We start from the raw sequence: 57,069 nt of genomic DNA, 5'->3' as shown, positions 1-57,069 counted from the left end.
TCCAGCTCTGCTCGACCTCGGCGACGTGCTTGAGCAGGCCGCCCAGCGACAGCTCGCCGGCGCTGGGGAGGGAGCGCGCCTGCTCCTCGGTCAGTCCGAGCAGGGCCCGGCGGATCCCGCCGCGCTGCTCCTCGATGAACGCGAGCAGCGCCCCGCGCTCGTCGCCGTTCGCCTCCGCCGGTACGTGCATGACCATGGCCGGCCGCCTTTCGTCACCGTGGCCCGGGGCCGTCTGCCCCCTGACACTGACGACGCTACGGGCCCTTGCGGTCAGCTTCTGTCCGCAAGGGCCCGGTGCTCCGGGAAAGCCGGGCTAGAAGGGGAACCCGCTGCGGCCGTGCTGCACGGAGATCCACTTGACGGTCGTGAAGGACTCCAGGGTCGTCTCGCCGTTCAGGCGGCCGATCCCGGAGTGCTTCTCGCCGCCGAAGGGCACGATCGGCTCGTCGTGGACCGTGCCGTCGTTCACGTGGAACATGCCGGTGTCGACCTGCTTGGCGAAGGCCACGCCCCGCTCGATGTCACCCGTGTGGACGGCGCCGCTCAGGCCGTAGGGGGTGTCGTTGACGATGCGGAGGGCCTCCTCCTCGCCGTCGAACGGGATGAGGAAGACCACCGGTCCGAAGACCTCCTGCTGGAGCAGGGAGGAGTCGGCGGGGACGTCGGTCAGCACGCTGGGCTCGACCAGGTTGCCGGACGTACCGCCCCGCACGAGCGCGGTGGCTCCCTCGGAGAGCGCCTGCTCGACGGTGCCGGAAACGGCGTTCGCCTGCTGGGAGTTGATCACCGGGCCGATGACGGTCTGGGGGTCGCGCGGGTCGCCGACCTTCAGGGTGCGGACCTTGGCGACGAACTTCTCGGTGAACTCCTCGGCGACGGAGGCGTCCACGAGGACCCGGTTGGCGGCCATGCAGACCTGGCCCTGGTGCACGAACCGGCTGAAGACCGCGGCGTCCACGGCGTAGTCGACGTCAGCGTCGTCCAGGACCACCAGCGCGCTGTTGCCGCCCAGTTCGAGCACCGAGCGCTTGAAGTTCGCGGCGCAGACGGTGGCCACGTGCCGGCCGACCTTGTCGGAGCCGGTGAAGGAGATGACCTTCGGTACGGGGTGCTCGATGAACGCGTCGCCGATCTCGGCGATGTCGGTGACGACGACGTTGAGCAGCCCGCCGGGCAGTCCGGCCTCCTCGAAGATCTTCGCGATCAGGGTGCCGCCGGCGATCGGGGTGTTCTGGTGCGGCTTGAGGACCACGGCGTTGCCGAGCGCGAGCGCCGGGGCGACCGACTTGATCGACAGCAGGAAGGGGAAGTTGAACGGGCTGATCACACCCACGACGCCGACCGGCACCCGGTAGACGCGGTTCTCCTTGCCGTCGGCCGGGGAGGGCAGGATCCTGCCCTCCGGGCGCAGCGCCAGGTGGACGGCCTCGCGCAGGAACTCCTTGGCGAGGTGCAGCTCGAAGCCGGCCTTCACGCGTGTGCCGCCCAGTTCCGCGATGATCAGGTCGGCTATCTCCTGCTCGCGGTCCTCTATCAGTCTCAGCGCCCGCTCGAAGACCGCGCGACGGGCGTAGGGGTTGGTCTCGGCCCACTTCTTCTGGGCGCGGGCGGCGGCCCGGTAGGCCTGGTCCACCTCGTCGACCGTGGCCACCGTGATCGAGGCCAGCTTCTCGTCGTCGTACGGGTTGAAGTCGATCACGTCCCAGGAGCCGGTGCCCGGACGCCACTCGCCGTCGATGTACTGCTGGGCCAGGTCGGTGAAGTAGGACGACATGTGATCCCTCAATCGCTAGCGGACACCAGATTCACGCCATGCCTGATCACACGTCATCGTACTTGTGTTTCAAGTGAGTTGAGGGTGCCCTCTCAAGACAACTGGAGGAGTCCGCGGAGCAGGTCCCGGCTCTCGTCGGGGCCCGGGCTGTCCTGCTGGAGCTCCTTGAGCGCCTGCTCGTACTGGGCGACGTCCTCGCGCTTGTCGAGATAGAGGGCGCTGGTCAGCTGTTCCAGGTAGACCACGTCGGACAGGTCGGCGTCGGGGAAGCTGAGGATGGCGAAGGCGCCGCTCTCCCCGGAGTGCCCGCCGAAGCTGAACGGCATGACCTGCAGCCGTACGTTGGGCCGCTCGGAGATGTCGATCAGGTGCTGGAGCTGGCCGCGCATCACCGCACGGTCGCCGTAGGGGCGGCGCAGGGCGGCCTCGTCGAGGACGATGTGGAACTCGGGGGCGCCGTCCGCGAACAGGTGCTTCTGCCGCTCCAGACGGAGCGCGACCCGGCGCTCGACGTCGGCCGGGCTCGCGCCCTTCATGCCGCGCCGGACCACCGCGCGGGCGTACTCCTCGGTCTGCAGCAGGCCGTGGACGAACTGCACCTCGTAGACACGGATGAGGGACGCGGCGCCCTCCAGTCCCACATAGGTGGGGAACCAGCTGGGCAGGACGTCGGTGTAACTGTGCCACCAGCCCGCCACGTTGGCCTCCCGGGCGAGGGAGAGCAGCGACTCGCGCTCCGCGTCGTCCGTGATGCCGTACAGCGTCAGCAGGTCTTCCACGTCCCTGGTCTTGAAGCTCACCCGGCCCAGCTCCATCCGGCTGATCTTCGACTCGGAGGCGCGGATGGAGTACCCCGCCTTCTCACGCGTGATCCCCCGAGCTTCACGCAGCCGCCTGAGTTGCGAGCCGAGCAGCATCCGCCGCACCACCGATCCGGGCTCTCCCGCGCTCACGTTCGCCGCCTCCCCAACCGTCTTCAGGGCCCGCAGTCTGCCACTAAAACACTTCGAGCAGTACTCGTCCGGTTACGGAAACGGAAAGACGCGGGCCGTTTCTGCACTCGTGTGACGGGAAGAGGTCAGGACCTCTGGCGACAATCGCAGAGAAGATGGCGGAAAAAATGGCCAAGAAGCGGTACGGGCAGTGCCATTTCGGTCGCGTGCACGTGCATCTGCCCTTGCATCTGCTCTACGCATCCGAAACCATGGGTGCCGCGCCACCGCTGCATCGCAACGACCGCGAATTCCCGGGAGTGCCTCGCATGGGGACGAATGGATCGACCATGCTCAAGCCGTTACGGCAGGGCCTTCCGCCGTTGGATCCGGCGGCCGTGTCCGATGCCGCCTCCTGTGCCCTGCCCGCCCGCTTCGAGGCGGTGCGCGAGGCCCGGCGCTTCACCCGCGGGACCCTCGACAAGTGGGACGCCGACGACCGCTTCGACGACATATGTCTCGTCGTCTCCGAACTCGTCACCAACGCCCTGCGCCACGGTCAGCCGCTCACCCACCACCCCTCCGGCGACGACCCGCGGTCCGCACCCTCGACTGCGGCCGGCGCGGGATGCGCCGGACACGCCGCGCCCGTGCGGCTGCACCTGATGCGCTGGACCGAGCGGCTGGTGTGCGCGGTGCGTGACCCGAGCCACGAGACACCGGTGCCGCGCGAGACGGACGACTTCTCCGCCGAGTCCGGGCGCGGGCTGTTCCTGGTCGACTCCTTCGCCGACAGCTGGGGCTGGCATCCCCTCGCGGGCACGCTCGAGGGCAAGGTCGTCTGGGCGCTGTTCCGGCTGCGACCGGCCGACTGACGGACCTCGCACCGACTGGCGCCCGTTTTCTACGCGCGTCGCACCGTGTCTTCCGCCGGGACCGACATCGTTGCCACCCGGGGCCCGCCACCCGTGGGTCAACTCACTATCAGATGGTCGAACTCGCCGTCCTTGACACCGAGCAGCATGGCCTCGATCTCCGCGCGCGTGTAGACGAGCGCCGGCCCGTCCGGGAAGCGCGAGTTGCGGACGGCGACCTCGCCGCCGGGCAGCCTCGCGAACTCCACGCACGAGCCCTGCGAGTTGCTGTGCCTGCTCTTCTGCCAGGCCACTCCGGCCAGCTGCGCGGCAGCAATGCCGTTGTACACGTCGTACCCCCCGTACACGCCGTCAACGTCGCGGTCCACAGGTCGCTCCCCGGTGGTGCACTGGCTGGTGGCCATAGATGCTGTGGTCAACTGACCCGGATCATAACTCCGTTCACGTGCAGATGCATGAGCAAATGCACGTGCACGCGGGGTGGTCCTGCGGTTACAGGCTTGGCGTCCGCTTTACCGAAGCTGCTCCAGCACCTGCCCCAGAGCGGGCAGGACATGCCCCCGCCACCCCCCGCCCATGATCTTCCGCGCCATCAGCTGCGCCGGGTCGTCCGGATCGAATCCCTCGTGCACTAGGAAGAGACGCGTGCCGCGCCCTTCCTGTTCCAGGGTCCAGGTGATGGTCCAGTCCGCGGGATTGGCCGGATCGGCGTCGGCCCAGCGGACGGACAGCATCCGTTCGATGTCGTAGGCCAGGACCCGCACCTCCACGACCCCGGAGAAGCGGGCGTTGGGACGTGGGACGGAGGTCATCCGGTACCGGTGGCCGACCTCCAGCCGGAAGCCCTCGGCGCCGGGCATCTGCCACTGCACGAGCAGCTCCGGGTCGGTCAGGGCGCGCCAGACCTTGGCGGGCGGGTGCGGGAAGAACTGGTCGACGCGGACGGTGGTCAGGTCGTCGGGTTCGGTGCTCATCGCCGGTCATCGTCCGGCAGTCGGTCGAGGAGATCGCCGAGACCCTTCAGCCGGTCGCGCCAGAACCGCTCGTACGGGTGGAGCCAGTCCTGCACCTCGGCGAGCGGGGCGGCCTCCAGACGGTAGATGCGCTGCCGCCCGCAGCGCTGTTCGGAGACGAGGCCGGCCTCCCGGAGCACCTTGAGGTGTTCCGAGAGGCTCGGGCGGCGCATGTCGAAGTGGTCGGCCAGGGCCTGCACGGGCTGCGGTCCGCGCTCGCGCAGCAGCCGCAGCACCTCGCGACGGGTGGCGTTGGCGAGCGCGGCGAAGACGCGGTCCTCGGCGGCGGCCTCGCGGGTCCCGGCTGCGGTCATCGCGGACCTTCCTACTGGTGAGCCTCCGTGAGCAGCATCAGACCGTTGCCGTCCGGGTCCCGGAAGGAGGCCATCCGGCCCCACGGGTACGCGTCCGGGCCGTGCACCTCGGTGCCCGCCTCGGCGAGCGCCGCGCAGTCGGCGTCGACATCGGTCGTCACCAACATGATCCCCTGTGCCGACCCGGGCCCGAAACCGCCCATGTCCGGCCCCGAGAGCGTGAAGACGGTCTGCGCGCCCTTCGGCGCGACCTGGAGCCAGCGCCCCGGCTGCATCCGCAGATCGGCGGTGACCTCAAAACCGAGGACGTCCCGGTAGAAGCGCAGGGCGCGGTCCTGGTCGGCGACGGGGAGGGTGACGAAAGAGGCGTGGGTGATGTTCATGGGTACGACGATAGGTAGGACATTCCCTACCAGTCAAGTGTAGGAGGTTTCCTACGCGTATTGCTTCACCAGCGGAGGGGCTCCGGTTGGCCGTTGCCCTGAGACCGGCCCGCGCGCGCAGGTTCACAACGGATTCCTGCCCGGCGTCCGGAAGTCCTCCTGGTACCTGCTGGTAGCTTGCTGCGGGCCATCCCGGCCGAGGGCGGCCGGCCGCTACAGCTTGGGAGTTTTCCGGTGACTTCTGCGAGTGCTGCGACTGCAAGGGTGCGGACCGCGACCGTGGCCGCGGGACTGGTGGGTGCGCTCGCCGCGCTGACCGCGTGCAGTGGGGGCGGTGACGGTGGCGGCAAGACCGCCTCCTCGGCGACGCCGAGCGCGACCGCCTCGTCCGCCTCCTCCCCGGGCTCCGGCGCCGTGACCGGCGCCTCGGACAAGCTCCAGGGCAGCTGGATCACCACGAGCGGAGGCAAGATCGTGGCACTGGTGATCACCGGTAAGAAGGCCGGGCTCTTCGTGACCGGCCGGAAGGTCTGGTGCCAGGGCGCCGCGGGTGAGGAGTCCGGGATGCGGATGATCCACCTGACCTGTCCCGACGGCAACAAGGACCGCGCCACCGGCATGGTCGACTCGGTTGACGGCAAGGGCATGACGGTGAGCTGGTCGGGCAAGACCGGCCAGGAGACGTACACCAAGGCGGAGGGCGGCAAGCTGCCGTCGGCGCTGCCGACCAAGGTGAGGCAGTGACAGGTGTGCGGCCGGTGCTGAGCGCCACCTGAAGCGGTGATTCCTCAGGGGGTGCGCGAACAGGGCCGGTGCGCAGGCGCCATGATGCAGGAGCACCGTCACGACCTCGATGGGACCTGCTCATGCGCGCCATTCCGCTCACCGTCACGGCTCTCGCCGCCGCCCTGCTGCTCACCGCCTGTAATGACAGCGGGAGCAAGAGCGGCGGCAAGAACAGCTCGGCCTGCGAGATCGGCGGCGTGTCCGTGCAGATCGGGTCGGCGAGCGTGGCGCCGAAGGCCGGAGACACCGGGGAGATCCCCGTCAGCATCACCAACCAGAGCAAGCCCTGCACCCTGGACCAGTTCGCGGGCGTCATCCTGAACACCGGGGGCACCGAGGCCAAGGTGCCGGCGCTCAAGGGCGCGAAGGCCCAGCAACTGAAGCTCGCGAAGGGCGACTCGGCGTCCTTCACCATCAGCTACGTACGCGGCAAGGACGGCGACAAGACCGCCCTGGCCGCCAGGTCCGTGAAGATCACCCTGCCCGGCACCAGCGCCTCCCGGAGCTTCCCCTGGTCGTACGGCCCCGTCGCCGCCCAGGCCGGCACAAGCACCCCGAACGCCTCCGTGACCGCCTTCCAGCAGGTCGGCGACTGAGGCGGACCGCGCACCGGGCGCGCTCCCGCCGACCGGGCGGGGGCGGGCTCACTCCAGTCGAGGGCGGGCCCTGACCTGGGCCTGGTCGGCCGCTCGTGCGCCCTCCGTCCAGCCGGCCGCGTCGCTCACCCCGCGCAGCCGGGTGGTGGTGGTCTCGGGGAACATGCGCTCCAGCCGGTCGGTGACGGCTGTCTCCCTGGTGGCGAGGACCGGCAACAGGTCCTCGCCGACCTGTACTTCGGCGGCGGCCGCGAGCCGGTCGCCGACACGGTGGGCGTAGGCGGCCAGGAACGACTGCCGGAAGGTCTTGGTCCGCTTGCGCCCGCCGGCTCTCTGGGTGGCCTCCGCCTCGGTCATCGCGTGCGTGGCCTGCACCAGCAGCGAGGTGTAGAGCAGCTCGACCGCCTCCAGGTCGGCCTCGAAGCCGACGACCGTGGAGAACCCCAGCGGTTCGTTCCACACCGCACGGCAGTTGTTCGCGCCGGCCACGGCGTCGAGCAGGACCGCCTTGGCCTGTTCGTACGGCGGCTCGACGCCGATCCGGCAGGCGCCGGGCGCGTCCGGTGCGGGCGCCTCGGCGGCGAGCAGCGCCTCGTCGACGCTGTGTCTCGCCATCAGCTCCTGCGCCTTGGCGCTGAGCGCCTCCGCCTCCTCCGGATACCCGGTCGCCTCGGCCTTGGCGAGCAGTGCGCGGATGCGGGCGAGCATGCGGGTGGCGGCCGGTCCGGCAGCGCGGCGGGGCTCCTCCTCCAGGGGCTCCAGCGGGGGCAGGCGCAACAGCAGGCGGTACAGCTCCAGCGTGGTCGTGGCCTGCGAGAAGCGGTCGGCCGCGGGTGAGGGGGCCGCGGGCAGGTCCGCCAGCTGGGCGGCCCAGCGGCGCCCGCGCGGGCGGTCCCGCCCGGACTGCGCGACGATCAGCGCGGCGACCAGGCGCACATGCGCGTCCTCCAGCTCGCGCCGCACCAGTCGTACGACGTCGGCGGGCTGCCAGCCGCGCCGCCAGGCCGTCGCCACGAACTCCTCGCCCCGCCGCGCGAGTTCTGCATCGGCGGCGGGGTCGGCGGCGAGCAGGGAGGCACCCGAGTCGAGGCCGGTGTCGGTGTCGTCGTGGAGGGCGGCCCGAAAGGCCCTCTCGACCGTGCTGGCAGTGCTGGTCACACCGTCGATCGTGCCATGCACCGCCGACAACGGGCCGGGCGTTGTCCACAGGCTGTGGACGAAGCGGGGCGACGGCGGTGGCGAGGGTGCCTGCGGGTGAGGGCCGACGGTGATCACCACGGTAGCCGCACAGGACCACCGGGCCGGGGAGCACGGCAGCCCTGCGGCCGCCTCCGGCGAGAGGGCGGGCACGGCGCCGCACCGGTCGTCCCGTACGCGCCGGAGCGGGAACAGCCGCAGGACGGCGGTGCCCTGGATTCCGTGGGCCGCCCGCCCGCCCCCTGGGCATCCCGGCCGTGACGGCGTCTCAGTCCCTGGAATTCCGCCCCGCGCGCGCGGAAGGGCGCCAAGCATGGCCTGCATGGTGGACACGTCTCTCTACGCGGCGTTCCTGATCGCCGCTTTCGCACTGTGCGTCACTCCCGGGCCCGACATGATGTTCATCGTGGCGGTGGGCGGCCGGGGCGGCCCCCTGACGGGGGTGGCGGCCGCCGTCGGGGTCGCCTGCGCCATGCTCGTGCACGCGGTCGCCGCGGCACTCGGCCTCTCGGCGCTGTTCCTGGCTCTGCCCGCGCTCTACGAGGCGCTGCACTGGGCGGGCGCGGCCTATCTGCTGTTCCTCGCGCTCAAGGCCTTCCGGGGTGACGGCAGTCCGGCCGGGACCGGGGCGGCGCCGGGCAACGGACGACGGCGGGCGTTCTGGCGAGGTGCCGTCACCAACCTCCTCAACCCGAAGGTGATCCTCTTCAACGTCTCCTTCCTGCCGCAGTTCGTGAACCCCGACCTCGGGCACGTGCGCGAGCAGTTCCTCGTCCTGGGCTTCACGATCACGGCCATGGGCGTCCTGGTGGACGGCTCGGTGGGGCTGCTCTCCGGCAAGCTCGCCTCCCTGTTGCGGCGCAGCCGGCGCGCGGCCCGGGGGCTGGACTACTTCAGCGGGACGGTGTTCACCGGACTCGCGGTGCGCCTCGCCGTCACACCGAAGTAACCGGGCGAAGGCCGCCGCACGGCCCGGCCCAGCGGTGCAGTCCGCAGGGAAAACCGGACTGTCAACCATCGGTTGACAGTCCCAGGGGGGCAACCTACGGTTGACACATGGCGACCAACCCGAACATCACGGCATCCGTACGCCTCGACGACCTCATCGAGGCCATCAAGAAGGCCCACAACGAACCGCTCGAGCAGCTGCAGGACGCGGTGATCGCCGCCGATCACCTCGATGACGTGGCCGACCACCTGATCGGCCACTTCGTCGACCAGGCCCGGCGCTCGGGCGCGTCCTGGACCGAGATCGGCCGGAGCATGGGCGTGACCCGGCAGGCGGCGCAGAAGCGGTTCGTACCGAAGGAGTCCGCCGACGTCGACGCCGGCCAGGGCTTCAGCCGCTACACCACGCGCGCGCGGAACGTGGTCATGGCCGCGCACAACGAGGCGGTGGCGGCCCGCAATCCCGAGGGCCGCCCCGCGCACCTGGTCCTCGGACTGCTGGCCGAGCCCGAGGGCATCGCCGCGAAGGCCATCACCAGCCAGGGCGTCCTGCTGGACTCGGTACGGCAGGCGGCGACCGCCGCGCTCCCGCCCGCCGCGGACGACGTCCCGGAGCTCATCCCCTACGGCCCCGACGCCAAGAAGGTCCTGGAGCTCACCTTCCGCGAGGCCCTCCGGCTCGGCCACAACTACATCGGCACCGAGCACATCCTGCTCGCGCTCCTGGAGCACGAGAACGGCGAGGGCGTTCTCAGCGGCCTCGGCATCACCAAGGCCGCGACCGAGGGGTACCTCGCCAAGGTGCTGTCGCTGCTGGTGGAGCAGAAGAAGGCGGCGGCCACGGCGGCCGAGGCCGCGACGGACGACCCCTCGGCCACCTCCGAGGGCTGAAGTCGCAGGTCAGGACCATTGTCAGACCCGGCTGCCACACTCGCAGTCATGACCGACCGGTGGGCGCTCGCACCGGCCGAGGGCTCGGGCGTGGACGTCGCCCCCCTCGGCCCGGACGGGCTGCCCGCCGGGCCGGTGCGGCGGGAGAGCGATCTCGCCGGGGCGGTGCGGAGCCGCCCGGAGGTGACACGCTGGGTGTGGCGGTCCACCCCCGAGATCTACCCGCGTCTGCTCGCCACGGGGGTGCGAGTCGAGCGGTGTTACGACATCGAGGACGCCGAAACACTCCTGCTGGGCCACGAGGGACGGTACGGCGAGCCGCGCTCGGCCGCCGCCGCCCTGGCCCGCCTCCGGGGCGGTCCCGTACCGCCCGATCCGCCCCAGCGCTCGGCCGAACCGGGCGCCCAGTCCCCGCTGTTCGAGCCCACCGGCACCCGCCTGCCCCTGACCGACCTCCTCGCGGTCTACGCCGACCAGCTGCGGCGGCACGAGCGGACCGCCCACCCCGACCGGATGCGGCTGCTGACGGCCGCCGAGTCGGCCGGGATGCTGGTGGCCGCCGAGATGAACCACGCGGGTCTGCCCTGGAGCGCCGAGGTCCACCGCGGACTGCTGCGGGACCTGCTGGGCGAGCGGTACGCGGGCGGCGGCGAGCCGCGCCGCCTCGCCGAACTGGCCGACGAGGTGTCCGCCGCCTTCGGCCGCCGGGTGCGCCCCGACCTGCCCGCCGACGTGATCAGGGCCTTCTCCCAGGCCGGGATCAAGGTGCGGTCGACGCGCCGCTGGGAGATCCAGTCCCTCGACCACCCCGCCGTCAAGCCCTTGCTGGAGTACAAGAAGCTGTACCGCATCTGGGTGGCACACGGCTGGTCCTGGCTGCAGGACTGGGTGCGCGACGGCCGCTTCCGTCCCGAGTTCCTCGCCGGCGGCACGGTCACCGGGCGCTGGGTGACCAACGGCGGGGGCGGACTGCAGATCCCCAAGGTGATCCGCCGCGCCGTGGTCGCCGATCCCGGCTGGCGGCTGGTGGTGGCCGATGCCGACCAGATGGAGCCGCGGGTGCTCGCCGCGATCTCCCGCGACCCCGGTCTGATGGAGGTCGCCGGCCGCGAGAGCGACCTGTACCAGTCCGTGTCCGACCGCGCCTTCTCCGGCGACCGCGACCAGGCGAAGATCGCCGTGCTCGGCGCGGTCTACGGCCAGACCTCGGGCGACGGCCTGAAGAACCTGGCCGCGCTGCGCCGCCGCTTCCCGAAGGCCGTCGCGTACGTCGACGAGGCCGCCCGCGCGGGCGAGGAGGGCCGACTCGTGCGCACCTGGCTGGGCCGGACCTGCCCGCCCGCCGCCGGAGCCGGCGAGGCGGCGGAGGAGGCGGGCATCCCCGTCGGTGCGGACGACACCGAGACCCCGGCCGACGGCCAGGCCCCCTGGGTCCCGGGTTACGCCTCCACCAACTCCCGGGCGCGCGGCCGCTTCGCGCGGAACTTCGTCGTCCAGGGCAGCGCCGCCGACTGGGCCCTGCTGATGCTCGCCGGGCTCCGCCGGGCCTGCGCGGACCTGGAGGCCGAGCTGGTCTTCTTCCAGCACGACGAGGTGATCGTGCACTGCCCCGCCGAGGAGGCCGACACGGTCGTCCGGGCCATCCGCACCTCCGCCGACCTCGCCGGACGGCTGACCTTCGGCGAGACCCCGGTGCGGTTCCCGTTCACGACGGCGGTGGTGGAGTGCTATGCCGACGCCAAGTGAGCGCCGCCCGGGCGCGTTTCGATCACTGCGGTCGCTCTTCGAGGGCTGTTCAAGGGCTCTTCGCGGACTCCGCGAGAAGCTCCCGCAGCTCCGCCACGACCGCCTGCTCGTCGGTGCCGTCCAGCGCCGCGAGCTCCGCGCGCCAGGCGCCGTACGCCTCCGCCCGCCGCCCACGCGCGCGCAGCAGCAGACCGTCCTGGTGCCGGGCCAGTCCGCCCATGTAGCAGTCGGCACGGGCGTCGGCACGGCTGAGCAGCTCGGCGCACTCCCGGGCCGCCCGCTCGGACTCCCCCAGTTGCCGCAGGGCACGGACCAGGCCGAGCCGGGTCTGGGACTCTCCGTGCCAGTCGCCGTGGCCACCGAGGATGCGCAGGCTCTCCTCGAAGTGCCTGGCGGCGGCCGCCGGTTCGCGCAGGGTGAGATGGGCGTAACCGATGTTGCAGTGCGCCGAGTGCTGCACGATGACCGCGCCGATCGCGTCCCCGATCGCCAGCGAGCGCCGGTGCTGCTCGATGGCGGCACGCGGGTCGGTGTGCTCGTAGAGGTTGCCGAGGTGGCTGTGGGTGACGGCCTCTCCGTAGGGGTCGTTCAGCTGCCGCGAGTAGGCGAGGCTCTGCCGCAGGGCCTCCCCGGACTCCGCGAACCGCCCGAGCCCCTCCAGCAGCAGCCCGCGGTTGTTCAGGCAGCGCCGGATCCGGGAGGCGACACCGAGGCGCCGCCAGATCTCCAGCGACTGGTCGGTGAGGGCGAGGGCGTCCTTCTGCCGGCCGGTCAGGAAGTGCAGGCCCGCGAGGTCGCCGAGCGCGTACGCCTCGGCCGCCTCGTCCCCGAGCCGCCGTGCCGCCCCGAGCGCGGCCCGCCCCAGCACCTCCATCTCCGCGACCTGCCCGCCGCGCTGGACGTAGGGGAAGAGCAGCCGTGCGAGCGCCGAGAGAGCGGCGTCCCGGTGCGGGTCGGGCATGCCGGCGTTCCGGGATATCAGCGCGACGACGTTCTCCAGCTCCACCTCGCCCCACGCGAAGGCCTCTTCGGCGGACTCGAAGGACGGCAGGCGGGCCACGTCCGCCCTGTGCTCCGGCGGCTGCGCCGAGGTCGGGCGACGCCGATCGTCCTGGTCGAGCCCAGGCTCCACGATCGCCTCCAGCACCCGTTCGGCGACAGCGGCGTACCAGCGAAGCGCGGTCAGGTCGGGATCGGGGGTGTCGGCGGAGTCCGTCTGCCGGAAGGCCGTCGGTCGTGCGCCGGACCGTCCCCCGCCGTCCGAAAGGCCGCCCCCGGCCCCGATGCCGGCGCCCCGGGCACCCGGCACGCCGCTGTCCGTGTCCCCGAAGGAGTCGGCGCGCCGGACCACGGTCCACGACCCGGAGTCCGCGGGGGCGCTCGGTGCTCCGCTGCCGGTGGTCCGCTCCGTGTCCGCCAGTTCGCGGGCGAAGTCACGGACCAGGTCGTGCGGGGCGTAGCGGCCGTAGGCCGTCTCCTCCAGCAGGGCGACGTCGACGAGGCGGTCGAGGGCGGCCTCGGCGCGGCGCTCGTCGGTGCCGGTGAGACGGGCGATCAGCGGGGCGCCATAAGTCGGCAGGTCGAGCGCGCCGATACGGCGCAGCGCGAGGGCCGCGTCCCGGTCCACCTCGCGCTCGGCGGCGTCGAGTGCGTCGTGGGCGACGGCCAGGGAACGCCGGACGCTCAGGTCGTCGTACTCCAGGTGGCGCAACCGGCCCGCTGTCTGGGCGAGTTGACCGGCCAGCACGTCCGGGGTGAGAGCGTGGCGGGCGGCGAGCCGGGCGGCGACGACGCGCAGCGCCAGCGGAAGCCCGCCGGTCAGCTCGACCAGCGCGTGCCCGGCGTCCAGTCCCTCGCGTCCGCTCACCGCGCGCAGCAGCGCCGCGCTGTCCTCGCCGGTGAGCGGGGTGAGCGGGAAGCGCCGGGCGCCGTCGAGGGCGGTCAGCGGCGAGCGGCTGGTGACGATCACGGCACAGCCGGGTCCGGCCGGCAGCAGGGGTCGCACCTGGGCCGCGCTCGCCGCGTCGTCCAGCACCAGCAGGACGCGGGCCGGGGCGAGCAGTGAGCGGAGCAACGCGGTCGCCGCGTCGGGGTGTTCGGGGATGCTGCGCGGCTCGGCGCCCAGGTCCCGGAGCAGCGCGGCGAGCGCCTGGGGTGAGGTGAGCGGAGTCATGCCGGGCGTGGCGCCGTGCAGGTTGACGTACAGCTGCCCGTCAACGAAACGTTCCCGCAGCTCATGCGCCACGTCCAGGGCGAGCGCGCTCTTCCCGACGCCCGCCATGCCGCTGATCACCGCGATGGCGGGGGCCGGGGCGGGCGGCTCGGTGAGCGCATGCCACAGCGCGCGGCGGACGTCCGCCCGGCCGGTGAAATGAGCAGGCGGAGGAGGGAGTTGCGCCGGTCGCGGCGTCTGCCGGGCATCCGGTGTGACGTCGTCCTCGTGCGGGACCGGCGCAGCGCCCCTTTCCTCGGTGGCGTCCGGCAAGCGGACCGGGTCCTGCGGCTGGCGGCGGGCGGCCTCCTCGGCCGTCCGGTGCCGGACACCGCGCTGCCCCTCCGGCCCCTGCTGCTCCTCGTCGCTCCCCCGCAGCACCTCGACATGGGCCTCACGGACCGCCGGGCCGGGTTCGATGCCGAGTTCCTCGATCAGGCGGGCACGCAGATCACGGTGGACGGCGAGGGCCTCGGCCTGACGGCCGGTGCGGTGCAGGGCGAGCATGAGCTGACGGTGGTAGGCCTCACGCATCGGGTACTCGGCTACCAGCGCCGCGAGCTCCGGGACGATTCCGGTCAGCCGCCCGCCGCCCAGGGCGAGTTCGGCGTCGTAACGCCACTCCAGCAGGAGCAGCCGGGCCTCCTCCAGGCGCTGCACCAGCGCATATCCGCCGAGGTCGGCGGGGAGCCCGCTGAGCGGCGTGCCGCGCCACAGCGCGAGTCCGGCGGTGCAGGCCCGTACGACGGCCGGCCAGTCGCGCCAGGCGTGCGCGGCACGCGCCTCGGCGACCCGCGCGTCGAAGACGTGCACGTCCAACTCGCCGTGGTCGACGCGCAGTACGTATCCCGGCGGTACGGCCCTGAGCCGGTCGGGGTCGTCCAGGAGCCGGCGCAGCCGGGTGACGTGGTTGTGCAGCGATGCCTGCGCGGAGACCGGCGGCGCCCCGCCCCACAGGGCGTCCTTCAGCGACTCCACCGACACGACCCGGCCCGGTTCCAGCAACAGCGCGGCGAGCAGCGCGCGCACCTTGGGGCTGCCGATGGCCCGGACGCCGTTGTCGGGGGCGGGCTTGCGGGGAGCGGCGTCGCGGGTGCCCTCGGCACCGGACGGGTGGGAGGCGGTGTCGCGGATGCCGCCGGCGACGCCGGGAGTGCGGGAAGCGGGGCCGTCCGGGGCGGACTTGCGGGGCCGGGGACCGTCGGCAGCGGTCCCGCCGGGACGAGGATCAGCGACGGCCGGCCTGTCGCGGTGGCCGCCGTCGGCGGCAGGGCTGCCGGAAAGAGTGCCGAGGGTCTCGTACGAGATCGCGGATGGCGGTCGGTCGTACAGGACCGGTGGCCCCAGCAGTCCGAACCGCAGCTCGCACCGGCGCATCACGCCGCTCCACTGCCTTCCCGCGCGGTCGGGGCCGACCGTGCTCCACGGCGAGCGCGCGCCCGCCACCCCCTGGCGGAATTCCACCCTGTCCACAACGGTTTCCCGCCACCTTCCACCGACCGGTCCGGCCCCGGATCGGCCTGTTCGACGGACTGCTTCAGAAAACCGTCGGCGAGTTCCGGCCAACGGTTCCGCGACCTGCCGACGAACCGTTGGCCACATGTTAGCGATCCGTTGGCGCGTCCTGATGTGATCATTTCCATCGGATCTGGCCCGACGGCGCGCGCGTAGTCGCGTAACTCGGGGGAGTGTCGCCGCAGGCTGGGTCCGGGGACGCAAAGGGGCCCCGGTCGGCGGAGGTGAACGCCCGGGGCCCTGTCCCGTTTCCTTCTCCGCGCCCCGCCGGCGAGATGGGGCTCGGCGCGTCGGTGAAGTCCCGGGCCCCGGTTGCCCGATGGATGTTCCGGACTCCGTAACGACGAACGGGTGGTGGCTTCCCGGCGGTCCTCAGATCACCGGTGGACGCCCCAGCCGGGTGAGGCGCCACACCGTTCCCCAGCGCATGGGGCGGCGCTCGCCGGCCGGTTTCCGCAGGCCCTCCACGAATCCGCCGAGCCACGCCCTCAGCCCCGCCGCGGAACGGGTGCGGGCCAGGGTGAGCAGCGTCCACACCCCGAGGTGCACCGGGATGAGCGGCCACGGCAGCCGGCGCCGGACGAGCCAGACGCGGTTGCGGGCGTTGACGCGGTAGTAGATGGCGTGCCGGGCCGGTGAGGTCTTGGGGTGCTGGAGGAGCAGTTCGGGGGCGTAGCGGATCTTCCAGCCGGCGTCGGCGGCACGCCAGGCGAGGTCGGTCTCCTCGTGCGCGAAGAAGAACTCGGCGGGCCAGTCCCCCGTCTCGGCCAGCATCGCCATGCTCAGCGCGTGCCCGCCGCCGAGGAAACCGGTGACGTAACCCCCGCGCAGCGGATCCGACTTGCCCACGCGGGGCACGTGCCGTTGCTGGGTCTCGCCGTGCTCGTCGGCGATGCGGAAGCCGACGATGCCGAGGCGCGGGTCGGCGGCGTACAGGTCCCGTACGCGCCGCAGCACGTCGGCGTCGACCAGCAGGCCGTCGTCGTCGAGTTCCACGACGACGTCGACGTCGCCGTACTCGCGCAGCCGGGCGAGGGCGACGTTACGGCCGCCCGGGCAGCCGAGGTTCTCCTCCACGTCGATGGTGGTGACCTCGCCCGGCAGGGAGAGCCGGCGGGCGAACTCGGGCAGCCGGCAGCCGTTGCCGACGATCACGGTCCGGGCGGGGGCGAGGTCCTGCTTGGCCACGGACTCCAGCAGGGCGTCGACCTCGGCGGGCCGGTTGCCCATGGTCACCACGGCGACGGCGATCCTCGGCTCCACCACGTCCCTCACCCCATCCGGCCGACGGCGGCACCGCGCCCTGACCGCGCGGTGCCCGCCGTTCACCAAGATGTTGCCTCAGGTCCGTGGGTTCACCCGAGCCCGATTCACTTTGCGGGCCCTTTGCTCCGCTTTTGTCGGCAAGTTCCCTCCCGCCTGCCGCACCACCCGCGCTCCCCCGTGCCGCCCCAGCCCACTTGCCCCCAGAGCACGGGAAAACCCCAGGTCAGTAACCTCTGACCTGGGGTTCGTATGGAGCCGCCTTCGGGATTCGAACCCGAGACCTACGCATTACGAGTGCGTTGCTCTGGCCATCTGAGCTAAGGCGGCGCGCCGTCCGCACTATGGTGCGATCGGCAACGTCGGTAAGTCTACACAGTTTCTGGGGGTGCTCCGACCACGCCCCGGAGGCACGGGCTCCGGGGCGGCCGACAGGATCTACGAGCAGCGCTTTCCCTCGGCCGGCGGGGTGCCGTTGAGCAGATAGGCGTTGATCGTCGAGTCGATGCAGGTACTGCCGCGGCCGTAGGCGGTGTGACCGTCGCCGACGTACGTCAGCAGGCGCGCCGAGGAGAGCTGGTGGGCCAGGGCCTCCGCCCAGCGGTACGGCGTCGCCGGGTCGCGAGTGGTGCCGACCACCACGATCGGCGCCGCACCCTTCGCCGCGATGCGGTGCGGCGCGCCCATGGCCTTCACCGGCCAGTACGCGCAGTTCAGCGAGGACCACGCCAGGACCGCGCCGAACACCGGGGACGCCTTCTCGAACTCGGGCAGTGCCTTCTCCACCTGGTCCGGGCCGGTGAAGGCGGGCGGCAGGTCCAGGCAGTTCACGGCGGCGTTGGCCATCATCAGGTTGCTGTAGTGGCCGTCGGCGTCCCGTTCGTAGTAGCTGTCGGAGAGGGCGAGCAGGCCCGCGCCGTCCTTCTCCTTCATCGCCGAGGTCAGCGCCTCGCGCAGCTGCTCCCAGGTGCCCTGGTCGTACATCGCCGCGATCACCCCGGTCGTGGCCAGCGACTCGCCGAGCTTGCGGCCGTCGGCGTCGCCCGCCGGGATGGGGTGCGCGTCCAGCTTCCGGAAGAACGCCTCCAGGTGGTCCCCGACCTGCGCGGGTGTCGTGCCCTTGCCGCCGAGCGGGCAGTCGGAGTGCCGTACGCAGTCCTTCGCGAACGCCTGGAACGCCGTCTCGAAGCCGGCCGTCTGGTCGAGGTTCATCTTCCGGGCGTCGACGGAGGGGTCCATCGCGCCGTCCAGGACCATCCGGCCGACCCGGTCGGGAAACAGCCCGGCGTACGTCGCGCCGAGGAACGTGCCGTAGGACGCGCCCACGTAGTTCAGTTTCGGATCACCCAGTACCGCCCGCAGGATGTCCATGTCGCGTGCCGCCTCGACGGTGGAGACGTGTCGCAGCAATCGCGCCGAGTGCGCCCCGCAGCTCTCGTCGAACTTCCGGTCGGCGGTGACCAGCGCGTTCCGCTCCCGCTGGTCGTCGGGGGTCAGGTCCGTCTGCGTGTACGCGTCCATCTGGCGGCCGTCGAGGCATTCGACGGGCTCGCTGCGGGCGACGCCCCGGGGGTCCATCGCGATCATGTCGTAGCGCGCGCGGACGTCGGCCGGGTAGCCGATGCCCGCGTAACTCTGGAGGTAGGCGACCGCCGAGCCGCCCGGACCACCCGGGTTGACCAGCAGCGAACCGAGCGGCCTGCCCTTGCCGGTGGCCTCCTTGCGGGCGACGGCGAGCCGGACGTCGCCCGAGCCGGGCTTGGCGTAGTCCAGCGGGGCCTTCATCGTCGCGCACTGGAAACCGGAGACACCGCAGCTGCGCCAGTGCAGCCGCTGCGTGTAGTACGGCGCCAGCGCCGAAGGCGTCGTGGCCGGCAGCGCCGCCAGCGCCGCTTCCGCCGCACCGTCCGATGTGGTCGAGCTGCCCGAGGAGCAGGCGGACACGAGCAGGGCGGCGACCGTGGCAAGGGTGGCTGAGAGGCGTGCCGTCGTCCGGCTGCGGGCGCCCGGGTTCCGGCGGAGGGATGGCCTGGTGTGCATCACGCGAGCGTAACGCTGCGCGACGGCTGAGGAGCGGAGGGTGTGGATTATGGCTCGTACGAGGGACATGCGTGCCTCCGAGGTGTGCCAGAGGGCAGGCAGGGGGACGGGCTGCGGGACGTACGCACCTCCGAGGGGACTCAGGGGATGAGGGGTGCCTGCGGTCCGGGAGGACGAGGAGGGGTCGGCGGTGGGTCCCGGCGTGACGTGGTCGGACCGCCCTCGGCGTGCCCCGGTCAGCCCGCCCGCAACGCCATCGTCATCGCCTCCACCGCCAGCAACGGGGCCACGTTGCGGTCGAGGGCCTCGCGGCACGCGGCGATCGCCTCGATGCGGCGGAGCGTGGATTCCGGGGCGCTGCCGCGCGCCAGCCGCTCCAGGGCGTCCTCGGCGTCGGCGTTGGCGATCGCCACGCGGGAGCCGAGCTGGAGGGCGAGGACGTCGCGGTAGAAGGCGGTGAGGTCGCCGAGGGCGATGTCGAGGCTGTCGCGCTGCGTGCGGGTTCTTCGGCGCTTCTGCATGTCCTCGAGGTCCTTCATCACGCCTGCCGTGCCGCGCGGCAGCCGGCCGCCCTGGACCGCGCCCAGCGCCGCCTTCAGCTCCTCGGCCTCCTTGCCGTCCATCTCCTCGGCGAGCTGCTTGGCGTCCTCGGCGGCCGCGTCGACCAGTTCCTGGGCGGCCCTGAGGCAGGCGCCGACCTCGTCCAGCCGCAGCGGCAGCTTGAGCACGCTCGCGCGCCGCTCCCGGGCCGCCGGGTCCGTGGCCAGGCGGCGGGCCCGGTCGACGTGTCCCTGGGTGGCGCGCGCGGCGGCCGCCGCCACCTCGGGTTCGATGCCGTCGCGCCGGACGAGCATGTCGGCGACCGCGTCCACGGACGGTGTGCGCAGGGTCAGGTGGCGGCAGCGGGAGCGGATCGTCGGCAGCACGTCCTCGATGGAGGGGGCGCACAGCAGCCAGACGGTGCGGGGAGCGGGCTCCTCGACGGCCTTGAGGACCGCGTTGGCCGACTTCTCGTTCAGCCGCTCGGCGTCCTCGACCAGGATGATCTGCCAGCGGCCGTTGGCCGGGGCGGTGAACGACTTGCGGACCGTGTCCCGCATGTCCTTCACCAGGATCTCGGCGCCCACGGCCGCCACCGAGGTGACGTCGGCGTGGGTGCCGAGCAGCGCGGTGTGGCAGCCGTCGCAGAAGCCGCAGCCGGGGGCCCCGCCGAGCGCACGGTCGGGGCTCACGCACTGCAGGGCCGCGGCGAAGGCCCTGGCCGTCTGGTTCCGGCCCGCGCCGGGCGGGCCCGTGAACAGCCAGGCGTGCGTCATCTTCGAGGCCTCGGGCAACGGCTCGGCGGCCGCGGCGGCCGTGACGAGGGCGTCGGCGTCCCGCGCGGCCGCGTCGAGCACCGCGCTCACCTTCTCCTGCCCGACGAGGTCGTCCCACACGGTCATGGGTCACGCCGCCCTTCCGTCACACTCCGCGTTGCTTCCATCCATTGTGCGGGTGGGCACTGACAACGGGCTCCGGCCGGCGTTCCGGCAGGCCCGACCGGAACTCCGGACACGGGGCGGAAAGGCGAGGGCGGCGCCGATCGCCTCCGATCGGCGCCGCCCGGTGCCACTTCCCCGGGGAACGGGTCGTCAGCCGCGCCGGCCGCGGCCCCTGCGGCCCTGCTCCTCGTCCTGGTCGCCGTGCTCCCGCTCGTCGTACGAACCCAGCAGCTCGTCCGCCAGCGACGGCAGGTCGTCCAGCGGGGTCTCCTCGGCCCAGTCGGGCCGCGGCCGGCGCCGAGGCGTGCCGTCGGCGTCGACCTGGGGCATCTCGCGCGTACGGTCCTCGGAGCCGTCGGGGCCCGCGACGGGCCGCTCGTCCCGGAAGAAACCGGGCGGCACCCGGTCCGCCGGGGCATCGCCCCGCACGGGCGGCAGCACGGCGGTCTCGTCGGCCGCACCCGGAGTCACCGGCGGCAGCACGGCCGTCTCGTCGGCCGCACCCGGAACCCGCGGCAGGACCGCCGTCTCGTCCGCCGCGCCCGGAGCGGGCGAAGCAGGCGGCTGCGGCAGCTCGGCCGTCACCTCGGCGTCGGTGTCCGGCCGGGCCGTCCGCGCGGCACGGTCGCCCCGCGCACCCTTCGCCCCCGCTTCCGCGGCGGCGTCGGCCTCGTCGCGCACCGGACGCAGCACCGTCGTCTCGTCCGTGCCCGCTCCGGGCGGGACGACCGGCGTCGGGACCGTCTCCTCGGTGCCGCGCGCGTCCGGCGACACCACCGGGGTGGGAACCGTCGCCGCGTCCGGGACCACACCAGGCGCGGTCGGCAGGGGTGCTCCGGGGCGGCGCGCGGCCGTGTCGGCCGCCGCCGCGGCCTCGGCCGCCTGCCTACGGGCCTCCTCGGCGCGCAGCAGGGCCTCCTCGGCCTTGCGCTGCTTCTCCAGCCGCCGCGCTTCCTCCTCCGCGCGCAGCCGGGCCTCTTCCTCGGCCTGCCTGCGGCGGCGTTCCTCCTCGGCCCTGCGGCGGGCCTCCTCCTCGGCGCGGGCCTTCTCCTCGGCGAGGAGGCGCTGCCGCTCCTCCTCCGCGCGCCGGGCCGCTTCCGCCGCCCGCTGCCGGGCCTCCTCGGCCTGCCGTTCGGCCTCGCGGCGCTGCGCCTCCTCCAGCTCGCGGCGCTTGCGCTCCTCCTCCTCGGCGCGCAGCCGGGCCAGCTCCTCCTGCCGCTCGCGCTCCAGGCGCTCCTCCTCGGCCTTGCGCGCGGCCTCTTCCTCGGCCTTGCGGCGGGCCTCCTCCTCGGCCTTCTTCCGCGCCTCCTCCTGGGCCTTCACCTCGGCCTCGGACAGCGGCAGCAGGGTGTCGAGCCGGTGCCGGACCACGGTGGTGACGGCCTCGGGCTCCTGGCCGGCGTCCACGACCAGGTAACGGCCGGGGTCGGCGGCGGCCAGCGTGAGGAAACCGGACCGCACGCGCGCGTGGAACTCCGCCGGCTCCGACTCCAGCCGGTCCGGCGCCTCGGTGAACCGCTCGCGGGCGGTCTCGGGGGAGACGTCCAGCAGGACGGTCAGGTGGGGCACGAGACCGTTGGTCGCCCAGCGGTTGATGCGGGCGATCTCGGTCGGGGACAGGTCACGGCCGGCCCCCTGGTAGGCGACGGACGAGTCGATGTAGCGGTCGGAGATGACCACGGCGCCGCGCTCCAGGGCGGGCCGTACGACGGTGTCGACGTGCTCGGCCCGGTCGGCGGCGTACAGCAGCGCCTCCGCGCGGTGGGACAGGCCCGCCGAGGAGACGTCCAGCAGGATCGAGCGCAGCCGCTTGCCGACCGGCGTGGCACCCGGCTCGCGGGTGAGCACGACCTCGTGGCCCTTGGCGCGGATCCACTCGGCGAGGGCCTCGGCCTGGGTGGACTTGCCGGCGCCGTCGCCGCCCTCCAGGGCGATGAAGAAGCCGTTCGCCGCCGGTGCCTCGACCGGGTCGTCGCCGCCGAGCAGCGCGTCCTTGAGGTCCTGGCGCAGTGGGATGCCGGAGCGGTCGTCGACCTTGGCGAGCACCAGCGCCGCGACCGGCAGCAGCAGCGCGCCGACCAGCATCAGCGTGAAGGACGCACCGCCGTGCGCGAAGACGAACCTGCCGTTCTCCAGCCGGTGCCGGCCGATCAGCCCGGCGACCACGGGGGCGACCAGCACGCCGAGCGCTATGAAGACCCGGACGACCGCGTGCAGGTGCTCGGTGACGCGCGCCCGGCGGTAGTCCTCGGTCTCCTGGTCGAGCAGCGCGTGCCCGGTGTTCGCGGCCACGCCCGCGGTGACGCCGGCCAGCGTGACGATCAGCAGGACCGTGGTGACGTCCGGGACCAGCCCGGCGGCCAGCAGGGCGACACCGGTGACGGCGATCGCGAGGGCGAGCAGCCGGCGGCGCGAGAGCGAGGGCAGCAGAGCGGGAGCCGTGCGGACGCCGACGGCGACACCACCGGTCAGGCCGAGTACCAGCAGGCCGTACAGGACCGGGCCGCCGCCCAGGTCGGTGGCGTGCAGCACACACACCGACACAGCGGCCGCGATGGCTCCGGCGACCGCGGCGCAGGCCGGGACGAGCAGCGGGATCGCGCCCGTACGGCCCTTGTCCACGCCGCTGCCGGTGCGCGGACGGCGCAGGCCCTCCAGCGGCGACCGCGCCCGGGGGGTGCGCACCTCGGGCAGTTCCAGGTAGGTCAGCACGGACAGCGAGGCGGCGAACAGGCCGGCCGCCACGTACGAGGCGAGGGCCGCGTGGTGCTGGTCGAACCAGGCCACGCCGGTGCCGAGGAGGTTGTTGAGCAGACCGGCGACGAGCAGAGCGGCGGCCGCCAGCGGGACGGCCAGGAAGTTCGTGCGCAGCGACAGACGGCGCAGGGCGTCCATGTGGTCCGGCAGCGGCCGGACGGTGGCGCCCTCCGGGGGCGGGCCGGGCAGCAGGGCCGGTGCGGCGCTCTCCCGGCACACCGTCCACAGGCGCTCGGCTACGCCGGTGACGAAGGCGGTGACCAGCAGGACGGCCGGCGCGTTGCCCGGGGTCCAGTCGATCCACAGGGGCGCGACGATCAGCAGTGCGGCGCGCACGCCGTCGGCGCCGACCATGGTCCAGCGGCGGTCGAGCGGGCCGTCCTGGGCGGTGAGGGTGGTCAGCGGGCCGAGGAGGACCGCGCCGAAGAGCAGTGTGGCGAGCACGCGGGCCGCGAAGACCGTCGCCACTGCGAACGCCACTCCCCGGTATCCACCGCCGAAGGCGCTCTGAGAGATCGCCGCCTGCAGGACCAGGACGACCAGGACGAGGAGTGCGAGGCTGTCGCCCACACCGCTCACCAGCTGTGCGCTCCACAGGCGCCGCAGCTGCGGTCGGCGCAGCAGGGAACGGACGGCGCGCTCGCGGGAGTCCGCGACCAGGGCGTCGTCCGGGGCTGTGGTGGGGGCCGTTGGCTGCTCGGCTCGCGTCATGCGTTCAGCCTATCCGCAGCCACCGACACCACACGTCGCCTGTCCTGGCATGCGCACGCCCCGACACCAAAGTGATGCCGGGCCGTTCACATCGCGAAGCCGAACACCGCCTCGACCCTCCCCGCCGGAAGCCGGCCCGGGCCCGCCCGAGCAGGCCGTCGGAGCTCCCTGCCGGAATCCCGGCAGGACCCGCGGAGCCGTCAGTCCTCCGAGCCGGGCGACGTCGCCTTGGACGCCGTGGCCTTCTTGGCGGTCGTCTTCTTCGCCGTGGTCTTCTTCGCGGCCGCGGTCGTCTTCTTGGCCGCCGTCTTCTTGGCCGCCGTCTTCTTCGCCGGAGCCGTCTTCTTGGCCGCCGCCTTCTTCGCGGTCTTCTTGGCGGGGCCCTTGGCGCGCTTCTCGGCGAGCAGCTCGAAGCCGCGCTCCGGGGTGATCGTTTCCACACTGTCACCCGAGCGCAGAGTCGCGTTGGTCTCGCCGTCGGTGACGTACGGGCCGAAGCGGCCGTCCTTGACCACGACCGGCTTGCCGGAGACCGGGTCCTCGCCCAGCTCCTTCAGCGGCGGCTTGGCGGCGGCCCGGCCACGCTGCTTCGGCTGGGCGTAGATCGCCAGCGCCTCCTCCAGCGTGATCGTGAAGAGCTGCTCCTCGGACTGCAGCGAGCGCGAGTCCGTGCCCTTCTTCAGATACGGGCCGTAGCGGCCGTTCTGCGCGGTGATCTCCTGGCCTTCGGCGTCGGTGCCGACGATCCGCGGCAGCGACATCAGCTTCAGGGCGTCGTCGAGCGTCACCGTGTCGAGCGCCATGGACTTGAACAGCGAGGCCGTACGCGGCTTGACCGCGTTCTTGCCGGTCTTCGGGGTGCCCTCGGGGAGCACCTCGGTGACGTACGGGCCGTAGCGGCCGGCCTTGGCGACGATCTGGTGGCCGGTGGCCGGGTCGGTGCCCAGCTCGAAGTCACCGCTGGGCTTGGCCAGCAGTTCCTCGGCCAGCTCGACGCTCAGCTCGTCCGGCGCCAGGTCGTCCGGGATGTCGGCGCGCTGGTGCTGCTCGGTGTCCTTCTCGCCGCGCTCGATGTAGGGGCCGTAGCGGCCGACGCGGAGCACGATGCCGTTGCCCACCGGGAACGACGACACCTCGCGCGCGTCGATCGCGCCCAGGTCGGTCACCAGCTCCTTGAGGCCGCCGAGGTGGTCCCCGTCGCCGTTGCCCGCCTCGGCCGCGCCGCCGTGGCCCGTGCCCTCACCGAAGTAGAACCGCTTCAGCCACGGCACGGCCTTGGCCTCGCCGGCCGCGATGCGGTCGAGGTCGTCCTCCATCTTGGCGGTGAAGTCGTAGTCGACGAGCCGCCCGAAGTGCTTCTCCAGGAGGTTGACCACGGCGAAGGACAGGAAGGACGGCACGAGGGCCGTGCCCTTCTTGAAGACGTAGCCGCGGTCGAGGATCGTGCCGATGATCGACGCGTACGTCGACGGGCGGCCGATCTCCCGCTCTTCCAGCTCCTTGACCAGCGAGGCCTCGGTGTAGCGGGCCGGGGGCTTGGTGGCGTGGCCGTCGACCGTGATCTCCTCGGCGGACAGCGCGTCGCCCTCGGCGACCTGCGGCAGCCGGCGCTCGCGGTCGTCCAGCTCGGCGTTCGGGTCGTCGGCACCCTCGACGTAGGCCTTCAGGAAGCCGTGGAAGGTGATCGTCTTGCCGGAGGCGCTGAACTCGACGTCCCGGCCGTCGGCGGCGGCGCCGCCGATCCGCACGGTCACGCTGTTGCCGGTCGCGTCCTTCATCTGGGAGGCGACGGTGCGCTTCCAGATGAGCTCGTACAGCTTGAACTGGTCGCCGGTCAGGCCGGTCTCGGCGGGCGTGCGGAAACGATCACCCGAGGGCCGGATCGCCTCGTGGGCCTCCTGCGCGTTCTTGACCTTGGCGGCGTACGTACGCGGCTGCGGCGGCAGGTAGTCGGCGCCGTAGAGCTGCGTGACCTGGGCGCGGGCGGCCGCGATGGCGGTGTCGCTCAGCGTCGTGGAGTCCGTACGCATGTACGTGATGTAGCCGTTCTCGTACAGCTTCTGCGCGACCTGCATGGTGGCCTTGGCGCCGAAGCCGAGCTTGCGGCTGGCCTCCTGCTGCAGCGTCGTCGTACGGAACGGGGCGTACGGCGAGCGGCGGTACGGCTTGGACTCGACGGACCGCACGGAGAAGCGGGTGTTCTCCAGGGCGGCGGCGAGGGCGCGGACGGTCGCCTCGTCGAGGTGGAGGGTGTTCTCGCTCTTGAGCCGGCCGACGGAGTCGAAGTCGCGGCCCTGCGCGATCCGCCTGCCGTCGACGGTCTGCAGGCGGGCGACCAGCGACGACGGGTCTGACGGGTCTCCCGCGCGGCCGGTCGCGAAGGTGCCCGTCAGGTCCCAGTACTCGGCGGAGCGAAAAGCGATGCGCTCGCGTTCCCGCTCGACGACGAGTCGCGTGGCGACGGACTGCACACGGCCGGCCGAGAGCCGGGGCATGACCTTCTTCCACAGCACCGGCGAGACCTCGTAGCCGTAGAGGCGGTCGAGGATGCGGCGGGTCTCCTGGGCGTCGACCAGCTTCTGGTTGAGCTGGCGCGGGTTGGCGACGGCCTCGCGGATCGCGTCCTTGGTGATCTCGTGGAACACCATCCGCTTGACCGGGATCTTCGGCTTGAGGACCTCCTGGAGGTGCCAGGCGATGGCCTCGCCCTCCCGGTCCTCATCGGTGGCGAGGAAGAGCTCGTCGGAGTCCTTCAGCAGGTCCTTGAGCTTCTTGACCTGCGCCTTCTTATCGGCGTTGACCACATAGATCGGCTGGAAGTCATGGTCGACGTCCACACCGAGACGGCGGACCTCGCCGGTGTACTTCTCGGGCACCTCCGCGGCGCCGTTGGGGAGGTCGCGGATGTGCCCGACGCTCGCTTCGACGACGTAGCCGGGGCCGAGGTAGCCCTTGATCGTCTTCGCCTTGGCAGGCGACTCGACGATGACGAGTCGGCGGCCGCCCTGTGCGGTCTCGCTGGTCGGGGACAACTTCGCTCTTCTCTCCGGTCGACGCTGGGGCCTCCCCAGGGCTTCTTCCCGGGGCCGCGGCGTACTGCTGGCACGTGTGACGCTGCGGAGTGTGACGGTACATCCCGCCCCCGTGTCAAACGGGAAAAGCCCGCAACGGCCACTCGAACGGTAACCCGACTACCGTCATTCCTGCCGCCCGGAGTACCGGGTACCCACTCGAGGCATGTCCGGAGCGTGACGCTCCCCTTACTCCCGCGGCACACGCGCGGCGGGGCGCCCGCCGACGTCAGAGGCGGCTCAGGCAGTACACACCGAGGGCCAGCGCGACCGTCCCGGCCACGCTCGCGAGGGCGGCCGATGCGAGCTGGTTCACACCGTGGGCGACCGGCTCGCGGCGCTTGAGGCGGGTGCCCGTCCAGGCCAGCAGGGCGCCTCCGAACAGGGCGAACACCGCTCCCGCGAAGATCGCCGGCCCGCTCTCCATCGCCCGCCCACCTCTTCCGTGCCGTCCGGCTCCGCCCGCGCCCGGAGACTGCCACGCACGGGAGACGGGCGGGCGACACCGGAGTGAACGGAGAACCTCCACGGAATCGAACCTCTGGTCGAATTGTGGCAATGAGAGCGCGACTTCCGTATTTTTCCGGCCGTTTTCCCGGCACCGGCGCGTCACGGCCCCCGCCACCGCCCCGCCCCGGCCCGTGCCACCGGCATACGACGATGATCCGGGCACGGCCACCGAGGCATCCGGGGACGGCTACGACCGCACGCGGACGCGGCGTACCTCAGGCGACCCAGTCGCCGTGACCCGCCGCGCACCGGCCAGCCGCCGTTGCCTCCCCCGGCCCGGCCCGCTCAGTTCGCCGGCTCCAGGAAGCCCTGCTCCACCAGGAGCCGGATCTGCGCGGGAGTCCGGTCTCGGAGCACCACCGGGTCCTCGCTCATGAGCTGGGCGATGGCGTCCAGGATGCGGCCCGCGCTCAGGGTGCCGTCGCACACGCCGGCGAAACCGGCACCGATCGTGTCCACCTTGGTGGCCCGGCGCATCCCGCGGTGCTGGCGCAGCACGACGTGCTCCGGGTCCTCGGCGCCGGGCAGCCCGACCTGCTCCTGGACCACCTCGGCGGCGAGCCTGAAGTGGCTGCCGAGCAGCGCCGCGTCGTCGTGCTCGCGGAGATAGTCGAGACGCTCGAAATGCGCCCGGATCGCGTCGCCGAGAGGCTGTTCGACCGGGTGCGGCCACTCCTCCACGGTGACGACGGGCTCGGCGGCAGCCGTCCTGCGCAGGGTGATCCAGCCGAAGCCGACCGCCTTGACCTTGCGCGCCTCGAACTCGTCGAGCCAGGCGTCGTACCGCGCCTGGTACTCCGCCGGATCCCCGCGGTGGTCACCGGCGTCCCTCAGCCACAGCTCGGCGTACTGCGTGACGTCCTGCACCTCGCGCTGCACGATCCAGGCATCGCACCCGCGCGGCACCCACGACCTGAGTCTGTCCTGCCAGTCCTCCCCCGCGACGTGCTGCCAGTTGGCCAGGAACTGCGCGAACCCGCCCTCGTTCAGCCGTTCCCCCGCCTGCTGAACGAGCGAGCGGCACAGATCGTCCCCGCCCATGCCACCGTCGCGGTACGTCAGCCGGGCACCGGGCGAGATGACGAAGGGCGGGTTGGACACGATCAGGTCGAACGACTCGTCGTCCCGGACCGGTTCGAACAGCGAACCCTCGCGCAGGTCGGCGGCGGGCGCCCCGGAGAGCGCGAGCGTGAGCGCGGTGATGTGCAGTGCGCGCGGGTTGAGGTCGGTCGCCGTCACGCGCGTGGCGTGCTGGGCGGCGTGCAGCGCCTGGATGCCGGACCCGGTGCCCAGGTCCAGGGCGGACGCGACCGGCGTACGGACCGTGATGCCGGCGAGGGTCGTGGAGGCGCCGCCGACGCCCAGGACGACACCCTCGTCGTGCTGCCCGATGCCGCCGGCCCCGCCGACCGCGCAGCCCAGGTCCGAGACGATGAACCAGTCCTCGCCGCCGGGGCCGCCGTACGGCCGTACGTCCACGGTGGCGGCCACCTCGTCGCCGCCCACGCGCGTGAGCCACCCGGCCTGGAGCGCCTCCTCGAGGGGCACAACGGCCGCCACGCGCGCGTACGGCACCGGTTGCTGGAGCAGGAACAGCCGTACGAGCGTCTCCAGCGGCGTGTCGCCGCGGGTCGCCCGGAGGGCGGGCACGGTCTCGCTGCGTGCCAGTGCCGCGTACGCGGGGGCGCCGAGCAGATCGAGCAGCCCGTCGGCGGTGAAGGACGCCCCGATCAGGGCGTCCCGCAGCCGGGCGGCGACATCGGGTCGGTCGGCGGAGGGCAGAGGGGAGGAGGTGGTGTCACTCACGCACCCCATTGTGGCCCGTGGCGGGCGACTCAGCTGGAGGCGGGCGACGGCGACCCGGAGGCCTTCGTGCATCCCGTCTGCTTGGTCACCGCCTGGTTGACGTCACCCTTCTCGAGGTTCTGCAGCGCGGTGATCGCGCCGTCGTACTGCGCCGACACCGCCTTCATCCGCTCGGACAGGTCCCCCAGACCGGAGGCGAACTTCGTCTGGTCCTTGGTGTCGAGCCCGTCCACCCGCTTCTTCAGGTCGGCATACGCCGCGGACAGGGCCGTGAGCTTCTTGACGGCGTCCTGCTGCTTCGCCGCGCCGCCGTCCACGCCGGGAGGCGCCCCCGCGTCGGAAAGGCTGGTCGCGCGCGCCTTGAAGCCGTCGGCCAGGTCCTGGAAGGCCTGGGAGTCGGTCTTCTGGACGTCCTTCGGCGGGCCGTCCTTGGTGACCTTCGCCAGCGCGTCGAAGGCGCCCGAGATCTTCGCCTGCTGCGCCGGCAGCGGGTCGCACACCGTCTTGGCCCAGGCCACGAGCTTGGGGTCGGGCCCCTTGTCGCCGCCGCTGCTGGTGCATCCCGACAGCGCCACCACCAGTACCGCACCGCCGGACAGTGCGGCCGCGAGCTTCTTGTTCACCGGATTGGTCCCTTCCATGGCTCTCGGCCCACGGACCCTACACGGCGGGCACACACCCCTCACTCCCCGAACGCCCCCTAAGCGCCCTTTGTGATTCTTTGCACCAAGAGAGAGAAGGCTCACCACGTGGGCGAGCCCACAGACGGCAGCGGGCGGGCGGCGCGTCAGCACGCGCCGCCCGCCCACCCGTTGAGCAGGGCCTCTCCGACAGGCCGGGAGTACGGCTACGAAACCACCGCCGTGTTCGCCGAGTTGGAGACCCGTTCGGTGCTCTCGTCGTCGCCGACGGCGATTCCGCGCCGCTTGGAGACGTACACGGCGGTGACGATCACCAGCAGCGCGAGGACCGCGATCAGGATCCGTACGCCCAGGCTCTTGTCGTTGCCGTAGGAGAACTTGATCACCGCGGGCGCGATGAGCAGCGAGACCAGGTTCATGACCTTGAGCAGCGGGTTGATCGCCGGTCCCGCGGTGTCCTTGAAGGGGTCGCCGACGGTGTCGCCGATCACCGTGGCGGCGTGGGCCTCGCTGCCCTTGCCGCCGTGGTGCCCGTCCTCCACCAGCTTCTTGGCGTTGTCCCAGGCACCGCCGGAGTTGGCCAGGAACACCGCCATCAGCGTGCCCGCGCCGATCGCGCCCGCGAGGTAGGAGCCGAGCGAGCCGACGCCGAGCGTGAAACCGACGAAGATCGGCGCCATGACGGCGAGCAGACCTGGTGTGGCCAGCTCCCGCAGGGCGTCCCTGGTGCAGATGTCGACGACCTTGCCGTACTCGGGCTTCTCGCTGTAGTCCATGATCCCGGGCCGCTCCCGGAACTGCCGCCGCACCTCGAACACCACCGAACCGGCCGACCGTGACACGGCGTTGATGGCGAGTCCGGAGAAGAGGAAGACGACGGCCGCGCCCGCGATGAGGCCGACCAGGTTGTTGGGCTGCGAGATGTCCAGGGACAGGCTCAGCGGCGCACCCGGCCCGGTGAGCTTCTCCCCCACGCCCTGCACGTTGGTGGTGATCGCGTCGCGGTACGACCCGAACAGCGCCGACGCGGCGAGGACGGCGGTGGCGATGGCGATGCCCTTGGTGATGGCCTTGGTGGTGTTGCCGACCGCGTCCAGGTTGGTGAGCACCTGGGCGCCCGCGCCCTCGACCTCGCCCGACATCTCGGCGATGCCCTGGGCGTTGTCGGAGACCGGACCGAAGGTGTCCATGGCGACGATCACCCCGACCGTGGTGAGCAGACCGGTGCCGGCCAGCGCGACCGCGAACAGCGCGAGCATGATCGACGTGCCGCCTAGCAGGAACGCGCCGTACACGCCGAGCCCGATGAGCAGCGCGGTGTAGACGGCCGACTCCAGGCCCAGCGAGATGCCGGACAGGACGACGGTGGCCGGGCCGGTGAGGGACGTCTTGCCGATGTCCCTGACCGGGCGGCGGCTGGTCTCGGTGAAGTAGCCGGTCAGCTGCTGGATGACGGCGGCGAGCAGGATGCCGATCGCCACCGCGACCAGGGCGAGGATCCGCGGGTCGCCGTCCTTGCCCCTGATCGCCGCGTCCGTCACGCCGCTGAGAGCGGAGTACTTCGAGGGCAGATAGACGAAGACCGCGATCGCGACGAGTGCGAGCGAGATCACCGCGGAGATGAAGAAGCCGCGGTTGATCGCGGTCATACCGCTGCGGTCGGCACGGCGTGGCGCGACCGCGAAGATGCCGATCATCGCCGTGACGACGCCGATCGCGGGCACCAGCAGCGGGAACGCCAGCCCCGAGTTGCCGAACGCGGCCTTGCCGAGGATCAGCGCGGCCACCAGGGTCACGGCGTACGACTCGAAGAGGTCGGCCGCCATGCCCGCGCAGTCTCCGACGTTGTCGCCCACGTTGTCGGCGATGGTCGCGGCATTGCGCGGGTCGTCCTCCGGAATGCCCTGTTCGACCTTGCCGACCAGGTCGGCGCCGACGTCGGCGGCCTTGGTGAAGATGCCGCCGCCCACACGCATGAACATCGCGATCAGGGCGGCACCGAGGCCGAAGCCCTCCAGCACCTTCGGAGCGTCGGCGGCGTACACCAGCACCACGCAGGAGGCGCCGAGCAGGCCGAGCCCCACCGTGAACATGCCGACGACGCCGCCCGTGCGAAATGCGATCTTCATCGCGGTGTGCGAGACGGTCGTGAGATCCTTTTCCGGTTCGCCTGGTGCCGGTGTGGCCTCCCGGGCCGCCGCGGCGACCCGCACATTGCTGCGCACGGCGAGCCACATGCCGATATAGCCGGTGGCCGCCGAGAACGCCGCACCGATCAGGAAGAACACCGATCGTCCGGCACGCTGATTCCAGTCGTCCGCGGGCAGCAGCATGAGCAGGAAGAAGACGACGACTGCGAATACGCCGAGCGTGCGCAGCTGCCGGGCGAGATACGCCTTCGCACCTTCCTGGACCGCCTCGGCGATCCGTTTCATGCTGTCGGTGCCCTCGCCCGCGGCCAGTACCTGGCGCACCAGGATCCCCGCGACCACCAAGGCGGCCAGGGCGACCGCGGCGATGACGACCACGATGATCCGGTTGTGTTCGGTCAGGACCGCGGCTGCTAGGGATGTGGGGTGACCCGACTGAGGGATGGAAAGCCCCGCCATTCGTCCTCCTTGACGCTTGGGCTGAGCTCAAGATGTGGACGGATTCTAGGTACCCCGGAGTGATCTCAACAGAGCGCGGTAAACGGAATTAGCCTAACCGGCTCATCAGCAAATGATCGAGATCGCGACAGGTGACCCGAATGGAGTAATGCCCTCGAACCATTGACGCCTGATTAACCGCTTGATCCAATCATCGGGACATTGATCGTGAATTCCTTCACGAATTCGGGAGGCCGCCTCTCCGGCCAGGAAAAACAACGAGGGCCCTGCTCGGCAGGGCCCTCGTGAAGTGGTGTGTCGCGTCAGACCAGCGCCGGGGCGGGGGGTGTGGTCGGCCAGGTCATGCGGATCAGACCGCCGTCCTGTCCGGTGGTCACGTGGACGTCGTCGACGAGGCCGCTGATGACCGCGAGGCCCATCTCGTCCTCCTCGACCTCCGCATCACCGTCCTGCGCCCCGGGCGTGTCGCCCGGGGTGGCGTGCGGCGCCTCGTCGCCGACCTCGATGGAGAACTGTTTCTCCTCCTCGATCAGCGCCACCTTCACCGGCGCGCTGATGCCGCTGTTCTGATGCAGTCCGACGGCACGGGAGCAGGCCTCGCCGACGGCGAGCCGGACCTCGTCCAGGACGGCCTCGTCCACTCCGGCCCTGCGTGCCACCGCGGCCGCCACCAGCCGGGCGGTCCGGACGTGCTCGGGCAGCGCGCTGAAGCGGAGTTCGACGGTGGCCATGCATCCCCCTAGCGACTACGGGCGTGCGGACGGGGGCGGGGCCGCCGAGCGCCCGCACCCCCTGGTGTGCTTCTGTGCCCCGGGCCGCTTCAGGGCCCGGGACGGAACCGGTCGGCACGCCGGCCACGAACGCAACGGGCCGGACGTCACCGGCCGACGTCCGGGCTCCGAGGAGCCCGGCGCCGGTGACCGGTCCAGGGTCAGTCGGTGGCCGCCACCGCTTCCTCGACCGAGGTGTGGATCGGGAACACCTTGGTGAGGCCGGTGATACGGAAGATCTTGAGAATGCGCTCCTGGTTGCAGACCAGGCGCAGCGAGCCCTCATGGGCACGCACTCGCTTCAGACCGCCGACCAGCACGCCGAGCCCGGTGGAGTCGAGGAAGTCCACGCCCTCCATGTCGACGACGAGGTGGAAATTCCCGTCGTTCACCAGCTCGACCAGCTGCTCGCGCAGCTTGGGCGCGGTGTATACATCGATTTCGCCACCGACCTCGACGACCGTACGATCGCCGACGGTACGGGTCGACAGGGACAGGTCCACGGATCCTCCAGCACCTTGCTATCGAGCGGTCGCCCCTTAAGGACACCTCGGCTTGCGGCCCCCGGGACGCATCGCCAGCCGCGATGGCATTCAATCACTTACTGGCAGGCGTGCACGACGCCTTGACTCCATTGTCCGTCACGCCAGTGACACACTCGGTGCCGATGGCCAAGAATCACCGATCCGATCGATCCCCGGCGAACCCGGCGTCGCGCCCGTCTCCGGGCGCGGTTCTGGACCGGCTCGCCTCCGGGCCGAGCCGGTCTGCGCGCATCACTCATACGGAGCACTTGCCCCCGCGCGCGGGCCGCCATGCCGTCTGGCCTGACCGAATCCGGGCCGAGGTGATCGCGGCCGTCCAGGCGTGCGGCATCGAACACCCCTGGGCGCACCAGGCGCTGGCCGCCGAGCACGCCCTGGACGGCGACTCGGTGGTCGTCGCCACCGGCACCGCCTCCGGCAAGTCCCTGGCGTACCTCGTGCCCGTCCTGTCCACCCTCCTGGACGGCGCCGACGCCCCGAACGGCCGTGGGGCCACCGCGCTGTACCTGGCCCCCACCAAGGCGCTCGCGGCGGATCAGTGCCGGTCGGTGAAGGAACTTTCACAACCCCTCGGCACCGCCGTGCGCCCGGCCGTGTACGACGGCGACACCCCGTTCGAGGAACGGGAGTGGATCCGCCAGTACGGCAACTACGTCCTGACCAACCCCGACATGCTGCACCGCGGGATACTCCCCTCCCACCCGCGCTGGTCCTCCTTCCTGAAGTCGCTCAAGTACGTCGTCATCGACGAATGCCACACCTACCGCGGCGTCTTCGGCTCGCACGTCGCCCAGGTGCTGCGCCGACTGCGCCGGCTGTGCGCACGCTACGGCGCCTCGCCCGTCTTCCTGCTGGCCTCGGCGACCGCCGCCGAGCCCGCCGTCGCCGCCCGCCGGCTGACCGGCCTGCCGGTGACCGAGGTCGCCGACGACGCCTCCCCGCGCGGCGAGCTCGTCTTCGCCCTCTGGGAGCCCCCGCTCACCGAACTGCACGGCGAGAAGGGCGCCCCGGTACGGCGCACCGCCACCGCCGAGACCGCCGACCTGCTGACCGACCTCACCGTGCAGGGCGTGCGCTCGGTCGCCTTCGTACGGTCCCGGCGCGGCGCCGAGCTGATCTCGGTGATCGCCCAGGAGAGACTCGCCGAGGTCGACCGCTCCCTGGTCCGGCGGGTCGCGGCCTACCGAGGCGGCTACCTCCCCGAGGAGCGCCGCGCCCTGGAACGCGCCCTGCACTCCGGCGAACTCCTCGGGCTGGCCGCCACCACGGCCCTGGAGCTGGGTGTGGACGTCTCCGGCCTGGACGCCGTGGTCATCTCCGGCTACCCGGGCACGCGCGCGTCCCTGTGGCAGCAGGCGGGCCGTGCGGGCCGTTCCGGCCAGGGCGCGCTCGCCGTGCTGGTGGCCCGCGACGACCCGCTGGACACCTTCCTGGTCCACCATCCGGAGGCCCTGTTCGACCAACCGGTGGAATCGACCGTCCTCGACCCCGACAATCCCTACGTCCTCGCCCCGCACCTGTGCGCCGCCGCCGCCGAGATCCCGCTGACCGAGGAGGACCTGGACCTCTTCGGCCCCGCCTCCGCGGAGGTGCTGCCGCAGCTGGAGGCCGCGAAGCTGCTCCGCCGGCGGACAAAGGCCTGGCACTGGACGCGCCGGGAGCGGGCCGCCGACCTGACCGACATCCGCGGCGCGGGCGGGAGCCCGGTGCAGGTCGTCGAGTCCGGCACCGGCCGCCTGCTCGGCACGGTCGACGCGGGCGCCGCGCACTCCGCGGTCCACGAGGGTGCGGTCCACCTCCACCAGGGCCGCACCTACCTGGTGCGCACCCTCGACCTGGAGGACTCGGTCGCCCTGGTCGAGCAGGCCGACCCGCCGTACTCGACGGTCGCCCGCGACACCACCTCCATCTCCATCCTGGAGACCGACACCGAGATCCCCTGGGGTGCCGGCCGCCTCTGCTACGGCTCGGTCGAAGTCACCAACCAGGTAGTCTCCTACCTCCGCAGACGCCTCATCACCGGCGAAGTGCTCGGCGAGACCAAACTCGACCTCCCTCCTCGTACGCTGCGCACACGCGCGGTGTGGTGGACGGTCACCGACGACCAGCTGGACGAGGCCCGGATCAACCCGGAGATCCTCGGCGGCTCCCTGCACGCCGCCGAACACGCCTCGATCGGCCTGCTGCCCCTGTTCGCGACCTGCGACCGCTGGGACATCGGCGGCGTCTCGATCCCGCTGCACCCGGACACCCTGCTGCCGACGGTCTTCGTGTACGACGGCCACCCGGGCGGAGCGGGCTTCGCCGAGCGCGCCTTCCGCACCGCCCGCGCCTGGCTCACCGCCACCCGCGAGGCCATCGCCTCCTGCGAGTGCGAGGCCGGCTGCCCGTCCTGCATCCAGTCCCCCAAGTGCGGCAACGGCAACGACCCGCTGCACAAGAGGGGCGCGGTACGGCTCCTCACGGTGCTGTTGCGGGGAGCGCCGGAGGAGGACCCGGGGGAACAGGGCCAACAGCCGGCCGAGGGGGCCGCTCGGGGGCGGACGCCGCACGCTTGAGAGCGCCCGGCACCGGTTCGTCCCGTCTCACTCGGCCGGCACCGGCCCGGCATCTCGTGGCACCGGTCCCGCCGGCTCTGCGTCCTCGGACCCCGGTCTCCCCGGCCCACTGTCCCGTGGCACGGGTCCCGCCGGCCCACTGTCCCGTGGCACGGGTCCCGCCGGCCCGGCATCCTCCGGCACCGGTCCCGCCGGTCCCGCTCTGGCCCTGGCCTCCGCCGCGAACGGTCCTCTTCCCGAGGCGCCCGTCACGTCCGAGGTCTCGCCGACGAGCGTGCACCGGACCAGCCGTACCCCCTGGGCCGCGGCGACCCGCCCGGCCCGCGCGCAGGCCGCCGCGCCGCCCTCGGTCCAGTGGGCCGCCGCCGCGAGCGCCGCCAGATCCGCGCCACCCGCCGCCCGGTGCCGGACCACGACGGCCTGTCCGAGCGCGAGGACGGCGCCGAACACCGCACAGAGCACGGCGATCGCCCCCAGACTCCACACGGTGGCCGACCCCCGGTCGGAGTGCGGCCCAACCCGCGCCCCACCTCCCTTCATGGTCCCGTCTCCCCCGCCCCGGTCGTCTCCTCGGCCGGCGCGACGGCTTCCTCCCGCACCTCGAACGGCAACCCGCTCAGCACCGGCGGTCTGGCCACCACCGTCACCCGGACCCGGTCGCCCTCGCGCCCGACCGTCACCCGCGCCCCGCGGGGCGCCGCCTCCCGGGTCACCGTCACCACCGCGTCGGCCGGGTCCTGACGGGCGGCGGCCCGGGCGCCGATGCGGGCGGCGTCCACGCACTGGATCTGTGCGGCCACCGCGAGCAGCCCCCAGACCAGCGCCATCGTGAACGCCACCAGCACACACAGCACCACGGCCGCCTCCGCGGTCACGAACCCCCGGTCCGCGCCTCGCTCACATCCGCGCACTGAGGGCCTTCTTCACGATGGCCTGCAGTTCCGCCCGCACCTGGCCGCTGGTGACGACCTCGTAGAGCAGCAACGCGAACCCGACCGCCGCGATGATGCCCATCGCGTATTCGGACGTCACCATTCCGGCGTCCCCGCGGCGCGTCCCGCGCAGCCGTACCGTCACTTCCTTGATCTTCCCGAGCATTCCAACCCCCGTGGGATTCATGTGCTTTGCGGTTCTCCGCTTCTTGCGGTCCTCCGCGACTACTTGGGCGACTGTTTGGACTCGTTCGTTCTGGTACGCCTCACCTGCCTCCCCTCATCCCGCCGGCGAGTCCGAGCACGACGGGCAGCACACCGACCGCGATGAAGGCGGGCAGGAAGCACAGGCCCACCGGAGCGGAGATCAGTACGGCCGCACGCCGGGCCCGGGCCGTCGCGGTGCGGGTCCACTGCGCGCGTGCGTCGGAGGCGAGACGGGCGGCCGGGCCGGCCGCCGGAAGCCCGGACTCGTCGGCCCGCTCCAGCAGCCGCGCCAGCGCTCCGGCGCCGGGCAGCCCGGCCAACAGCCGCCAGGCATCCCCCGGTTCACCACCGAGCCGGACCTCCGCCGCGCCCCGCGCCAGTGCCTCCCCGACCGGTCCGCCGAGGGCCTCGCCCACCGCCTGGGCGGCGATCACCGGGCTTGCGCCCGCCGCGATGCACGCGGCCAGCAGGTCGGCGGCGAGCGGGAGTTGGCGTACGGCTGCCGAGGTGTCGACCGGCTCCGCTCTTCCGGCCGCCATCTGCCGACCGCGCCACCGCCAGAGCACGACTCCGGCCACCAGCCCCAGCACGGCCCCGCTCAGGCCACCGAGCAGGACCCACGTGCCGCACACCGCCCCGGCCGGCGGCAGCCAGCGCCGCACCAGTCCCGCCGAGGCGAACCCCGGCCGGGACAGCGGCGGTTCCAGACCCAGCAGCTCCGCCACTCGTCGGCGCGCCCGACGCCGCCGGATCAGATCCAACCGCCCGACCACCCAGCCGAGGACCAGAGCCACGACCCCGGCCATCCCCAGCCTGTGGACAACTTCCCCACTCATGCCGCCCGCTCTCCTCACACGTCCCGAACCCCGCACCACGTCACGCGCACCGCCCCGAAACCACCCCTTCGGACCGCGCACCGCCCGAACCACTCCCTCCGACCCTGGACCCCGCACCGCCTCCGCCCACTCCCTCCGACCCCGGACCACCCACCGCCTCCGCCCACTTCCTCCGCTCCCGGACCCCGCACCCCCAGCCCCCTCCGACCCCGACCCAGGCACCGCCTCGCGCCCACCTGCCTCGCCCGCTCACACCACCCCCGCTCCCCGCACGATCCGCACCGCCCACCACAACCCCGCCGCCTCGAACACCGACCCGGCCGCCAGGCAGCCGAGGCCGGCGCCGGTGTGGAGCAGCACATGGAGCGGGTCCGCGCCCATGGCCGAGCCGAGGAGGAGGCCGAGGGCGGGCAGCACGGCGAGGAGCACGGTGGTCGCCCGGGCGCCCGCCAACTGGGCGCGGAGATCCGCGTGTTGGTCCCGCTCGGTGCGCAGGGCCGCGTCCAGCCGGTCCAGGCCCGCCGCGAGTCCGGCGCCCTGGTCCACCGCCACCCGCCAGCAGGCGGCCAGCCCGAGCAGGCCCTCGGCGCCCGGTTGCCGGGCCGCCGCGGCGAGTGCGCCGGGCACGTCTCCACCGAACCGCGCCGCCGCGACCACGGCCGCCTGTGCCTCGCCGAGCCCGCCGGAGTCCCGCGCCGCCCGCAGCAGCGCCTCGCCCGGCTGTCGTCCGGCGCGCACCTCCCCGGCGAGCATTCCGCACAGGGCGATCACCGCGTCCGCCCGCCGCTCCCGGACGAGCCGGGCCTGACGGGCCAGCCGTACCCGGCGCAGCACCGGCACCCCGGCCGCCCCCGCGACGACAGGAAGCACCGAGGTCCCCAGCAGCCCGAGGAGCAGGCCGGCCGCGAGCGCCCACCATTCGGCACGCAACCGGCCGCACAGCCTTCGCAGCTCCGCGAGGCCCTGGTCCCAGGAGGGCGGGCCCGTCGTCACCACTGCGCCGCCCGCGAGCAGCAGCCGCGCCCGCCGCATGCCGTAGTGCCGCCCGCCCAGCAGCCAGACCAGCGCGCCGAAGCAGATCAGTGCGGCGCCCATGGTCGTCTCACCGTGCACGCCCCACACCCCTCTCCGAGGCCGCTCCGGCGTCCAGGAGCCGCTCCAGCCGCTCCCAGCCCCGCTCGCGCACGAAGGCGTGCTCGCCCCAGCGCAGGGCTGGCACCGTCCGCACCAGCCCCGTGGCGTCCCGCTCCAGTACGTGCACCTCGGCGATCCGGCGCCGCCCGGACCGGTCCCGTACGAGGTGCACGACCACGGAGAGCGCGGCCGCCAACTGGCTGTGCAGCGCGGCCCGGTCGAGCCCGGCGGCCGTGGCCAGGGCCTCCAGGCGGGCGGGTACGTCCCCGGCTGCGTTGGCGTGGACCGTGCAACAGCCGCCCTCGTGCCCGGTGTTGAGGGCCGCGAGCAGGTGTACGACCTCGGGTCCGCGGACCTCGCCGACGACCAGCCGGTCGGGCCGCATGCGCAGCGCCTGCCGGACGAGGTCATCCAGGGTGACCAGGCCGGCGCCCTCCTGGTTGGCGGGCCGGGTCTCCAGCCGGACGACGTGCGGGTGGTCCGGCCGCAGCTCGGCCGAGTCCTCGGCGAGCACGATCCGCTCGCCCTGCCCGACCAGCCCCAGCAGGGCGCTGAGCAGGGTCGTCTTGCCGCTTCCGGTACCGCCGCTGACGAGGAAGGACAGCCGGGCCGCGAGCAGCGCCCGCAGGATCCGGTCACCACCGGGCGGCACCGTGCCGGCCTCGACCAGTTCCTCCAGCGTGAACGCCCGGGGGCGTACGACCCTCAGGGCCAGGCAGGTGCAGCCGACGGCGACCGGGGGCAGCACCGCGTGCAACCGGGTGCCGTCGGGCAGCCGGGCGTCCGCCCACGGCCGGGCGTCGTCCAGCCGGCGTCCGGCCACGGCGGCCAGCCGCTGCGCGAGGCGTCGTACGGCCGCCGCGTCGGGGAAGGTCACCGGGGTCAGCTCCAGGCCGCCACCGCGGTCCACCCACACCCGGTCCGGGGCGGAGACGAGGACGTCGGTGACGAGCGGGTCGGCGAGCAGCGGTTCCAGGGGGCCGGTGCCGACGAGTTCGGACCTCAGCTGCCGGGCCGTGCCGAGGACTTCGGCGTCGCCGAGCACCCGGCCCTGTTCCCGCAGGGCCTGGGCCACGCGCGCCGGGGTGGGTTCGGCGCCGCTCTCGGCCAGTCGGCGCCGGACGCCGTCGAGCAGGGCCGCGCCGTCCGCGCGATCGAGTCCGGTCAGGCTCATCGGGTGCCTCCGGCCTCGACCAGCGCCCGCTCCCAGAAGTTCGCGCAGAAACGGGCCAGCGGGCCGCGTCCGTTCGCGCCAGGGGGTTTGACGCCGCCCTGCGGGCGCAGCAGCGGCGTCTCGACCGGCACCTCCCCGGCCAGCGGCAGGGCGAGCAGGCGGGCCACCTCCTGGTCGTCCAGGCCCGGCGCGTACGGCCCGCGTACCGCCACGCGCAGGTCGCGCACGACCATGCCGACGGCGGAGGCCACCCGTCCGGCGGCCGCGACGGCGCGCAGTTCGGCGGGGACGACGAGCAGGGCCAGGTCGAGCTGGGCGAGGGCTTCGGCGACCCCGTCGTCGAGCCGGCGGGGCAGGTCCACCACGACCGCGCCGCCGCGCCGCCGGGCGGCGGCGAGCACCGCGCGCACCGCCTGCGGCGGGATGGCGACACAGTCGCCGCGGTCCCAGCTCAGCACTCGAAGGGAGTGCAGTTCGGGCAGTGACTCCTCCAGGGCTCCGCCGCCGACCCGTCCGCGGGAGGCGGCGAAGGCGGGCCAGCGCAGTCCGTCGGCGCTCTCACCGCCGAGGAGTACGTCGAGTCCGCCGCCGAGGGGATCCGCGTCCACGAGGAGGGTGCGCACTCCGTCGCGCGCGGAGGTGACGGCGAGGGCGCACGCGAGCGTGGAGGCGCCCGCCCCGCCCCGGCCGCCGATCACCCCGACGGTGAGGGCCGGGCGGCCGACGCCCTCGGCGACGTCGGCGATCCGGTCGACGAGCCACTGCTCCCCGTCGGGAAGCATCAGGACGTGGTCGGCGCCGATCTCGACGGCGCGTTTCCACACCCCCGAGTCGTCCTGGTCGCGGCCGACCAGTACCACTCCCCGCCTGCGCGTGGCCCCGCCGACCCGGCGGGCGGCGTCGTCGCCGACCAGCACCAGCGGGGCCGTTTCCCAGCCGTCGCCGTGTTCCGGTACGCCGTGGTGGACCTCGGGTGTGGCGCCGGCGGCCGCGCACAGGCGCAGCAGGTCGTCCAGGAGTCCGGCGTCCTCGGTGACGATGAGCGGCCGGCCGGGCCGGCCGGAGGTGCCGGGCGGCGGGTCGTGGGTGACGGTTCCGGTCACGAGTGTTCCCCCTTCGCTGCATGGGCCGCGCAGCCTCTGCGGCCACGCGATTCCCAAAGGTGTGAAGAACCGGCAAGCGGCCCCCCATATGAGCTGCCGGCGGAAACCGGCCATACGCGCCCCGGCAATCGGAACCGGCCATGAACTCGCCACGGCCGGAGCGCGCTGGAATCACGGTGCAGCGATCCTCGAAATCATGTGGATCTTGGTGGAAAACTGTGGACAACTCGGAGGCTGTGAATATCGCCGTCACCCATACCGGTGACCTCTGTACCGATCCCTGTGCGACTTCCACAGAGCAGCGCGACGATTACCCGGAGTAACGAATCATGGACGTGCGTGAGCGGCGGCCGCGGCGGCGCCAGGCCGGCCTCAGGGCCGCACGAAGAAAGGGGAGAAACGGAGAAAACCCACCCGGACATGCGACGACCCCCGCCGGGGGGGAGAGCGGGGGTCGTCCCCACGGCCGACTCGGGGGGGGAGGAGTCGGGCCGGGTTAGCACGGTCGCGAACGATCCGTGACTTCCATGGTGTACCCGAGAGCCCTCTCAGGCAAACCCACGCGCCCCACCTTACGCCGAATGGTGGGCGCCTATGCTCAGGGGCGTGGAAAACCACTCCTTGCCCCGCGCAGCCGCCTTCTTTGACCTGGACAAGACGGTCATTGCGAAGTCGAGCACGCTCACCTTCAGCAAGTCCTTCTACCAAGGCGGACTGATCAACCGCAGGGCCGCGTTGCGCACCGCATATGCCCAGTTCGTCTTCCTGGTCGGCGGCCTGGATCACGACCAGATGGAGCGCATGCGCGAGTACCTGTCCACCCTGTGCCGCGGCTGGAACGTGCAGCACGTGCGGGAGATCGTCGCCGAAACCCTGCACGACCTCATCGACCCGATCATCTACGACGAGGCCGCCTCCCTCATCGAGGACCACCACACGGCCGGACGGGACGTGGTGATCGTGTCGACCTCGGGCGCCGAGGTGGTCGAGCCCGTCGGCGAACTGCTCGGCGCGGACCGGGTGGTGGCGACGCGGATGGTCGTGGGCGAGGACGGCTGCTTCACCGGGGAGGTGGAGTACTACGCGTACGGACCGACCAAGGCCGAGGCGATCCGGGAACTGGCCGCGTCCGAGGGCTACGACCTCGACCGCTGCTACGCCTACAGCGACTCGGCGACCGATCTGCCGATGCTCCAGGCGGTCGGGTACCCGCACGCGGTGAACCCGGACCGCGCGCTGCGCCGCGAGGCACTCGCGCGGGGGTGGCCGGTTCTGGAGTTCCGCCGGCCGGTCCCGCTGAAGAAGCGGCTGCCGACGCTCTCCGTCCCGCCGCGGCCCGCACTGGTCGCGGCGGCGGCCATAGGAGCGGCGGCCGCGACCGCCGGCCTCGTCTGGTACGCCAACCGGCGCCGGAGTACCGCCTGACGCCGGAGCACCACCCGACCGGCGCCCGTTTCACCCGGTTTTGAGCCTGAAAGTAAAGAACTGCAGGCGGGGGTTCCGCTTCCTTCGGGCTCGCGGTACAAAGGCTTTAGGCCCGCGAGACCAAGGGACATCCGAGAGGATCACCTACCACTACGCAGTTGGCCCCACGGACCACGCATGGACACTGGGCACCCACGCGACGTCGACCCGTCGATTACGGGCCAGCCGCACCAGGTGACGGGCAAAGTCCCCGACCTGATGGGCAGATATCGAGGACGCTTGGTAACTCGGTGAACATGCCAGCGGCGGTACGAACACTCGTACCGCCGCATCCCATGTCCGGGGCGGCTCCCCGCCGGCCCCTCAGGCCGCGCCGCGCTGCAGCGCCTCACACACGGCCGTCGACTCGCGCGCACCCAGTTCGATCGCCCTGCCACAGTGCGCGATCCAGGCCGCCATGCCCTCGGGGGTGCCCGAGACGTACCCCTCCAGCGCCGCCAGATAGGAGGCTCGGCCCAGCTCGGCGTGACCGACCTCGGCCGGGCAGACCGCCTTGGGGTCCAGGCCGCTGCCGATCAGGACGATCCGCTCGGCCGTACGCGCCACCAGGCCGTTGTGCGACACGAAGGGGCGCAGGGCGAGCAGCTCGCCGTGCACCACCGCGGCCGTGACCAGCGCGGGCGCGGACGTCCCGGCGATGATCAGGTCCGCGAGCCCCTCCAGCCGGCCGGAGACCTCCGCCGCGTCCGGCAGCGGCAGCTCGATCAGCGGCTCCTGGACCGGCTCGCCGGCCTGGCGCGGCCTGCCCACCTCGTCGCCCTTGCTCGCCGCGGCCACCAGGTGCAGCCGGGCCAGCACCCTCAGGGGGGACTGCCGCCAGATGGACAGCAGCTGCCCCGCCTCCGCCGACAGCCTGAGGGCCGCACCCATGACGCGCGCCTCGTCGTCGCCGCCGAAGTCGGTGCGCCGCCGCACCTCCTCCAGGGCCCAGTCGGCGCCAGACAGCGCGGCGGAGCCCCGGGCACCGCGCAGGGCCGCCTCGGAGGTGATCTCGGTGCTGCGGCGCCGCATGATGCGGTGCCCGTAGACCCGGTCCACGGCCTTGCGCACGGACTCCACGGAGTCGGCCACGCCGGGCAGCGAGCCCAGGGCCGCGAGCGGGTCGGCGTTCGCGCCTGTCGTACTCATGAGTACGACACTACGCACCCCACCGGCCGACCCCTCGAAGGAGTGGTCTTCTTCACTCCCCCTGCCACATACAGCTATCACCTGACTACTCTTGGTGAACATGAAAATTGCTTTCGTCGGGAAGGGTGGCAGCGGCAAGACCACGCTCTCCTCCCTCTTCATCCGCCACCTCGCGGCCGCCGGTGCCCCGGTGGTCGCCATCGACGCGGACATCAACCAGCACCTGGGGCCCGCCCTAGGCCTCGACGAGGCGGAGGGCGCCGCACTGCCCGCCATGGGCGAACGGCTGCCGCTGATCAAGGACTACCTGCGCGGCACCAACCCGCGCATCCACTCCGCCGCCACCATGATCAAGACGACCCCGCCCGGCGAGGGCTCGCGGCTGGTCCGGGTGCGGGAGCCGAATCCGGTCTACGACGCCTGCGCGCGACCGGTGGAACTCGACGGCGGTGCCGTCCGTTTGATGGTCACCGGGCCCTTCACGGACGCCGACCTCGGGGTCGCCTGCTACCACTCCAAGACGGGAGCGGTGGAGCTGTTCCTGAACCACCTCGTCGACGGTCCCGACGAGTACGTCGTGGTCGACATGACGGCGGGTTCGGACTCCTTCGCCTCCGGCATGTTCACCCGCTTCGACATGACGTTCCTCGTCGCCGAGCCGACCCGGAAGGGGGTCTCCGTCTATCGCCAGTACAAGGAGTACGCCCGCGACTTCGGCGTCGCCCTCAAGGTCGTCGGCAACAAGATCCAGGAACAGGACGACATCGACTTCCTGCGCGCGGAGGTCGGAGACGACCTGCTCGTCACCGTCGGGCGCTCGGACTGGGTGCGCGCCATGGAGAAGGGCCGGCCGCCCCGGTTCGATCTCCTGGAGAAGGCCAACGCCCGCGCCCTGCAGACCCTGAGGACCGCCGCCGACGCCACGTACGAGCTGCGGGACTGGGAGCGCTACACCCGCCAGATGGTGCACTTTCACCTCAAGAACGCCGAGGCGTGGGGCAACGAGCGCACCGGGGCCGACCTGGCCGCGCAGGTCGACCCCGCCTTCGTGCTCGGCGAAGGCGTCGGCGCGGGCGTGACCACTCCCGCGTGACGCCCGTGTGACAACTCCCGCGAGACGGCTACTGCTTGATCGCCGGTGCCCCGGGCACGCCCTTCGGCGCCGGGGCCGGCCGGCCGGAGAGGAAGGACGCCCAGCCCTGCCTGGGGGCCTCGCCCACCTCCAGGGTGCGCAGCTTCGCCAGGACCTTCGGATCCTGGGCGTCCAGCCAGTCGACGAGCTGGTGGAAGGAGACGCAGCGCACGTCCGGCTTGTTGCACACCTCCTTCACCGTGTCCTCGACGGCGCGCATGTAGGTGCCGCCGTTCCAGGACTCGAAATGGTTGCCGATGACCAGCGGAGCGCGGTTGCCGTCGTAGGCCCGGTAGAACCCCTTGATCAGGCCGTCGCGCATCTGGTCGCCCCAGTAGTCGAACTTGTCCGGGTCGCCCTGGGTCTTGGTGCCGGACTGGTTGACCATGAAGTTGTAGTCCATGGTCAACTGCTCGAAGGTGTGCCCGGGGAAGGGCACCAGCTGCATCGACAGATCCCACAGGCCGTTCTTCCTCTTGGGCCAGACCTGGTTGTCGACCCCGCTGGAGTCATAGCGGAAGCCCAGCTGCCGGGCTGCCTTCATGAAGTTCTTCTGGCCCTCTAGGCAGGGAGTGCGGGCGCCGATCAGCTCCTTGTCGTAGTCGAAGGGCAGCGGAGCGGCGTTCGTCATCCCGGTGTTGGTCTTCCAGGTCTTCACGAACTGCTTGGCCTGGGCGATCTCGCTCTTCCACTCGTTCACCGACCAGGTGCCGACCCCGCCGTCGGGTCCGCAGAAGTGGCCGTTGAAGTGGGTGCCGATCTCGTTGCCCTCCAGCCAGGCGAGCCGCGCCTGCTTGATGGTGTCGGCGATCCCCTTCTCGTCGTTGAAGCCGATGTCGGAACTGCCGGGCGCGTGCTGCGGCGGCTTGTACAGGTCGCGCTTGTCCTTCGGGAGCGTGTACACACCGCTGAGGAAGTACGTCATGGTCGCGTGGTTCTCCTTGGCGACCTGACGGAAGTGCGAGAAGAGCTTCTGCCTGTCCTCGCCCGCGCCGTCCCAGGAGAACACCACGAACTGCGGCGGCTTCTGACCGGGCTCGAGTCTCTCGGGTCTGGGCAGATGGGGCTGCGCGCCGGTGTACGCGGTGGATCCGTCGCCGATCAGCCGGAACACACTGCCCGGCGCAGGGGCACCCTTCTTCGGGCCGGGCGCCGCTGCTTGCTTCGAACCGTGGGAGCCGGTCGTGCAACCGGCGAGCGACGAGGCACAGGCCGCGGCGACCACGACACCGACGGCGATCCTCTGGGTGGCGGTCATGTTCCGCCCACCTTCTTCCTTCTCTCAGGCAAACGCTGACGAGGGCCGATTTCTGGTGACCTGCCGGGCTTGAACCGACAGCGCCGCCAAGGTCGCACGGGACCGAGAAGGAATTAGTACGACAAGCCGATCAAATGATCAGTTCCCTCATATGAGCGATCGACTGAGGCATTTGCTCCGAAAAGCCATGCATTGTCTTTACTCTTCATTACGTTTCCTTTACTGGCGTTGGTCCATCCCGCCCAGTCCGACCGAGCCACCCCCGGAGGAGACGGGACCATGTCAACCTGCGCGCCCCCGGACACCCCGCACCCGCCCCCGCACGGCCCGCCACGGGACCGGAGAAGCCGCTTCCGGCCCGCGGGCGCCGACCTGTCGGCGGCCGTCGCCGTCTTCCTGATCGCCCTGCCCCTGTCCCTGGGAATCGCCCTGGCCACCGGCGCCCCGCTCCAGGCCGGACTCGTCGCCGCCGCCGTGGGCGGCCTCGTCGCCGGCCGGCTCGGCGGCTGCCCGCTCCAGGTCAGCGGCCCCGCCGCCGGACTCACCGTGGTCACCGCCGATCTGATCCACCGCTACGGCTGGCGCGCGACCTGCGGCATCACCGTGCTGGCCGGAGCCGCCCAACTCGGCCTCGGCTGCGTGCGGGTGGCGCGCGGGGCGCTCGCGGTCAGCCCGGCCGTGGTGCACGGCATGCTCGCCGGGATCGGCATCACCATCGCCGTCGCCCAGCTGCACATCGTCCTCGGCGGCAGCCCGGACAGCTCCGTCCTCGCCAATGTGCGCGCCCTGCCGGACCAGTTGGCCCACCTGCACCCGGCCGCCGTCCGGATGAGCGCGCTGACCCTCGTCCTGTTGCTGGTCTGGCCCCGTCTGCCCGGTCGCACCGGCCGGGTGCTGCGAAGGGTGCCGGCCGCTCTCGTAGCCGTCGCCGGGGCCACCGCCACGGCGACGCTCACCGGTCTCGTGCTGCCCCGGGTCGACCTGCCGTCCTGGCGCAGCCACGCCCTGGCCGGGCTGCCCGAGGGTCCGGCACTCGGACTCGCCGCCGCCGTGCTCACCACCACCCTGGTGTGCAGCGTGCAGTCGCTGCTCGGGGCGGTGGCCGTGGACAAGCTGGTCGCGGCCCGCACCGGCCCGGCCCCCCGTGTCGGCCGCTCCGACCTGGACCGGGAGCTGCTGGGCCAGGGCGCCGCCAACATCGTCTCCGGGGCGCTCGGCGGACTGCCCGTCGCCGGGGTGGCCGTGCGCAGTACCGCGAACGTGAAGTCCGGTGCGCTCAGCCGGAACTCCACGATGCTGCACGGCGTTCTCGTAGTAGTCGCCGCGCTGCTGATGGTTCCGGTCCTGGAGGAGATCCCGCTCGCCTCCCTCGCCGCCCTGGTGATGGCCGTCGGTGTCCAGATGGTGTCCCTGCACCACATCCGCACGGTGACGCGCCACCGAGAGGTGCTGGTCTACGCCGCGACCACACTCGGCGTGGTCCTCCTCGGCGTCCTCCAGGGCGTGTTCCTCGGGGTCGCCATGGCGGTCGCTCTCGCCCTGCACCGCCTCACCCGCACCCGCATCACCCATGAAGAGAAGGGAGGAGTCCATCACGTACGCGTCAGAGGCCAGTTGACGTTCCTCGCGGTACCCCGGCTCAGCCGGATCCTGCATCTCGTCCCCCAAGGTGCCCACGCGGTCGTGGAGTTGGACGCGTCGTTCATGGACCACGCGGCGTACGAGTCGCTGCGGGACTGGCGCAGCACCCACACCGCGCGCGGCGGCACGGCCGAACTGCCGGGCAGGCGCGACGGAATTCGGACCTCCGGACCGCCCCGGTCCGCCGGGTGCCGGTGCCGGCCCTGGACGCCCTGGCGCGATCACCGGGCCTGCCTCCCGGACGCCGCCGCCGCACCGGCCGGGCGGGAGGCGGGGCGGGAGCTGGCCCGTGGGATCGGCACGTTCCAGCGCAACACCGCGCCGCTGGTGCGGGGGGAACTGGCGCGGCTCGCCCGGGAGGGCCAGCGGCCCGCGCAGCTCTTCCTCACCTGCGCCGACTCCCGGCTCGTCACGTCGATGATCACCGCCAGCGGCCCCGGCGACCTGTTCGTCGTCCGCAACGTCGGCAACCTGGTGCCGGCGCCGGGCGAGGAGCACGGTGACGACTCGGTGGCGGCCGCGGTCGAGTACGCCGTGGAGGTGCTCGGGGTGCGCTCCATCACCGTGTGCGGGCACTCGGGTTGCGGGGCCATGCAGGCGCTGCTGAGCGCGGGCGGCCCGGCCGGGGACACCCCGCTGGGGCGCTGGCTGCGGCACGGGCTGCCGAGTGTGGCGCGGATGGCCGAGGGCCGCCGCGACCGGCCCCGGCTGGCCGGCCGGTCCCCGGCCGACGCGATGGAGGAGCTGGGCCTGATCAACGTGGTCCAGCAGCTGGAGCATCTGCGGGCGCACGGCCCGGTCGCCCGCGCCCTGGCCGTGGGCCGGCTGGAACTGCACGGGATGTACTTCGACGTGGCCGAGGCACAGGCCTATCTGCTGACAGGGGGTGCGGGAGACGGAGTGTTCGAGGGCGTCACCGAAGGCGCCGGCGCGGGAGGAGGGTCGCGCGGCGCGGTGTGAACACACAGGTTCCGGACAGGTCTAAACCAATTTTACCGACCGCCCTTGTCATCGGGCCCCCGCGTCTGATGAGCTGTGGCCTGGGACACAACGGACACCCTTCGAAAGGGAGATGTCGTGAGCAACGAGAGCCTGGCCAACCTGCTCAAGGAAGAACGCAGGTTCGCGCCCCCCGCCGACCTGGCCGCGCACGCCAACGTCACGGCGGAGGCGTACGCAGAGGCCAAGGCTGACAGGCTCGGCTTCTGGGCCGAGCAGGCCCGCCGCCTGACCTGGGCCAAGGAACCGACCGAGACGCTGGACTGGTCGAACCCGCCGTTCGCCAAGTGGTTCAAGGACGGCGAGTTGAACGTCGCGTACAACTGCGTGGACCGGCATGTGGAGGCCGGGCACGGGGACCGTGTCGCCATCCACTTCGAGGGTGAGCCCGGCGACAGCCGCTCGATCACCTATGCCGAGTTGAAGGACGAGGTCTCCAAGGCGGCCAACGCCCTGCTGGACCTGGGTGTCCGCAAGGGCGACCGGGTCGCGATCTACATGCCGATGATCCCGGAGACCGCGATCGCGATGCTGGCCTCGGCCCGGATCGGCGCCGCGCACTCGGTGGTCTTCGGCGGCTTCTCGGCGGACGCGCTGGCGACCCGCATCCAGGACGCGGACGCCAAGGTGGTCATCACCGCCGACGGCGGCTACCGGCGCGGCAAGCCGTCCGCGCTGAAGCCGGCCGTGGACGAGGCGATCGCCAAGGTCGACAACGTCGAGCACGTGCTGGTGGTGCGCCGTACCGGGCAGGACGTGGCCTGGGACGACGAGCGGGACGTGTGGTGGCACGAGCTGACAGGCCGCCAGTCCGCCGAGCACACCCCGGAGGCGTTCGAGGCGGAGCACCCGCTGTTCATCCTCTACACCTCCGGCACCACGGGGAAGCCGAAGGGCATCCTGCACACCTCCGGTGGCTACCTCACGCAGACGGCCTACACACACTGGGCGGTCTTCGACCTCAAGCCGGAGACGGACGTGTACTGGTGCACGGCCGACGTCGGCTGGGTCACCGGGCACTCGTACATCGTCTACGGCCCGCTGGCCAACGGCGCGACCCAGGTCATGTACGAGGGCACCCCGGACACCCCGCACCAGGGCCGGTTCTGGGAGATCGTGCAGAAGTACAAGGTCACGATCCTCTACACCGCGCCGACGGCGATCCGGACCTTCATGAAGTGGGGCGACGACATCCCCGCCAAGTTCGACCTGTCCTCCCTGCGCGTCCTCGGCTCGGTGGGCGAGCCCATCAACCCCGAGGCGTGGATCTGGTACCGCAAGAACATCGGCGCGGACAAGACGCCCGTCGTGGACACCTGGTGGCAGACCGAGACCGGCGCGATGATGATCTCGCCGCTGCCCGGCGTCACCGCCGCCAAGCCCGGTTCCGCGCAGACCCCGCTGCCCGGCATCAGCGCGACCGTCGTCGACGACGAGGCGAACGAGGTGCCCAACGGCGGAGGTGGCTACCTCGTCCTCACCGAGCCGTGGCCGTCGATGCTGCGCACCATCTGGGGCGACGACCAGCGGTTCATCGACACCTACTGGTCCCGCTTCGAGGGCAAGTACTTCGCCGGCGACGGCGCGAAGAAGGACGACGACGGCGACATCTGGCTGCTGGGCCGGGTGGACGACGTGATGCTCGTCTCCGGGCACAACATCTCCACCACCGAGGTCGAGTCGGCGCTCGTCTCCCACCCGTCCGTCGCCGAGGCGGCCGTCGTCGGTGCCGCCGACGAGACCACCGGTCAGGCGATCGTCGCGTTCGTCATCCTGCGCGGTACGGCCGCCGAGACCGAGGCGCTGGTCGGCGAGCTGCGCGACCACGTCGGCGCCACGCTCGGCCCGATCGCCAAGCCCAAGCGGATCCTGCCGGTGGCGGAGCTGCCCAAGACCCGCTCCGGCAAGATCATGCGCCGCCTGCTGCGCGACGTGGCCGAGAACCGCCAGCTCGGTGACGTCACCACGCTGACGGACTCCACGGTCATGGACCTCATCCAGACCAAGCTGCCCGCCGCGCCCAGCGAGGACTGAGCGGCACCGCTTTGCGGGGGGCACCTGGCCGACGGGCCAGGTGCCCCCTCTGCGTCTAGCGTGAGGATCACCGGTCCCGGACCGCACCCTTTGAGGAGCAGGCAACCTTAGGTAAGGTAAGTAAAGCGTCGAGAACGCGACAAGGGTGTGCCGGGAAGTCTGGTCGGCGAGGTGAGCCGTCCTGTCTATCTCCCGGAGGTCCCCGTGGCCGCGCCCCGCACCCGGAAAGCAACCCGCAAGGCACTCGGACGTCTCTCCCTGCCCGAGCGTGCCTTCGTCGCGGACGCGCTGCGCACCGAGACCGTCGGCGGCGTCCTGCTGCTCCTCGCCGCCGTGGCGGCGCTGCTCTGGGCGAACATCCCCGCCCTCCACCACAGCTACGAGTCCGTCAGCCACTTCCACTTCGGCCCCGGCGCGCTCGGCCTGCGCCTCTCCGTCGCCCACTGGGCCGCCGACGGCCTCCTCGCCGTGTTCTTCTTCGTCGCCGGCATCGAGCTCAAGCGGGAGCTGGTCGCGGGAGACCTGCGCGATCCCAGGGCCGCCGTGCTGCCCGTGGTGGCCGCGCTGTGCGGCATGGCCGTACCGGCGCTCGTCTACACCCTCACCAATCTCACCGGTCACGGCTCCACGCAGGGCTGGGCCGTGCCCACCGCCACCGACATCGCCTTCGCGCTCGCCGTCCTCGCCGTCATCGGCACCTCCCTGCCCAGCTCGCTGCGCGCCTTCCTGCTCACCCTCGCGGTCGTCGACGACCTCTTCGCGATCCTGATCATCGCGGTCTTCTTCACCGACCGGCTGAACTTCGCCGCGCTCGGCGGGGCAGCCGCCGGGCTGGCGGTCTTCTGGCTGCTGCTGCGCAAGGGCGTGCGCGGCTGGTACGTGTACGTGCCACTCGCCGTGGTGATCTGGGCGCTGATGTACAACAGCGGCGTGCACTCCACCATCGCCGGCGTGGCGATGGGCCTCATGCTGCGCTGCACCACCCGCGAGGGTGAGCAGCACTCGCCCGGCGAGCACATCGAGCATCTGGTGCGGCCTTTGTCCGCCGGGCTCGCCGTACCGATGTTCGCGCTGTTCAGCGCTGGGGTGACGGTCTCCGGCGGAGCGCTCGGGGACGTGTTCACCAGGCCGGAGACACTCGGTGTGGTGCTCGGTCTCGTCATCGGCAAGACGATCGGCATCTTCGGCGGCACCTGGCTGACCGTCCGCTTCACCCGCGCCTCCCTCAGCGAGGACCTCGCCTGGGCCGACGTGTTCGCGGTGGCCTCCCTCGCCGGCATCGGCTTCACCGTCTCCCTTCTCATCGGTGAACTGGCCTTCGCCGGCGACGCCGTCCTCACCGACGAGGTCAAGGCGGCCGTGCTCACCGGATCGCTCATCGCGGCGCTCGCCGCCACGGTGCTGCTGAAGATACGCAACGCCGAATACCGCAGGCTGTACGAGGAGGAGAACCGGGACGAGGACCGCGACGGCATCCCGGACGTCTACGAGCAGGACGACCCCGCCTATCACCTGCGCATGGCCGCGATCCACGAGCGCAAGGCCGCCGAACACCGGCGGATCGCCGCCGAGCGGGCGGCCGCGGCACGCCACGGGCTTCAGGAAGTACCGGGCGGGGCAGGCGAGGAGGACGAGCGTCCGGCATGATCTGACGAGACGGTACAAAACAAGACGGCCACACGAGCGGGCCCGCCGACCGCGTATGACGGTACGGCGCGCCCACGGCACGAGAGACCTCTGAGGGAGAACGCGATGAGCGCACCCGACGGCAGCCCGGTCGGCGCCGAACGCAGCATCGGCCAGCTGTTCGCCTCGGCGACGACCGAATTGTCGGCGCTGGTGCACGACGAGATCGCCCTGGCCAAGGCCCAGCTGAAGCAGGATGTGAAGCGCGGCGCGGTCAGCGGCGGCGCCTTCTCGGCGGCGGGGGTCCTGCTGGTCTTCTCGCTCCCGATGCTCAACTTCGCCCTGGCGTACGGCATCAGGACGTGGAGCGGCTGGAACATGGCCGTCTGCTTCCTGCTGTCCTTCGCGGCGAACGTGGTCGTCGCCGGCCTCCTCGCGCTGATCGGCACGGTCTTCGCGAAGAAGGCCAAGAAGGGCCAGGGCCCGCAGAAGGTGGCCGCCTCGATGAAGGAGACGGCGGGCGTCCTGCAGAACGCCAAGCCGCATCCGCGCGGGGAGCTGCCCGGGGACCGCACCCCCGCGGCCATCGAGGCTGTGGCACGCTCACAGTCATGACGGATCCCGCCCCTTCGGCCGTGCGGCTGGACGGTCCCTGGACACACAGGGACGTCGCCGCGAACGGCGCGCGCTTCCACATCGCCGAGCTCGGCGACGGCCCCCTGGTGCTGCTGCTGCACGGCTTCCCGCAGTTCTGGTGGACCTGGCGGCACCAGCTGGTGGCGCTCGCGGACGCGGGATACCGGGCGGTGGCGATGGACCTGCGGGGCGTCGGCGGCAGCGACCGCACACCCCGCGGGTACGACCCCGCCAACCTCGCGCTCGACGTCACCGGTGTGATCCGCTCGCTCGGCGAGCCGGACGCGGCGGTGGTCGGCCACGACCTGGGCGGCTACCTGGCGTGGACGGCGGCGGCGATGCGGCCCAAGCTCGTCCGGCGCCTCGCCGTGGTGTCGATGCCGCATCCGCGGCGCTGGCGCGCGGCGATGCTGCGGGACGCCCGGCAGACGGCCGCCAACTCCTACATCTGGGGCTTCCAGCGGCCGTGGATCCCGGAGCGTCAACTCACCGCGGACGGCGGTGCGCTGGTGGGCCGGCTGATCCGGGACTGGTCGGGGCCGCAGCCGCCGGAGGACGAGGCGGTGCAGACGTACCAGCGGGCCATGTGCATCCCGTCGACCGCGCACTGCTCGGTCGAGCCGTACCGCTGGCTGGTGCGGTCGCTCGCCCGCCCGGACGGCATCCAGTTCAACCGCCGGATGAAGCGGCCGGTGCGGGTGCCCACGCTGCATCTGCACGGCTCGCTGGACCCGGTGACGCGCACGCGCAGCGCCGCCGGTTCGGGCGAGTACGTCGAAGCGCCGTACCGCTGGCGCCTGTTCGACGGCCTCGGCCACTTCCCGCACGAGGAGGACCCGGCCGCGTTCTCCACCGAGCTGGTCAACTGGCTGAAGGATCCCGAGCCGGACCGGTGACGTACACGGGCCGCCGTGCCGTACACCCGTCGCCGGTACTCTTCACCCGTACCGGTGACGTACGCCGGTGACCGTGCGGTGACGGTTCGATGCGTGGAGTATCCGATTCCTGGACAGTTGTCCGTCGAACGGCCACATGCCTGCCGCATAGGCCAATTGAGCGGCGCTCAGGCGGTTATCGACCTTCGGGCAGGGGCAGACGTCGGGGTATGGGCTGGACGCACGACTACAGTGACGCACCCCGCAACCGCCGGTCGACCGCCGGTGTGAGCACGCCTCAGCGAGGCACCCCGCAACTCGCGGAAGGGGACCTCCGCGTGGGGATCCCGCGCATCCTGCGCCGCCGGGCCCGCTGGGTCTCGATGCGTCTGCGTCACCCACGCGGCTGAACCTCCCTGCGCGGGGTCACAGGGCGCAGCTGTCCGTACCCACCTGCTGGTTCGCCGTACGCCCCTGATCGATGTCGGCCCGGATCTCGTCCGTCGTGAGGGCGTAACCGGTCTCGGAGTCGTCGAGGGACTTGGCGAACACCACGCCGTAGACCCGGCCGTCGGGAGTGAGCAGCGGGCCGCCGGAGTTGCCCTGGCGGACGATCGTGTACAGCGAGTACACGTCGCGGCGGACGGTGCCGCGGTGGTAGATGTCCGGGCCGTTGGCCGAGATGCGCCCGCGCACGCGAGCGGCGCGCACGTCGTACGAGCCGTTCTCCGGGAAGCCCGCGACGATCGCGCCGTCACCACCGGTCGCCTCGTGGGCGGAGAACCGCAAGGACTTCGCCTTCAGGTCCGGTACGTCGAGCACGGCGATGTCGCGCTTCCAGTCGTACAGGACGACCTTCGCCTCGTACTTGCGGCCCTCTCCGCCTATCTGCACGGTGGGCTCGTCGACCCCGCCCACCACGTGCGCGTTGGTCATGACCCGGCGGTCGGAGAAGACGAAACCACTGCCCTCCAGGACCTTGCCGCAGCTCTGGGCGGTGCCGGTGACCTTGACGATGGAGTTCTGGGCGCGCACGGCGACCGGGCTGTTCGCGAGGGCCGGGTCGGGCGGCTGGACGTCCTTGATCGGCTCGTTGGCGAAGGGGCTGAAGACCTGCGGGAAGCCGTTCTGCGCGAGGACGGAGGAGAAGTCCGCGAACCAGGTGTCGGCCTGTGCGGGCAGCGCCCGGGAGACCCCGAGGAGCACCTTGGAGCCGCGGACCTCCTTGCCGAGCGTCGGCAGGGTGGTACCGGCCAGGGCGGAGCCGATCAGCCAGGCCACCAGCAGCATGGCCACGACGTTGACCAGCGCGCCGCCGGTGGCGTCCAGGGCACGGGCCGGGGACCAGGTGATGTGCCGGCGCAGCTTGCTGCCCAGGTGGGTGGTCAGGGCCTGGCCGACGGAGGCGCAGACGATGACGACGACCACGGCGACCACGGCGGCGGTGGTGCCGACGTCCGCCTTGTCGGTCACGGCGTCCCAGATGACGGGCAGTGCGTACACGGCGACGAGGCCGCCGCCCAGGAACCCGATCACCGACAGGATGCCGACGACGAAGCCCTGGCGGTAACCCACGACCGCGAACCACACGGCCGCGACCAGCAACAGGATGTCCAGCACGTTCACGGGATCACCCTGTCATGACCGCCAGTCGAGTGGGACCTGCTTCTCTCTGTCCCAAGGGCGCTCCCAGCCCGCGAAATGCAGCAGACGGTCGATCACTCCGGCTGTGAAGCCCCACACCAGGGCCGATTCGACCAGGAATGCCGGGCCTCGGTGACCGCTGGGGTGGACGGTGGTGGCGCGGTTGGCGGGGTCCGTGAGATCCGCCACGGGGACCGTGAAGACCCGGGCCGTCTCGTTCGGATCGACGACGCCGACGGGGCTGGGCTCGCGCCACCAGCCGAGCACGGGCGTGACCACGAAACCGCTGACCGGGATGTACAGCGCGGGCAGCACGCCGAAGAGCTGGACCCCGGCGGGATCCAGGCCGGTCTCCTCCTCGGCCTCGCGCAGCGCGGCCCTGAGCGGGCCGTCGGTGTGCGGGTCGCCGTCCTCGGGATCGAGCGCGCCGCCCGGGAAGGACGGCTGCCCGGCGTGCGAGCGCAGGGAGCCCGCGCGCTCCATCAGCAGCAGCTCCGGGCCGCGCTCGCCCTCGCCGAACAGGATCAGCACGGCCGACTTGCGGCCCGAGCCGTTCTCCGGCGGCAGGAAGCGGCTGAGCTGGAGCGGCTCGACCGTCTCGGCGGCCCGCACCACGGGCGCCAGCCACCCGGGCAAGCCCTCCTTGCTCAGCGTCACCGCGCCGTCCCGCGTCTCACTGGTCCTCGCCATCGCCACCCCCGTCGCTCTGCCTGTCCAACGCCCGGGGACCCCGAGATCGTTCCGTCACGCGGCCCCCAGTGGCGGGGCCGGCCTGCCGCCCGCGTCCAGGTAGGCCTGCGGCGGCTTGAGCCGCTGGCCGGGGAAGCCGCCCTTCTCGTACTTCAGGAGCTTCCTCGCCTTCTCCGGATCGGTCTCGCCCTCGCCGTAGGCCGGGCAGAGCGGGGCGACGGGGCAGGCGCCGCAGGCGGGCTTGCGGGCGTGGCAGATCCGGCGGCCGTGCCAGATCACGTGGTGGGACAGGTCGGTCCACTCGCTCTTCGGGAACAACGCGCCGACGGCGGCCTCGATCTTGTCCGGGTCGGTCTCGTCCGTCCACTGCCAGCGCCGTACCAGCCGCTGGAAATGCGTGTCCACGGTGATCCCGGGCCGTCCGAAGGCGTTGCCGAGCACGACGAAGGCGGTCTTGCGGCCGACGCCCGGCAGCTTGACCAGGTCCTCCAGCCTCCCCGGCACCTCGCCGCCGAAGTCCTCGGTCAGGGCCTTGGAGAGCCCTATGACCGACTTGGTCTTGGCCCGGAAGAACCCGCAGGGGCGCAGGAT

The 57,069-nt window shown here is 72.1% G+C and carries 47 protein-coding genes and 1 tRNA gene (2 of these 48 running past the window's edge); 15 read left to right on the top strand and 33 right to left on the bottom strand.

Annotation, left to right across the window (positions count from 1 at the left end; all coding sequences use genetic code 11):
- The 3 genes from AB0D93_RS02860 to AB0D93_RS02850 form a co-directional block, all read right to left on the bottom strand.
- Positions 1-196: the start of a DinB family protein gene (locus AB0D93_RS02860; protein WP_362111757.1), read on the bottom strand. It extends 344 nt beyond the left edge of the window; 196 of the gene's 540 nt are visible here — the first part of the coding sequence; the start codon lies at positions 194-196; its stop codon lies beyond the left edge, outside the window.
- A gap of 117 nt (positions 197-313) precedes the next feature.
- Positions 314-1,774, bottom strand: coding sequence for an aldehyde dehydrogenase family protein (locus AB0D93_RS02855; RefSeq protein WP_362111754.1), 1,461 nt, complete (start codon positions 1,772-1,774; stop codon positions 314-316).
- 92 nt (positions 1,775-1,866) lie between these two features.
- A complete protein-coding gene (locus AB0D93_RS02850; protein WP_362111889.1) occupies positions 1,867-2,691 on the bottom strand; it encodes a helix-turn-helix transcriptional regulator in 825 nt (274 codons plus the stop codon).
- A 365-nt stretch (positions 2,692-3,056) separates the two neighbouring features.
- On the opposite strand from AB0D93_RS02850, the gene AB0D93_RS02845 reads away from it, so the two are divergent.
- The gene (locus tag AB0D93_RS02845; protein WP_362111751.1) at positions 3,057-3,581 is read left to right on the top strand and encodes an ATP-binding protein; all 525 of its coding nucleotides are present in this window, start codon (positions 3,057-3,059) and stop codon (positions 3,579-3,581) included.
- 98 nt (positions 3,582-3,679) lie between these two features.
- On the opposite strand, the gene AB0D93_RS02840 is transcribed toward AB0D93_RS02845, so the two are convergent.
- The 4 genes from AB0D93_RS02840 to AB0D93_RS02825 form a co-directional block, all read right to left on the bottom strand.
- A complete protein-coding gene (locus AB0D93_RS02840) occupies positions 3,680-3,949 on the bottom strand; it encodes a DUF397 domain-containing protein (protein WP_362111748.1) in 270 nt (89 codons plus the stop codon).
- Between the two features lie 144 nt (positions 3,950-4,093).
- Positions 4,094-4,555: an SRPBCC domain-containing protein gene (locus AB0D93_RS02835; protein WP_362111745.1), complete on the bottom strand. Its 462-nt coding sequence runs from the start codon at positions 4,553-4,555 to the stop codon at positions 4,094-4,096.
- Positions 4,552-4,908 carry a metalloregulator ArsR/SmtB family transcription factor gene (locus AB0D93_RS02830; RefSeq protein WP_362111742.1) on the bottom strand — a complete coding sequence of 119 codons (357 nt, stop codon included), beginning with the start codon at positions 4,906-4,908 and terminating at the stop codon, positions 4,552-4,554. Before AB0D93_RS02830 ends, AB0D93_RS02835 begins: the two co-directional genes overlap by 4 nt.
- A gap of 11 nt (positions 4,909-4,919) precedes the next feature.
- Positions 4,920-5,291: a VOC family protein gene (locus AB0D93_RS02825; RefSeq protein WP_362111739.1), complete on the bottom strand. Its 372-nt coding sequence runs from the start codon at positions 5,289-5,291 to the stop codon at positions 4,920-4,922.
- A 264-nt stretch (positions 5,292-5,555) separates the two neighbouring features.
- On the opposite strand from AB0D93_RS02825, the gene AB0D93_RS02820 reads away from it, so the two are divergent.
- Both AB0D93_RS02820 and AB0D93_RS02815 read left to right on the top strand, forming a co-directional pair.
- On the top strand, positions 5,556-6,035 hold the full coding sequence (locus AB0D93_RS02820; RefSeq protein WP_362111736.1) for a hypothetical protein: 480 nt from the start codon (positions 5,556-5,558) through the stop codon (positions 6,033-6,035).
- Between the two features lie 122 nt (positions 6,036-6,157).
- A complete protein-coding gene (locus AB0D93_RS02815) occupies positions 6,158-6,673 on the top strand; it encodes a DUF4232 domain-containing protein (protein WP_362111733.1) in 516 nt (171 codons plus the stop codon).
- Positions 6,674-6,721: 48 nt separating this feature from the next.
- Here the strand turns inward: AB0D93_RS02815 and AB0D93_RS02810 are convergent, their stop codons facing one another.
- The gene (locus AB0D93_RS02810) at positions 6,722-7,831 is read right to left on the bottom strand and encodes a DUF2786 domain-containing protein (protein WP_362111730.1); all 1,110 of its coding nucleotides are present in this window, start codon (positions 7,829-7,831) and stop codon (positions 6,722-6,724) included.
- A 361-nt stretch (positions 7,832-8,192) separates the two neighbouring features.
- Between AB0D93_RS02810 and AB0D93_RS02805 the strand changes: the two genes are divergently transcribed.
- From AB0D93_RS02805 to AB0D93_RS02795, 3 genes are all read left to right on the top strand, one after another.
- Complete coding sequence (locus AB0D93_RS02805) at positions 8,193-8,819, top strand: LysE family translocator (RefSeq protein ID WP_362111727.1); 627 nt, start codon at positions 8,193-8,195, stop codon at positions 8,817-8,819.
- A 107-nt stretch (positions 8,820-8,926) separates the two neighbouring features.
- A complete protein-coding gene (locus AB0D93_RS02800; protein ID WP_362111724.1) occupies positions 8,927-9,709 on the top strand; it encodes a Clp protease N-terminal domain-containing protein in 783 nt (260 codons plus the stop codon).
- Positions 9,710-9,757: 48 nt separating this feature from the next.
- Positions 9,758-11,455: a bifunctional 3'-5' exonuclease/DNA polymerase gene (locus AB0D93_RS02795; RefSeq protein ID WP_362111721.1), complete on the top strand. Its 1,698-nt coding sequence runs from the start codon at positions 9,758-9,760 to the stop codon at positions 11,453-11,455.
- A 49-nt stretch (positions 11,456-11,504) separates the two neighbouring features.
- Here the strand turns inward: AB0D93_RS02795 and AB0D93_RS02790 are convergent, their stop codons facing one another.
- The 13 genes from AB0D93_RS02790 to bldG all read right to left on the bottom strand — a co-directional run bounded on the left by AB0D93_RS02790 (position 11,505) and on the right by bldG (position 33,344).
- A complete protein-coding gene (locus AB0D93_RS02790) occupies positions 11,505-15,044 on the bottom strand; it encodes a BTAD domain-containing putative transcriptional regulator (RefSeq protein WP_362111886.1) in 3,540 nt (1,179 codons plus the stop codon).
- 510 nt (positions 15,045-15,554) lie between these two features.
- Complete coding sequence (locus tag AB0D93_RS02785; RefSeq protein WP_362111718.1) at positions 15,555-16,448, bottom strand: glycosyltransferase; 894 nt, start codon at positions 16,446-16,448, stop codon at positions 15,555-15,557.
- Between the two features lie 250 nt (positions 16,449-16,698).
- A tRNA-Thr gene (locus AB0D93_RS02780) sits at positions 16,699-16,775 on the bottom strand.
- Between the two features lie 108 nt (positions 16,776-16,883).
- Positions 16,884-18,485 (bottom strand): alpha/beta hydrolase, encoded by a 1,602-nt coding sequence (locus AB0D93_RS02775; protein WP_362111715.1) that lies wholly within the window; start codon positions 18,483-18,485, stop codon positions 16,884-16,886.
- Positions 18,486-18,721: 236 nt separating this feature from the next.
- The gene (locus tag AB0D93_RS02770; RefSeq protein WP_362111712.1) at positions 18,722-19,927 is read right to left on the bottom strand and encodes a DNA polymerase III subunit delta'; all 1,206 of its coding nucleotides are present in this window, start codon (positions 19,925-19,927) and stop codon (positions 18,722-18,724) included.
- A 189-nt stretch (positions 19,928-20,116) separates the two neighbouring features.
- Positions 20,117-23,434 (bottom strand): dTMP kinase, encoded by a 3,318-nt coding sequence (gene tmk, locus AB0D93_RS02765; RefSeq protein WP_362111709.1) that lies wholly within the window; start codon positions 23,432-23,434, stop codon positions 20,117-20,119.
- Between the two features lie 200 nt (positions 23,435-23,634).
- Positions 23,635-26,466 (bottom strand): type I DNA topoisomerase, encoded by a 2,832-nt coding sequence (gene topA, locus AB0D93_RS02760; protein ID WP_362111706.1) that lies wholly within the window; start codon positions 26,464-26,466, stop codon positions 23,635-23,637.
- A 268-nt stretch (positions 26,467-26,734) separates the two neighbouring features.
- On the bottom strand, positions 26,735-26,932 hold the full coding sequence (locus AB0D93_RS02755; protein ID WP_362111703.1) for a hypothetical protein: 198 nt from the start codon (positions 26,930-26,932) through the stop codon (positions 26,735-26,737).
- A 368-nt stretch (positions 26,933-27,300) separates the two neighbouring features.
- Positions 27,301-28,821 (bottom strand): class I SAM-dependent methyltransferase, encoded by a 1,521-nt coding sequence (locus AB0D93_RS02750; RefSeq protein ID WP_362111700.1) that lies wholly within the window; start codon positions 28,819-28,821, stop codon positions 27,301-27,303.
- Positions 28,822-28,850: 29 nt separating this feature from the next.
- The gene (locus tag AB0D93_RS02745; protein ID WP_362111697.1) at positions 28,851-29,462 is read right to left on the bottom strand and encodes a small secreted protein; all 612 of its coding nucleotides are present in this window, start codon (positions 29,460-29,462) and stop codon (positions 28,851-28,853) included.
- Positions 29,463-29,668: 206 nt separating this feature from the next.
- Positions 29,669-32,071 (bottom strand): sodium-translocating pyrophosphatase, encoded by a 2,403-nt coding sequence (locus tag AB0D93_RS02740; RefSeq protein WP_362111694.1) that lies wholly within the window; start codon positions 32,069-32,071, stop codon positions 29,669-29,671.
- Between the two features lie 302 nt (positions 32,072-32,373).
- Positions 32,374-32,802: an ATP-binding protein gene (locus AB0D93_RS02735; RefSeq protein ID WP_362111691.1), complete on the bottom strand. Its 429-nt coding sequence runs from the start codon at positions 32,800-32,802 to the stop codon at positions 32,374-32,376.
- A gap of 200 nt (positions 32,803-33,002) precedes the next feature.
- Positions 33,003-33,344 carry an anti-sigma factor antagonist BldG gene (gene bldG / locus AB0D93_RS02730; protein ID WP_010986038.1) on the bottom strand — a complete coding sequence of 114 codons (342 nt, stop codon included), beginning with the start codon at positions 33,342-33,344 and terminating at the stop codon, positions 33,003-33,005.
- 83 nt (positions 33,345-33,427) lie between these two features.
- Between bldG and AB0D93_RS02725 the strand changes: the two genes are divergently transcribed.
- Positions 33,428-35,944 (top strand): DEAD/DEAH box helicase, encoded by a 2,517-nt coding sequence (locus AB0D93_RS02725; RefSeq protein WP_362111688.1) that lies wholly within the window; start codon positions 33,428-33,430, stop codon positions 35,942-35,944.
- A gap of 27 nt (positions 35,945-35,971) precedes the next feature.
- On the opposite strand, the gene AB0D93_RS02720 is transcribed toward AB0D93_RS02725, so the two are convergent.
- From AB0D93_RS02720 to ssd, 7 genes are all read right to left on the bottom strand, one after another.
- Positions 35,972-36,484, bottom strand: coding sequence for an Rv3654c family TadE-like protein (locus tag AB0D93_RS02720; protein WP_362111685.1), 513 nt, complete (start codon positions 36,482-36,484; stop codon positions 35,972-35,974).
- On the bottom strand, positions 36,481-36,819 hold the full coding sequence (locus tag AB0D93_RS02715) for a TadE family type IV pilus minor pilin (protein ID WP_362111682.1): 339 nt from the start codon (positions 36,817-36,819) through the stop codon (positions 36,481-36,483). Before AB0D93_RS02715 ends, AB0D93_RS02720 begins: the two co-directional genes overlap by 4 nt.
- Positions 36,820-36,841: 22 nt before the next feature.
- Positions 36,842-37,042, bottom strand: coding sequence for a DUF4244 domain-containing protein (locus tag AB0D93_RS02710; RefSeq protein ID WP_362111679.1), 201 nt, complete (start codon positions 37,040-37,042; stop codon positions 36,842-36,844).
- Between the two features lie 100 nt (positions 37,043-37,142).
- Complete coding sequence (locus AB0D93_RS02705) at positions 37,143-37,919, bottom strand: type II secretion system F family protein (RefSeq protein ID WP_362111676.1); 777 nt, start codon at positions 37,917-37,919, stop codon at positions 37,143-37,145.
- 249 nt (positions 37,920-38,168) lie between these two features.
- Entirely contained in the window at positions 38,169-39,014 is an 846-nt protein-coding gene (locus tag AB0D93_RS02700) for a type II secretion system F family protein (protein ID WP_362111883.1), read from the bottom strand.
- 7 nt (positions 39,015-39,021) lie between these two features.
- On the bottom strand, positions 39,022-40,227 hold the full coding sequence (locus AB0D93_RS02695; protein WP_362111673.1) for a TadA family conjugal transfer-associated ATPase: 1,206 nt from the start codon (positions 40,225-40,227) through the stop codon (positions 39,022-39,024).
- Complete coding sequence (gene ssd, locus AB0D93_RS02690; protein ID WP_362111670.1) at positions 40,224-41,330, bottom strand: septum site-determining protein Ssd; 1,107 nt, start codon at positions 41,328-41,330, stop codon at positions 40,224-40,226. Before ssd ends, AB0D93_RS02695 begins: the two co-directional genes overlap by 4 nt.
- A 594-nt stretch (positions 41,331-41,924) precedes the next feature.
- Here ssd and AB0D93_RS02685 point away from each other — a divergent pair.
- Positions 41,925-42,755, top strand: coding sequence for an HAD-IB family hydrolase (locus AB0D93_RS02685; RefSeq protein WP_362111667.1), 831 nt, complete (start codon positions 41,925-41,927; stop codon positions 42,753-42,755).
- Positions 42,756-43,118: 363 nt separating this feature from the next.
- Here AB0D93_RS02685 and AB0D93_RS02680 read toward each other — a convergent pair whose 3' ends face one another.
- Positions 43,119-43,943: an oxidoreductase gene (locus AB0D93_RS02680; protein ID WP_362111664.1), complete on the bottom strand. Its 825-nt coding sequence runs from the start codon at positions 43,941-43,943 to the stop codon at positions 43,119-43,121.
- Between the two features lie 100 nt (positions 43,944-44,043).
- Here AB0D93_RS02680 and AB0D93_RS02675 point away from each other — a divergent pair, with 100 nt between their 5' ends.
- Positions 44,044-45,036: an ATP-binding protein gene (locus AB0D93_RS02675; protein ID WP_362111661.1), complete on the top strand. Its 993-nt coding sequence runs from the start codon at positions 44,044-44,046 to the stop codon at positions 45,034-45,036.
- Between the two features lie 28 nt (positions 45,037-45,064).
- Here AB0D93_RS02675 and AB0D93_RS02670 read toward each other — a convergent pair whose 3' ends face one another.
- A complete protein-coding gene (locus tag AB0D93_RS02670; RefSeq protein ID WP_362111658.1) occupies positions 45,065-46,333 on the bottom strand; it encodes a hypothetical protein in 1,269 nt (422 codons plus the stop codon).
- A gap of 279 nt (positions 46,334-46,612) precedes the next feature.
- On the opposite strand from AB0D93_RS02670, the gene AB0D93_RS02665 reads away from it, so the two are divergent.
- The 6 genes from AB0D93_RS02665 (at position 46,613) to AB0D93_RS02640 (ending at position 54,554) form a co-directional block, all read left to right on the top strand.
- The gene (locus AB0D93_RS02665; protein WP_362111655.1) at positions 46,613-48,934 is read left to right on the top strand and encodes a SulP family inorganic anion transporter; all 2,322 of its coding nucleotides are present in this window, start codon (positions 46,613-46,615) and stop codon (positions 48,932-48,934) included.
- Positions 48,935-49,051: 117 nt separating this feature from the next.
- The gene (gene acs, locus AB0D93_RS02660) at positions 49,052-51,007 is read left to right on the top strand and encodes an acetate--CoA ligase (RefSeq protein WP_362111652.1); all 1,956 of its coding nucleotides are present in this window, start codon (positions 49,052-49,054) and stop codon (positions 51,005-51,007) included.
- A 204-nt stretch (positions 51,008-51,211) separates the two neighbouring features.
- The gene (gene nhaA / locus AB0D93_RS02655) at positions 51,212-52,654 is read left to right on the top strand and encodes a Na+/H+ antiporter NhaA (protein WP_362111880.1); all 1,443 of its coding nucleotides are present in this window, start codon (positions 51,212-51,214) and stop codon (positions 52,652-52,654) included.
- A gap of 105 nt (positions 52,655-52,759) precedes the next feature.
- Positions 52,760-53,248: a phage holin family protein gene (locus AB0D93_RS02650; RefSeq protein ID WP_362111649.1), complete on the top strand. Its 489-nt coding sequence runs from the start codon at positions 52,760-52,762 to the stop codon at positions 53,246-53,248.
- Positions 53,245-54,165, top strand: a complete 921-nt coding sequence (locus tag AB0D93_RS02645; protein ID WP_362111645.1) for an alpha/beta hydrolase — start codon at positions 53,245-53,247, stop codon at positions 54,163-54,165. Before AB0D93_RS02650 ends, AB0D93_RS02645 begins: the two co-directional genes overlap by 4 nt.
- Before the next feature lie 209 nt (positions 54,166-54,374).
- The gene (locus AB0D93_RS02640) at positions 54,375-54,554 is read left to right on the top strand and encodes a hypothetical protein (RefSeq protein WP_362111642.1); all 180 of its coding nucleotides are present in this window, start codon (positions 54,375-54,377) and stop codon (positions 54,552-54,554) included.
- A gap of 16 nt (positions 54,555-54,570) precedes the next feature.
- Here AB0D93_RS02640 and AB0D93_RS02635 read toward each other — a convergent pair whose 3' ends face one another.
- The 3 genes in view from AB0D93_RS02635 to nth are tightly spaced (at most 54 nt apart) and all read right to left on the bottom strand, a layout consistent with a single transcriptional unit that may run on beyond the window.
- Complete coding sequence (locus AB0D93_RS02635) at positions 54,571-55,770, bottom strand: MarP family serine protease (RefSeq protein WP_362111639.1); 1,200 nt, start codon at positions 55,768-55,770, stop codon at positions 54,571-54,573.
- Between the two features lie 12 nt (positions 55,771-55,782).
- Entirely contained in the window at positions 55,783-56,478 is a 696-nt protein-coding gene (locus AB0D93_RS02630; protein ID WP_362111636.1) for a CoA pyrophosphatase, read from the bottom strand.
- A gap of 54 nt (positions 56,479-56,532) precedes the next feature.
- Positions 56,533-57,069 carry the 3' portion of an endonuclease III gene (nth, locus tag AB0D93_RS02625; RefSeq protein WP_362111633.1) on the bottom strand. The gene runs 438 nt beyond the window's last position, so only the last 537 of its 975 coding nucleotides appear in the window; its start codon lies beyond the right edge, outside the window; its stop codon occupies positions 56,533-56,535.

The sequence above is a fragment of the Streptomyces sp. NPDC048191 genome, from assembly GCF_040652655.1.
In the GTDB taxonomy this organism is placed as follows: domain Bacteria; phylum Actinomycetota; class Actinomycetes; order Streptomycetales; family Streptomycetaceae; genus Streptomyces.
The sequence above is the reverse complement of the archived record's forward strand: the minus strand, read 5'-3'. Positions and strand labels throughout refer to the sequence as shown.

Excerpts from the sequence above, each read along its gene's own strand:
- AB0D93_RS02855 (WP_362111754.1), bottom strand. The coding sequence starts at position 1,774 with ATGTCGTCCTACTTCACCGACCTGGCCCAGCAGTACATCGACGGCGAG.
- AB0D93_RS02850 (WP_362111889.1), bottom strand. The coding sequence starts at position 2,691 with ATGCTGCTCGGCTCGCAACTCAGGCGGCTGCGTGAAGCTCGGGGGATC.
- AB0D93_RS02845 (WP_362111751.1), top strand. The coding sequence starts at position 3,057 with ATGCTCAAGCCGTTACGGCAGGGCCTTCCGCCGTTGGATCCGGCGGCC.
- AB0D93_RS02835 (WP_362111745.1), bottom strand. The coding sequence starts at position 4,555 with ATGAGCACCGAACCCGACGACCTGACCACCGTCCGCGTCGACCAGTTC.
- AB0D93_RS02830 (WP_362111742.1), bottom strand. The coding sequence starts at position 4,908 with ATGACCGCAGCCGGGACCCGCGAGGCCGCCGCCGAGGACCGCGTCTTC.
- AB0D93_RS02825 (WP_362111739.1), bottom strand. The coding sequence starts at position 5,291 with ATGAACATCACCCACGCCTCTTTCGTCACCCTCCCCGTCGCCGACCAG.
- AB0D93_RS02815 (WP_362111733.1), top strand. The coding sequence starts at position 6,158 with ATGCGCGCCATTCCGCTCACCGTCACGGCTCTCGCCGCCGCCCTGCTG.
- AB0D93_RS02805 (WP_362111727.1), top strand. The coding sequence starts at position 8,193 with ATGGTGGACACGTCTCTCTACGCGGCGTTCCTGATCGCCGCTTTCGCA.
- AB0D93_RS02800 (WP_362111724.1), top strand. The coding sequence starts at position 8,927 with ATGGCGACCAACCCGAACATCACGGCATCCGTACGCCTCGACGACCTC.
- AB0D93_RS02795 (WP_362111721.1), top strand. The coding sequence starts at position 9,758 with ATGACCGACCGGTGGGCGCTCGCACCGGCCGAGGGCTCGGGCGTGGAC.
- AB0D93_RS02790 (WP_362111886.1), bottom strand. The coding sequence starts at position 15,044 with ATGCGCCGGTGCGAGCTGCGGTTCGGACTGCTGGGGCCACCGGTCCTG.
- AB0D93_RS02775 (WP_362111715.1), bottom strand. The coding sequence starts at position 18,485 with ATGCACACCAGGCCATCCCTCCGCCGGAACCCGGGCGCCCGCAGCCGG.
- AB0D93_RS02770 (WP_362111712.1), bottom strand. The coding sequence starts at position 19,927 with ATGACCGTGTGGGACGACCTCGTCGGGCAGGAGAAGGTGAGCGCGGTG.
- tmk (WP_362111709.1), bottom strand. The coding sequence starts at position 23,434 with ATGACGCGAGCCGAGCAGCCAACGGCCCCCACCACAGCCCCGGACGAC.
- AB0D93_RS02755 (WP_362111703.1), bottom strand. The coding sequence starts at position 26,932 with ATGGAGAGCGGGCCGGCGATCTTCGCGGGAGCGGTGTTCGCCCTGTTC.
- AB0D93_RS02745 (WP_362111697.1), bottom strand. The coding sequence starts at position 29,462 with ATGGAAGGGACCAATCCGGTGAACAAGAAGCTCGCGGCCGCACTGTCC.
- AB0D93_RS02740 (WP_362111694.1), bottom strand. The coding sequence starts at position 32,071 with ATGGCGGGGCTTTCCATCCCTCAGTCGGGTCACCCCACATCCCTAGCA.
- AB0D93_RS02735 (WP_362111691.1), bottom strand. The coding sequence starts at position 32,802 with ATGGCCACCGTCGAACTCCGCTTCAGCGCGCTGCCCGAGCACGTCCGG.
- AB0D93_RS02725 (WP_362111688.1), top strand. The coding sequence starts at position 33,428 with ATGGCATTCAATCACTTACTGGCAGGCGTGCACGACGCCTTGACTCCA.
- AB0D93_RS02720 (WP_362111685.1), bottom strand. The coding sequence starts at position 36,484 with ATGAAGGGAGGTGGGGCGCGGGTTGGGCCGCACTCCGACCGGGGGTCG.
- AB0D93_RS02710 (WP_362111679.1), bottom strand. The coding sequence starts at position 37,042 with ATGCTCGGGAAGATCAAGGAAGTGACGGTACGGCTGCGCGGGACGCGC.
- AB0D93_RS02705 (WP_362111676.1), bottom strand. The coding sequence starts at position 37,919 with ATGAGTGGGGAAGTTGTCCACAGGCTGGGGATGGCCGGGGTCGTGGCT.
- AB0D93_RS02700 (WP_362111883.1), bottom strand. The coding sequence starts at position 39,014 with ATGGGCGCCGCACTGATCTGCTTCGGCGCGCTGGTCTGGCTGCTGGGC.
- AB0D93_RS02695 (WP_362111673.1), bottom strand. The coding sequence starts at position 40,227 with ATGAGCCTGACCGGACTCGATCGCGCGGACGGCGCGGCCCTGCTCGAC.
- AB0D93_RS02685 (WP_362111667.1), top strand. The coding sequence starts at position 41,925 with ATGCTCAGGGGCGTGGAAAACCACTCCTTGCCCCGCGCAGCCGCCTTC.
- AB0D93_RS02680 (WP_362111664.1), bottom strand. The coding sequence starts at position 43,943 with ATGAGTACGACAGGCGCGAACGCCGACCCGCTCGCGGCCCTGGGCTCG.
- AB0D93_RS02675 (WP_362111661.1), top strand. The coding sequence starts at position 44,044 with ATGAAAATTGCTTTCGTCGGGAAGGGTGGCAGCGGCAAGACCACGCTC.
- AB0D93_RS02670 (WP_362111658.1), bottom strand. The coding sequence starts at position 46,333 with ATGACCGCCACCCAGAGGATCGCCGTCGGTGTCGTGGTCGCCGCGGCC.
- AB0D93_RS02665 (WP_362111655.1), top strand. The coding sequence starts at position 46,613 with ATGTCAACCTGCGCGCCCCCGGACACCCCGCACCCGCCCCCGCACGGC.
- AB0D93_RS02650 (WP_362111649.1), top strand. The coding sequence starts at position 52,760 with ATGAGCGCACCCGACGGCAGCCCGGTCGGCGCCGAACGCAGCATCGGC.
- AB0D93_RS02645 (WP_362111645.1), top strand. The coding sequence starts at position 53,245 with ATGACGGATCCCGCCCCTTCGGCCGTGCGGCTGGACGGTCCCTGGACA.
- AB0D93_RS02640 (WP_362111642.1), top strand. The coding sequence starts at position 54,375 with ATGGGCTGGACGCACGACTACAGTGACGCACCCCGCAACCGCCGGTCG.
- AB0D93_RS02630 (WP_362111636.1), bottom strand. The coding sequence starts at position 56,478 with ATGGCGAGGACCAGTGAGACGCGGGACGGCGCGGTGACGCTGAGCAAG.